This is a genomic window from Cupriavidus sp. CP313, assembly GCF_054072015.1.
In genome coordinates, this window is the sequence record NZ_JBSVZB010000009.1 from 1 (window position 1) to 57,671 (window position 57,671).

The 57,671-nt window shown below is 64.1% G+C and carries 42 protein-coding genes and 5 pseudogenes (1 of these 47 running past the window's edge); 33 read left to right on the plus strand and 14 right to left on the minus strand.

Annotated elements, in window-relative coordinates:
* A pseudogene (locus ACW4E8_RS14510) lies at positions 1 to 212 on the minus strand (phosphogluconate dehydratase); the annotation flags it as partial.
* Positions 213 to 454: 242 nt separating this feature from the next.
* On the opposite strand from ACW4E8_RS14510, the gene ACW4E8_RS14515 reads away from it, so the two are divergent.
* The 5 genes and pseudogenes from ACW4E8_RS14515 (at position 455) to ACW4E8_RS14535 (ending at position 4,557) form a co-directional block, all read left to right on the plus strand.
* Positions 455 to 1,441 (plus strand): MurR/RpiR family transcriptional regulator, encoded by a 987-nt coding sequence (locus ACW4E8_RS14515; RefSeq protein WP_456805124.1) that lies wholly within the window; start codon positions 455 to 457, stop codon positions 1,439 to 1,441.
* A 433-nt stretch (positions 1,442 to 1,874) separates the two neighbouring features.
* Positions 1,875 to 2,293: pseudogene (locus ACW4E8_RS14520) on the plus strand (tyrosine-type recombinase/integrase); the annotation flags it as partial.
* A 407-nt stretch (positions 2,294 to 2,700) separates the two neighbouring features.
* Positions 2,701 to 2,886: pseudogene (locus ACW4E8_RS14525) on the plus strand (M20/M25/M40 family metallo-hydrolase); the annotation flags it as partial.
* Between the two features lie 195 nt (positions 2,887 to 3,081).
* Positions 3,082 to 3,933: pseudogene (locus ACW4E8_RS14530) on the plus strand (L-serine ammonia-lyase, iron-sulfur-dependent, subunit alpha); the annotation flags it as partial.
* A gap of 102 nt (positions 3,934 to 4,035) precedes the next feature.
* A complete protein-coding gene (locus ACW4E8_RS14535) occupies positions 4,036 to 4,557 on the plus strand; it encodes a flavin reductase family protein (protein ID WP_456805125.1) in 522 nt (173 codons plus the stop codon).
* 333 nt (positions 4,558 to 4,890) lie between these two features.
* On the opposite strand, the gene ACW4E8_RS14540 is transcribed toward ACW4E8_RS14535, so the two are convergent.
* The 3 genes from ACW4E8_RS14540 to ACW4E8_RS14550 all read right to left on the minus strand — a co-directional run bounded on the left by ACW4E8_RS14540 (position 4,891) and on the right by ACW4E8_RS14550 (position 11,024).
* The gene (locus ACW4E8_RS14540; RefSeq protein ID WP_456805126.1) at positions 4,891 to 8,328 is read right to left on the minus strand and encodes an adenylate/guanylate cyclase domain-containing protein; all 3,438 of its coding nucleotides are present in this window, start codon (positions 8,326 to 8,328) and stop codon (positions 4,891 to 4,893) included.
* Between the two features lie 310 nt (positions 8,329 to 8,638).
* Positions 8,639 to 9,745 (minus strand): S-(hydroxymethyl)glutathione dehydrogenase/class III alcohol dehydrogenase, encoded by a 1,107-nt coding sequence (locus ACW4E8_RS14545; RefSeq protein ID WP_456805127.1) that lies wholly within the window; start codon positions 9,743 to 9,745, stop codon positions 8,639 to 8,641.
* Positions 9,746 to 9,932: 187 nt separating this feature from the next.
* Entirely contained in the window at positions 9,933 to 11,024 is a 1,092-nt protein-coding gene (locus tag ACW4E8_RS14550; protein ID WP_456805128.1) for a GlxA family transcriptional regulator, read from the minus strand.
* A gap of 333 nt (positions 11,025 to 11,357) precedes the next feature.
* Here ACW4E8_RS14550 and ACW4E8_RS14555 point away from each other — a divergent pair, with 333 nt between their 5' ends.
* The 7 genes from ACW4E8_RS14555 to ACW4E8_RS14585 all read left to right on the plus strand — a co-directional run bounded on the left by ACW4E8_RS14555 (position 11,358) and on the right by ACW4E8_RS14585 (position 19,736).
* Complete coding sequence (locus tag ACW4E8_RS14555) at positions 11,358 to 12,746, plus strand: L-serine ammonia-lyase (RefSeq protein ID WP_456805129.1); 1,389 nt, start codon at positions 11,358 to 11,360, stop codon at positions 12,744 to 12,746.
* A 16-nt stretch (positions 12,747 to 12,762) separates the two neighbouring features.
* Positions 12,763 to 14,007 (plus strand): sarcosine oxidase subunit beta family protein, encoded by a 1,245-nt coding sequence (locus ACW4E8_RS14560; RefSeq protein WP_456805130.1) that lies wholly within the window; start codon positions 12,763 to 12,765, stop codon positions 14,005 to 14,007.
* Between the two features lie 19 nt (positions 14,008 to 14,026).
* Positions 14,027 to 14,335 (plus strand): sarcosine oxidase subunit delta, encoded by a 309-nt coding sequence (locus tag ACW4E8_RS14565; RefSeq protein WP_456805131.1) that lies wholly within the window; start codon positions 14,027 to 14,029, stop codon positions 14,333 to 14,335.
* Positions 14,332 to 17,343 carry a sarcosine oxidase subunit alpha family protein gene (locus ACW4E8_RS14570; protein WP_456805132.1) on the plus strand — a complete coding sequence of 1,004 codons (3,012 nt, stop codon included), beginning with the start codon at positions 14,332 to 14,334 and terminating at the stop codon, positions 17,341 to 17,343. The genes ACW4E8_RS14565 and ACW4E8_RS14570 overlap by 4 nt, the downstream gene beginning before the upstream one ends.
* On the plus strand, positions 17,333 to 17,986 hold the full coding sequence (locus ACW4E8_RS14575; RefSeq protein ID WP_456805133.1) for a sarcosine oxidase subunit gamma: 654 nt from the start codon (positions 17,333 to 17,335) through the stop codon (positions 17,984 to 17,986). The genes ACW4E8_RS14570 and ACW4E8_RS14575 overlap by 11 nt, the downstream gene beginning before the upstream one ends.
* Positions 17,983 to 18,429: a dihydroneopterin aldolase gene (locus tag ACW4E8_RS14580; protein ID WP_456805134.1), complete on the plus strand. Its 447-nt coding sequence runs from the start codon at positions 17,983 to 17,985 to the stop codon at positions 18,427 to 18,429. Before ACW4E8_RS14575 ends, ACW4E8_RS14580 begins: the two co-directional genes overlap by 4 nt.
* 155 nt (positions 18,430 to 18,584) lie before the next feature.
* Positions 18,585 to 19,736 carry a porin gene (locus tag ACW4E8_RS14585; protein WP_456805135.1) on the plus strand — a complete coding sequence of 384 codons (1,152 nt, stop codon included), beginning with the start codon at positions 18,585 to 18,587 and terminating at the stop codon, positions 19,734 to 19,736.
* Positions 19,737 to 19,801: 65 nt separating this feature from the next.
* Here ACW4E8_RS14585 and ACW4E8_RS14590 read toward each other — a convergent pair whose 3' ends face one another.
* Complete coding sequence (locus ACW4E8_RS14590; protein WP_456805136.1) at positions 19,802 to 21,232, minus strand: MFS transporter; 1,431 nt, start codon at positions 21,230 to 21,232, stop codon at positions 19,802 to 19,804.
* Between the two features lie 331 nt (positions 21,233 to 21,563).
* Between ACW4E8_RS14590 and fdhA the strand changes: the two genes are divergently transcribed.
* Positions 21,564 to 22,763, plus strand: coding sequence for a formaldehyde dehydrogenase, glutathione-independent (gene fdhA, locus ACW4E8_RS14595; protein ID WP_211982209.1), 1,200 nt, complete (start codon positions 21,564 to 21,566; stop codon positions 22,761 to 22,763).
* Positions 22,764 to 22,860: 97 nt separating this feature from the next.
* On the opposite strand, the gene ACW4E8_RS14600 is transcribed toward fdhA, so the two are convergent.
* On the minus strand, positions 22,861 to 23,886 hold the full coding sequence (locus ACW4E8_RS14600; protein ID WP_456805137.1) for a GlxA family transcriptional regulator: 1,026 nt from the start codon (positions 23,884 to 23,886) through the stop codon (positions 22,861 to 22,863).
* 457 nt (positions 23,887 to 24,343) lie between these two features.
* Between ACW4E8_RS14600 and ACW4E8_RS14605 the strand changes: the two genes are divergently transcribed.
* The 10 genes from ACW4E8_RS14605 to ACW4E8_RS14650 all read left to right on the plus strand — a co-directional run bounded on the left by ACW4E8_RS14605 (position 24,344) and on the right by ACW4E8_RS14650 (position 36,734).
* The gene (locus tag ACW4E8_RS14605; RefSeq protein WP_456805138.1) at positions 24,344 to 25,618 is read left to right on the plus strand and encodes a serine hydroxymethyltransferase; all 1,275 of its coding nucleotides are present in this window, start codon (positions 24,344 to 24,346) and stop codon (positions 25,616 to 25,618) included.
* Between the two features lie 29 nt (positions 25,619 to 25,647).
* The gene (locus tag ACW4E8_RS14610) at positions 25,648 to 26,619 is read left to right on the plus strand and encodes a membrane dipeptidase (RefSeq protein WP_436224979.1); all 972 of its coding nucleotides are present in this window, start codon (positions 25,648 to 25,650) and stop codon (positions 26,617 to 26,619) included.
* 134 nt (positions 26,620 to 26,753) lie between these two features.
* The gene (locus ACW4E8_RS14615; protein WP_456805139.1) at positions 26,754 to 27,287 is read left to right on the plus strand and encodes a DUF5943 domain-containing protein; all 534 of its coding nucleotides are present in this window, start codon (positions 26,754 to 26,756) and stop codon (positions 27,285 to 27,287) included.
* A 63-nt stretch (positions 27,288 to 27,350) separates the two neighbouring features.
* On the plus strand, positions 27,351 to 29,414 hold the full coding sequence (locus ACW4E8_RS14620) for an oxidoreductase (protein WP_456805140.1): 2,064 nt from the start codon (positions 27,351 to 27,353) through the stop codon (positions 29,412 to 29,414).
* 2 nt (positions 29,415 to 29,416) lie between these two features.
* Positions 29,417 to 31,342 carry a (Fe-S)-binding protein gene (locus ACW4E8_RS14625; RefSeq protein WP_456805141.1) on the plus strand — a complete coding sequence of 642 codons (1,926 nt, stop codon included), beginning with the start codon at positions 29,417 to 29,419 and terminating at the stop codon, positions 31,340 to 31,342.
* Between the two features lie 4 nt (positions 31,343 to 31,346).
* A complete protein-coding gene (locus ACW4E8_RS14630; protein WP_456805142.1) occupies positions 31,347 to 32,513 on the plus strand; it encodes an electron transfer flavoprotein subunit alpha/FixB family protein in 1,167 nt (388 codons plus the stop codon).
* Positions 32,510 to 33,295 carry an electron transfer flavoprotein subunit beta/FixA family protein gene (locus ACW4E8_RS14635; protein WP_456805143.1) on the plus strand — a complete coding sequence of 262 codons (786 nt, stop codon included), beginning with the start codon at positions 32,510 to 32,512 and terminating at the stop codon, positions 33,293 to 33,295. The genes ACW4E8_RS14630 and ACW4E8_RS14635 overlap by 4 nt, the downstream gene beginning before the upstream one ends.
* A 55-nt stretch (positions 33,296 to 33,350) precedes the next feature.
* On the plus strand, positions 33,351 to 34,592 hold the full coding sequence (locus ACW4E8_RS14640) for an aromatic ring-hydroxylating oxygenase subunit alpha (RefSeq protein ID WP_456805144.1): 1,242 nt from the start codon (positions 33,351 to 33,353) through the stop codon (positions 34,590 to 34,592).
* Between the two features lie 20 nt (positions 34,593 to 34,612).
* A complete protein-coding gene (locus ACW4E8_RS14645) occupies positions 34,613 to 35,755 on the plus strand; it encodes an FAD-binding oxidoreductase (protein WP_456805145.1) in 1,143 nt (380 codons plus the stop codon).
* 115 nt (positions 35,756 to 35,870) lie between these two features.
* Complete coding sequence (locus tag ACW4E8_RS14650; protein WP_456805146.1) at positions 35,871 to 36,734, plus strand: glycine betaine ABC transporter substrate-binding protein; 864 nt, start codon at positions 35,871 to 35,873, stop codon at positions 36,732 to 36,734.
* 74 nt (positions 36,735 to 36,808) lie between these two features.
* Here ACW4E8_RS14650 and purU read toward each other — a convergent pair whose 3' ends face one another.
* The gene (purU, locus tag ACW4E8_RS14655; RefSeq protein WP_456805290.1) at positions 36,809 to 37,681 is read right to left on the minus strand and encodes a formyltetrahydrofolate deformylase; all 873 of its coding nucleotides are present in this window, start codon (positions 37,679 to 37,681) and stop codon (positions 36,809 to 36,811) included.
* A 481-nt stretch (positions 37,682 to 38,162) separates the two neighbouring features.
* Here purU and ACW4E8_RS14660 point away from each other — a divergent pair.
* From ACW4E8_RS14660 to ACW4E8_RS14685, 6 genes and pseudogenes are all read left to right on the plus strand, one after another.
* Positions 38,163 to 39,323: pseudogene (locus tag ACW4E8_RS14660) on the plus strand (quaternary amine ABC transporter ATP-binding protein); the annotation flags it as partial.
* Entirely contained in the window at positions 39,316 to 40,212 is an 897-nt protein-coding gene (gene choW, locus ACW4E8_RS14665; protein WP_456805147.1) for a choline ABC transporter permease subunit, read from the plus strand. The pseudogene ACW4E8_RS14660 and the gene choW, both read left to right, overlap by 8 nt.
* A gap of 32 nt (positions 40,213 to 40,244) precedes the next feature.
* Positions 40,245 to 41,243 (plus strand): GlxA family transcriptional regulator, encoded by a 999-nt coding sequence (locus ACW4E8_RS14670; RefSeq protein WP_456805148.1) that lies wholly within the window; start codon positions 40,245 to 40,247, stop codon positions 41,241 to 41,243.
* A gap of 37 nt (positions 41,244 to 41,280) precedes the next feature.
* Positions 41,281 to 42,438: a glycine cleavage system aminomethyltransferase GcvT gene (gene gcvT, locus ACW4E8_RS14675; protein WP_456805149.1), complete on the plus strand. Its 1,158-nt coding sequence runs from the start codon at positions 41,281 to 41,283 to the stop codon at positions 42,436 to 42,438.
* The gene (locus ACW4E8_RS14680) at positions 42,431 to 43,321 is read left to right on the plus strand and encodes an HpcH/HpaI aldolase/citrate lyase family protein (protein WP_456805150.1); all 891 of its coding nucleotides are present in this window, start codon (positions 42,431 to 42,433) and stop codon (positions 43,319 to 43,321) included. Before gcvT ends, ACW4E8_RS14680 begins: the two co-directional genes overlap by 8 nt.
* Before the next feature lie 114 nt (positions 43,322 to 43,435).
* A complete protein-coding gene (locus tag ACW4E8_RS14685) occupies positions 43,436 to 44,584 on the plus strand; it encodes a branched-chain amino acid ABC transporter substrate-binding protein (RefSeq protein ID WP_456805151.1) in 1,149 nt (382 codons plus the stop codon).
* A gap of 263 nt (positions 44,585 to 44,847) precedes the next feature.
* Here the strand turns inward: ACW4E8_RS14685 and ACW4E8_RS14690 are convergent, their stop codons facing one another.
* The 4 genes from ACW4E8_RS14690 to ACW4E8_RS14705 all read right to left on the minus strand — a co-directional run bounded on the left by ACW4E8_RS14690 (position 44,848) and on the right by ACW4E8_RS14705 (position 48,146).
* The gene (locus tag ACW4E8_RS14690; protein WP_456805152.1) at positions 44,848 to 45,003 is read right to left on the minus strand and encodes a transposase; all 156 of its coding nucleotides are present in this window, start codon (positions 45,001 to 45,003) and stop codon (positions 44,848 to 44,850) included.
* Positions 45,004 to 45,783: 780 nt separating this feature from the next.
* Positions 45,784 to 46,887, minus strand: a complete 1,104-nt coding sequence (locus tag ACW4E8_RS14695) for a malate/lactate/ureidoglycolate dehydrogenase (RefSeq protein ID WP_456805153.1) — start codon at positions 46,885 to 46,887, stop codon at positions 45,784 to 45,786.
* A gap of 114 nt (positions 46,888 to 47,001) precedes the next feature.
* Positions 47,002 to 47,286, minus strand: a complete 285-nt coding sequence (locus ACW4E8_RS14700; protein WP_456805154.1) for a hypothetical protein — start codon at positions 47,284 to 47,286, stop codon at positions 47,002 to 47,004.
* A 107-nt stretch (positions 47,287 to 47,393) separates the two neighbouring features.
* Complete coding sequence (locus tag ACW4E8_RS14705) at positions 47,394 to 48,146, minus strand: DUF1345 domain-containing protein (RefSeq protein WP_456805155.1); 753 nt, start codon at positions 48,144 to 48,146, stop codon at positions 47,394 to 47,396.
* Between the two features lie 56 nt (positions 48,147 to 48,202).
* On the opposite strand from ACW4E8_RS14705, the gene ACW4E8_RS14710 reads away from it, so the two are divergent.
* Complete coding sequence (locus ACW4E8_RS14710) at positions 48,203 to 49,741, plus strand: FAD-dependent oxidoreductase (RefSeq protein WP_456805156.1); 1,539 nt, start codon at positions 48,203 to 48,205, stop codon at positions 49,739 to 49,741.
* A gap of 8 nt (positions 49,742 to 49,749) precedes the next feature.
* Here the strand turns inward: ACW4E8_RS14710 and fdhD are convergent, their stop codons facing one another.
* Positions 49,750 to 50,595 (minus strand): formate dehydrogenase accessory sulfurtransferase FdhD, encoded by an 846-nt coding sequence (gene fdhD / locus ACW4E8_RS14715; RefSeq protein WP_456805157.1) that lies wholly within the window; start codon positions 50,593 to 50,595, stop codon positions 49,750 to 49,752.
* Positions 50,596 to 51,008: 413 nt separating this feature from the next.
* Here fdhD and ACW4E8_RS14720 point away from each other — a divergent pair, with 413 nt between their 5' ends.
* Together ACW4E8_RS14720 and ACW4E8_RS14725 are read left to right on the plus strand one after the other, a co-directional pair.
* Positions 51,009 to 53,288 (plus strand): FdhF/YdeP family oxidoreductase, encoded by a 2,280-nt coding sequence (locus tag ACW4E8_RS14720; RefSeq protein ID WP_456805158.1) that lies wholly within the window; start codon positions 51,009 to 51,011, stop codon positions 53,286 to 53,288.
* A 165-nt stretch (positions 53,289 to 53,453) separates the two neighbouring features.
* Positions 53,454 to 54,371: a bestrophin family protein gene (locus tag ACW4E8_RS14725; protein WP_456805159.1), complete on the plus strand. Its 918-nt coding sequence runs from the start codon at positions 53,454 to 53,456 to the stop codon at positions 54,369 to 54,371.
* Positions 54,372 to 54,422: 51 nt separating this feature from the next.
* On the opposite strand, the gene ACW4E8_RS14730 is transcribed toward ACW4E8_RS14725, so the two are convergent.
* The gene (locus ACW4E8_RS14730; protein WP_456805291.1) at positions 54,423 to 55,400 is read right to left on the minus strand and encodes a Dyp-type peroxidase; all 978 of its coding nucleotides are present in this window, start codon (positions 55,398 to 55,400) and stop codon (positions 54,423 to 54,425) included.
* A gap of 159 nt (positions 55,401 to 55,559) precedes the next feature.
* On the minus strand, positions 55,560 to 56,720 hold the full coding sequence (locus ACW4E8_RS14735) for an NAD-dependent formate dehydrogenase (protein WP_456805160.1): 1,161 nt from the start codon (positions 56,718 to 56,720) through the stop codon (positions 55,560 to 55,562).
* Between the two features lie 442 nt (positions 56,721 to 57,162).
* Between ACW4E8_RS14735 and selB the strand changes: the two genes are divergently transcribed.
* Positions 57,163 to 57,671: the beginning of a selenocysteine-specific translation elongation factor gene (gene selB, locus ACW4E8_RS14740; RefSeq protein WP_456805161.1), read on the plus strand. The gene runs 1,402 nt beyond the window's last position; 509 of the gene's 1,911 nt are visible here — the first part of the coding sequence; it begins with the start codon at positions 57,163 to 57,165; its stop codon lies off the right edge, out of view.

Here is a 57,671-nt window from a genome sequence, read left to right on the forward strand (position 1 = left end):
TTGGGGGCATGGTCGACGCGCAGCTTCAGCTTGTCGTTGGCCGGCAGTGCGGCAAAGCCGTGCGCCAGGTTGGCGCAGGACATGCCGCGCAACGGGCCCAGTTCAGCCTGCGCGCGCTCGCAGCGGGCAAGGTAGGCGGCACGGCTGGCGCGGCTGCGCGCGGCGATGCGTTCGGTGACGGCCAACAGCTCGGCATGGACGGCGATGGGCATGGCGAAGACGTTCCTTGTGGACTCGGCGACGGCGCAGCACGGGTGCGCAATGGCATGTAGAGTTTCTACATTATATCGACGGTGAGCGCTCCGTCGATAGGGTTAGGTATCAAAATGGCTCGTAAATGCAAGGAATAATGGAAAACCCTGAAAGCCGGCCGTGCACGACTTCGGGCGCGATGTCTCGCCAACAGGTGTAGAATCTCTACATTCTAAGAGTTTGAATTCACTGCCATGCCGCCATGCGCGAACGAATCCTCGCCGTCTACGACACGCTCCGCCCCTCAGAACGCCGCCTGGCGGACTACATCGCCAGGCATGGCGCCGCCGTGATCCGGCTGTCGATGCCCGAGCTAGCCGAGCGCGCTGGCGTCTCGCAGCCCACCATCGCGCGCTTCTGCGCCGCGCTGGGCTATGACGGCTTCCGCGAATTCAAGCTGCAGTTCGCGCAGAACGTGGGCGGCGGCATGCCCTTTGTGCACCAGGACGTCGAGGCCCATGACCGCCCCGCCGATATCGCCGGCAAGGTTTTCGACCGCACCATTGCCACGTTGATGAGTGTGCGCAACGCGCTCTCGGTCGACCAGATCGAGCATGGCATCCGGCTGCTGGCCGGTGCGCGGCGCATCGAGTTCTATGGCTGCGGCAATTCCGGCATCGTCGCGCTGGACATCCAGCACAAGTTCTTCCGCCTGGGCATGCCCACCGTGGCCTATTCCGACCCGCATGTGTTCTGCATGTCGGCGGCACTGCTCGGCCCCGGCGACGTCGCCGTGCTGGTTTCAAACAGCGGCCGCACCTGGGACATGCTGACCGCCGCCACGCTGGCACGCAGCAGCGGCGCCAGCGTGCTCGCGATCACGCACAGCGGGTCGCCGCTGGGCAGGCTGGCGGATGTCTGCGTGTTTTCCGACGTGGAGGAAGACAGCGAGGTCTATACGCCGATGACTTCACGCATCAGCCACCTGGTGCTGGGTGACGTGCTCGCGGCCGGCGTGGCGCTGGAACGCGCCGATACGGTCGCGGCAGGCCTGCAGCGCGCCAAGGCCCATCTGCGCGAGCGGCGCATCGCCGGTGCCGAGCCGGCGCGGCCAGTGGTGCCGGCCAATGGACACGGCAAGGCCGAAGCCACGCCAGAAGATCTCCCGGCAAAGGCCGCGGCCGCCAACAGGCCACGCAAGCGCGGCGCTACCCAGCCCTCCAGCTCCGCGCGGCGGAAAAACGGCTAGCGTGGCGCCGGTGGCCGCCCCGCAGAACGTGGCGCCAAACGCCAGGCCGGCGATCCACGGCGCGCAGCCGTGAAGAGACCCCCACCATCGGCTAGCCAATCGCCGTTTCCCGCGCCCACTGCGGCCGGTCGCCAGAGTCGTCGCCCCGCAAATCGTTCCATCTCCCGCGCCAGCAAATGCCCTGCGCGGTTGACGGCAAAAGCGACGGTAAGGCCCCAAGTCGATCACCGCCAATCCCTTTAACCACGCGGGTTTGGGCGGGCCTGTTGATGATGGAGTGGGAGTGAGCCGTATTTTGGTGCATTTTCTGGCACCACTTGGCAGTGACAGGCAGTGAGTGATCGAAGCCCGCAATTCTGCGGGCTTTTTTTCGCCTGGCTGCATCCAAACTTCTGGCGTTGATTGGCAGCATCAGGCGGCGAAAGAGGCCGGATACCTGTCGCACCGGGCACCAGACATCTTCGTCGCGCCACCCGCCTGCACGGCAGGCTCCAGGTTTGTCCTGCGATCGCGCTACGACGCCGACCGCTGCATGTCGAAGGCGACTTTGAACCGGGTCACGCAGATTTTGGCCGAGCGCGCCTGCCGCTGGAGCCGTTCACCGTCCACGACCTGCGCCGTACCGGCTCGACTCTGCTGAATGAGGTCGGCTTCAACCGCGACTGGATCGAGAAGTGCCTGGCGCACGAGGAGGGACGTTCGTCGCGCTCCGTCTACAACAAGGCCGAGTACGCAGACCAGCGGCGCCACATGCTGCAGGAGTGGGCCGACATGGTCGATGCATGGATCGACGGCCGGACGCACGTGCCGACGCTGATGCCCGAGAGCGTGTCGGTCAGCAGCCTTAATTCCTTCGTGGTCGGCGATGATAGTATGTTCTCCAAGCAGTCGTTTGACTGCAGGAAGGCGGGCGCTTTTCGAGCTGCCAGCGTCAATGGTATTTTCAGTAGCGCAAGGTCGCCCGGTCGTGTTTGGATCGGCGCGACGATCATGACTACCTGGCCATGCGACTCTCCACATCTACTCACGAATCTGCCAAACCGGCCATTCAACTGCCGCGCCCCTTCATGGAGCGTACAGCGCTAGAACTCGGCTGCCCAGCAGGTCTTGAACTGCGATATGCCGCGGCGCAGACGGACGCCGTGCTGGCCCATCTCGCCCACGCACTCTTACCCGCGCTCGCGCGGCCTGAAGGCGCCAGCAGGTTGTTTATCGATCAACTCGGACACGTGATTGGCACATACCTGGTCGAACACTATGCGCTGCGCGCCGACATGGACGCGCTCCCGGTGAAGGAAGAAGCGACCGGCCTGTCGTTTGCCTCCAAGGTGCTCGCGAAGAATATGGGCAAGGATAATCCGGTGATGCATGTCTGCGGACACGACGCGTACACCGCAATGCCAATGGGTGTGGCCGAAGTACTGGAAGAGCATCTCCGGCGTCTGAACACGCAAGTGCTTAACACTTCCTACTGAGAAGAGCTGCCGGAGTCCCGCATTGGCGAGAATGTCCTAATGTGACGACGCACCGGTTCTATTTCCAAATCTGCAAGATTTGATGTACTAGTGACACGCCCTAGGGCGGACGGTGCTCCGTTCGGAGCGATCGGAACTGGTACTGCAGGGATGGTCGAGGACAGTATGTCCGTCAGCACATTTGATATCTTCAAAGTTGGAATCGGGTCCTCTGGTTCGCACGCCGTGGGCCCCATGATCGCGGCTTGCCACTTAAATGTGCAGACGGTCGACGAGCACCCGATTCCTTACCCCTTTCGGAGCGGCGAGGAACTATTGCAGATGTGCAAGGGGTCAGGGCGCACCATTGCCGACCTGGTGCTCGAGAATGAGAAATGCTGGCGAAGCACCTATGACATTCGCGCCGGGCTACTGGCAATTGCCGGTGCCATGGACGCTTCCATCGCGCGAGCCTGCTCAATCGGTGGCGAATTGCACGGTCCGATTCGGGTGCGGCGCCGTGCTGCCGAGCAGTATCAGCAGCTATCTAAGCGCGGTGAGGGGTCTCTACGTGACCCGTTGTTGATGCGCGACTGGGTCAACCTATACGCGATGGCGGTCAACGAGGAACATGCCACGGGCGGCCGAAGCGTGACCGCTCCGACAAATGGCGCTGCGGGCGTAATTCCTGCTGTGCTGCGGTACTACCGTAAGTTCGTACCCGGAGCTAATGAGGATGGTGTGGTGGATTTCCTATTAACCGCTACGGCAATAGGCATTATTTATAGGGACGGCGTGTCGCCATGTGGGGCCGAAGTCGGGGTGGCGTGCTCGATGGCAGCTGCGGGTCTTGCCGCGGTGCTTGGCGGTAGCAACGAACAGATCGAGAACGCAGTGGAGATCGCATTGGCGCACAACCTTGACATAACCTGCGACCCGGTGGAGGGGTTTGCACAGCATCCCTGTATTGAACGCAATTCCATGGGGGCCATCAAGGCAATTGATGCTGCACGAATGGCTCTAGGCAGGTCCGCAACCAGTAATATTCGACATCGAAATTGGATATCGTGCGGTGTCGGCACGGATTAAGGCCGGCGAATTTTGCGCGGTGGACCCCAGTGCAGCCTGAAAGGATATGTTATGAAACAGATTGATGGCCTGGCTCTGCGCAAGGCGTTGGGTGCTTTTCCCACAGGGGTGACTGTGATGACCACGTTGGACGCCACCGGAAGGGCGTGCGGAATGACCGTCAATTCGTTCAGTTCTGTCTCACTGAATCCACCCTTAATCCTATGGAGCCAATCCCTTTCATCAAGGAGCTACACCGCGTTTCGGGATGCCGAGCGGTTCGTAGTAAATATCCTCTCAGAGCATCAAATTCAGATATCCAGACAATTTTCGACTGCTAGCGACGACAAATTTCACAATATAACATTTCGATCTGGTTTAGGAGGCGTTCCCATCATTAGTTCATGCGCAGCAAACTTGGAATGCGTGAAGGTTTCCGCCCATCCTGAAGGCGATCATGTCATTTATATCGGACGAGTTATCCGCCTGGAACGGTCCGAGCACAGGCCGCTCGTCTTCGGGGATGGGCGCTACCTCGTAGCACGAGCCCATGAGCAAGATGAACTGAGTGCTATTCTCCCTTTGGAAAGCTAGGGATGGTGTTCTATAGCGTGTCAAATTTGCTTCAATCGCCTCCGAATCCACGAAAAAACAGAGGGGCATTTGAGTTGAAAATCGGTCATGCCCGTTGCCTTCAGGTGACAACGTACAGTCCTATATGACCCGTTTCCGTGGGCTGCGCGGCTGACATGAAGTAATGGCCGCGATGCCGACGTTGCCGCAGTTCAAATGTACGCAGGGGACGGGCTAGCATCCATAGATTGACGGAAGGAGTCAGAGAGGCAATTGACAGTACCCGTGCCTGCTGTCGAGCGCCGAAGTGTGTGGGACCGTTACCAAACGCGAGCTATCCCGCGGGCGATGGGTTCACTGTTCCCCGAGTTTGACGAGCAACGCGCGGGCCTCCCGCAAGTCCACTGTGTCGAACCCTTCGCTGAACCAGCCGTAGGTCTCGTACAGCAAGGAGCGGGCCTCGGCATGCCGGCCCTGCTGCTGCCACAAGCGGCTCAGCGCTACTACTGCGCGGAGCTCTGGCGATCGGGCATCCTGCCTGCTAGCGATCGCGATCGCCCGCTGGAAGCAGGCTTCGGCTTCACGGGCGTCCTCGTTCGCTTCGCCCACTCGCCCCGCTCCCAGCAGCGTCAGTTTTCCCTTGATCCGGTGCAACTCTGCTTCGTGCATCCGCTCTTCGGTTCGTTCCACTGTGGCCAGCGCCTCGGCCACTGCCGCAAGCCCTGCCTCAACTTGCCCCGCTCTGGCACAGGTTTCAGCCAGCAGCGCCAGGAAATGGGTTCGCAGAAGTTCGGCCCCGGTTGCGCGGTATGCGCTTAGGCCTTTTTGAATGAGATCTATCCCTTCCTCCACGTGTCCATTTGCAGCCAGTGCACTGCCCGACAGGATGGTTCCGCAAGCCAACCCGTACGGCAGGCCGTAATCGGTTGCGAGAGCGACGAGTGCCTGTGCGAGATCCTGTGCCGGCTGCACTTCTCCGCGCAGCAGTCGGACCTCTGCGGCGGCCAACAGGGCATCGGCCGAGTCCGAAGGATGGGCAGGGGTTTGGATCAAGTTGAGCGCTTCCTGGCTACGCGCCCAGGCTTGATCCGGATAGCCGAGCAACCACAGGTCCATGGCAATCAGCGCCAGCCCCTGTACGCCGGGTTCCAATCCATAAATGAAGCCATGCGACCGGTGCTGCCTTGGATCATAGAGAGCCATGGCCTGCTCCAGCTGTGCACGGGCGGGAGCCAGTTCGCCGAGATAGGACAAATTGGCGCCTAACGCCCGATGCGCCTGGACCAGCAACGCAGGGTCCTGCGCCTCTTTTGCCAGCGCAAGCAGTTGCCCCGCCAGCTCGCGCGCGGTCCGGAGTTCGGCATGGACCGTGTAATAGGTGCGCAGTCCGAGCAGGGCAGGGAACAGCTGGACCGTCTCCCCGAGCTGCCGACACAGCGCGAGCGCCCGCGAGTAGGTTGCCTCCACTTCCGGGGCAGCGAAGCCCTTGTTGGCCATCCGGGCCGGGCCGAGGGTGAGCTGGACTGCGAGTTCTTCCCGCGCGCGCTCGGGCGCATCGGGTAGCGTTGCGAGCAAGGTCAGTGCCATGGTGAGGTGGGTGACCGCCTCGGCGTCAGCCGAGCGTTGCACGGCCTGGCGCCCGGCGCGGTGCAGGTACTCCACCGCCTTTAGTGTGTTGCCGCTGCGGCTGAAATGATAGGCCAGCTCGCTGCAGTGTTCCTCGAGCTGAGCACTGAACAGGCTCTCGATCGCCTGGGCTGTGCGCTCATGCAACGCACGACGCCGCTCGCTCAGCAGGGAGCCGTAGGTCACCTCCTGGGTCAGCGCATGCTTGAAGCTGTACTCCACCTCCGGGAACGCCGGCTGCTCGTAGATGAACTCCCCTGCCTGCAGCCGGGCCAGCAGGCTCTTCGTCTTGTCCTCGGGTTGCTCGACGACGCGTGCAAGCAGGCTCCAGGGGAATATCTTGCCGATCACGGCCAGGGTCTGCAGCAGTGCTTTCTCCGCTGGCTGCAGGCGGTCGATGCGGGCGGCGAGCACCCCCTGCACGGTGGCAGGGATGTGCAGCTTGCCCGGGATCTGCTCGAGACGATAATGCCCGCGCTCGCCGTGCAGGACCCGCCCCTCGACCAGGTCCTGCACCACTTCTTCGATAAAGAAGGGGTTGCCTTCGGTCTGCTCCAGGATCAACTGCTCGAGCTGGGCAAGTCCGGTGGCATCGCCCAGCAGCGCGCGCAGCAGGTCCCGAGATTCGGCTTCGCCAAGGGGATCCAGGCGTAGCTGGATGTAATAGCTCTTGCGGCTCCAGTCGTGCCGGTATTCCGGCCGGAAATTGACCAGCAGCAGGATGCGTGCGCTGGGCACGCTCTCGCCGAGAAAGTCGAGGAAGGCCTCGGTCTCACTGTCGAGCCACTGCAGATCCTCGACGATCAGCTCCAGCGGCTGGGCCAGACTCTCGCGCACCAGCAGCCGCTTGATCGCTTCGAAAGTACGCTGCTGGCGGATCTGGGTGTCCATCTGCGCCAGCGCCGAGCCCGGCTCGACGGCCCCCAGCAGGTGGCAAAGATAAGGCAGACTGTCTTCCAGCGCGCGGTCCAGCGTCAGGAGCTTGCCAGTGAGCTTCTCGCGCCGCCTGCGCTCATCATCTTGCGCCGTGATCTGGCAGTAGTTCCGCAGCAGCTCGATCAGTGGCAGATAGGGGTAGGCCTTGCCGTGCGAAACCGAGAAGGTTTCGAGCACCAGACAATCGCGCGGCGCCAGCAGCTTGAACTCGTGGCAAAGCCGCGACTTGCCGACCCCGGGCTCGCCGACCACGCCGACGATCTGCCCATGTCCGGCCCGTGCCCGTGCCCGCGCTTCTTGCAGCAGTTCGAGTTCCCGGGTACGCCCGACAAAGCGCGCCAGCCCGCGGCTGGCCGACACCTGCAGCCGGGTGCGCAGCGGGCCGAGGCCGACGACTTCAAAGACCTCGAGCGGCCTGGGCAGCCCCTTGATCGGCGTTTCTCCGAGGGCCTTGAACGCGAAATAGCCTTCGGTCAGGTTGCGGGTGTGTTCGCTTGCGACAATCGAGCCGGGCACTGCGATGCTCTCCATGCGCGAAGCAATATGGATCGAATTGCCCACCGGGTCGTAGTCGGTGTGCAAATCCTTGATGCGGATCGTGCGCACCACCACTTCGCCGGAGTTGATGCCAACGCGGATCTGCAGCGCGATTCCCTGGGCCAGACGCACCCCGTCGGCGTAACGGCGCATGGCCTCCTGCATGCGCAGCGCCGCCAGCAAGGCCCGCTGCGGATGGTCTTCGTTCGCGATTGGCGCGCCGAACAGCGCCAGGATGCCATCGCCCATCGACTTGGCCACATAACCCTCATAGTGATGCACGGCCTCCATCATCAGCGCCAGCACCGGGTCGATCAGGCGGCGGGCGTCTTCGGGATCGAGGTCGTGGATCAGCGCGGTCGAGCCGGCCATGTCCGCGAACAGCGCGGTGACCATCTTGCGCTCGCCGTCTGCCGGGCCGCGGGCTTCCATCTCTGCCTGCGCCGCCAGGATGCGCTCGGCCAGATAGGGAGGGGTGTAGTCGATGGGGGTGCTGGACGCAGTTGCCGTGGCACGGGGGGCCGCGCTTGAAGCAGCGGGGGCGCCCAGCGGCGTGCCGCATTCGCTGCAAAACTTGGCGCTGGCAGCCGCCTCTTGCCCGCAGGCCGGGCAGACGCGCACCTGCTTGGCGCCACATTCCTCACAGAATTTGGCGCCTGCCGGATTCTCGAACCCGCACCTTGCGCAGCGCATGGGGCTTGTCCCCCTGATGGGGCCAGCGACGGTCAACGATTAGATCTTATCAAGGCGGGCAGGGCCCGTCGAACGAGATGCGGTGCGCTTGCGTGTGGCGCTCGCTCCTGGTCGGAGCGTGCTCAGTTCTTCAGGCCGCCCGGGCGTTGCGGAACCCCCACCGGGCGGTTGCCCGGCCAAACGGCGGACCGAAGTGATGTCCTGTGTCCTCCGACCTGGCTCGTGTCGAGGTCAGTGCTTAGTTCACCACGTGGGTCAGGACCGGCAAAGCATCAGGCCGTGCTCGGCGGCAAAGCGCTGCGCGCCGGCCTCAGTACAGCACCACGGAGCGGATCGACTCCCCGCGCTTCATCAGGTCGAAGCCCTCGTTGATGCGCTCCAGCGGCAGCGTATGCGTGATCAGGTCGTCGATATTGAGCTTGCCTTCCATGTACCAGTCGACGATCCTGGGCACATCGGTGCGCCCGCGCGCGCCGCCAAAGGCCGAGCCCTTCCACTCGCGCCCCGTCACCAGCTGGAACGGTCGCGTGGAGATCTCCGCGCCGGCCTCGGCCACGCCGATGATGATCGATTTGCCCCAGCCCTTGTGGCAGCACTCCAGCGCCTGGCGCATGACCTGCGTGTTGCCGATGCATTCGAAGGAGTAGTCGGCACCGCCGTCGGTCAGCTGGATGATGTGGTCGACCACGTTCTCCATGTCCTTCGGGTTGATGAAGTGGGTCATGCCGAACTTGCGCGCCATGGCTTCGCGGCCAGGGTTGAGGTCCACGCCGATGATCTTGTCGGCGCCCACCATCTTGGCTGCCTGGATCACGTTCAGGCCAATGCCGCCCAGGCCGAACACCACCACGTTGGCGCCGGCTTCCACCTTGGCGGTGAACAGCACCGCGCCCACGCCGGTGGTGACGCCGCAGCCGATGTAGCAGACCTTGTCGAACGGCGCATCCGGGCGGATCCTGGCCAGCGCGATCTCCGGCACCACGATGTGGTTGGCGAAGGTCGAGGTGCCCATGTAATGGAAGATCGGCTTGCCGTCGATCGAGAAGCGCGAGGTGCCGTCCGGCATCAGGCCCTTGCCCTGGGTGGCGCGGATCGCCTGGCACAGGTTGGTCTTGCGCGACAGGCAGAACTTGCACTGGCGGCATTCCGGTGTGTAAAGCGGGATCACGTGGTCGCCGGGCTTGAGCGAGCTCACGCCGGGGCCCACGTCGGTGACGATGCCCGCGCCCTCGTGGCCCAGGATTGCGGGAAAGATGCCTTCCGGATCGGCGCCGGACAGCGTGTAGTAGTCGGTGTGGCAGATGCCGGTGGCCTTGATTTCCACCAGCACTTCATCGGCACGGGGGCCCTCCAGGTCCACGTCTTCGATCGTTAGCGGTTTTCCCGCACCCCAGGCAACTGCTGCGTGTGTTTTCATTGATCTCTCCTATCGATATAAGCTCATGGCGCCAAACTATAGCTGGACCGACGATCGTGATGGTCCGGTGGGCGTGCACTTGTCCGAAGACTGACGCATGTTGGCCGACGGCCGTAATAGCGATCAGGGGTACTGGAACGCCGAGCGACGTAATTTCATCATCAATGAAACTACATGATGCGCAAGTTCAACACTCGCTTTCATTTTCGTTTTCGGTGAGCGCCGAGATCTCGTCGGCATCGTCATCGGTCGGCGTCGACTCGGCCGGATGTATACCCTGGTCGCGGTACGCTGCAGGCGGTACGCCGAACTGCTTGCGAAAGTCACGGCCGAGGTGTGATGCGTCAGCAAAGCCGCAGCTCAACGCGATGTCGACGACTGTGCGGTCCGAGCTCGTTAACAACCACGCAGCGGTTCGTAGCCGCACATGCTTGGCGAATGCCTGCGGGCTCTTGCCGGTCTCCGCCTTGAACAGGCGCTCGAGCTGGCGTGGCGACATGTCGAGCTTGCAGGCGAGCGCTTCAAGCGGGAGCGCCCGGCCGACGTGCTGCTCCATCAGCAGAATCGCGCGCTTGACCTTTGGGTGCGTCGCGGGCTCGAGGCCGGGCGGATGCGGCTGCGGCGCATTGCCTTTTTGCATCTCGCCGACGAGCAGGATCCGCAGCGCCTTCTGTACGGTGGCGTGATCGAAGTGGCGCAGCAGGATGGCGGCGGCGACGTCGATCGAGGCGCGCCCGCCCGAGCAGGTGATGCGCCGGCGGTCGATCACGAACAGCCGGTCGGCAATCAGCAGGTCCGCATCCACCGACGGGAAGCGCTCTATAAAATCCCAGTAGTGGAACCAACTGACGCAGGCGCGGTGCCCCTCGAGCACGCCCGCGCGCATCAGCGCAAATACGCCGGTGCAGATGCCGACGATCGTCGCGCCGCCGCCCGCCGCGCGACGGATGAAGTCAAGCGTCTCAGGTCCGGCCTGTGGTCCCGAGTGCAGTAGCCCGCCGACCACGACCACGTAGTCGAATGGCTCCGCGTCGTCGAAGGTCTCCCACGGCGCGACCTGGATCCCGCAGCTCGCGCGTACCGGCGCGAGTGTGTTTCCGATCACGCTCCAGACGCACCGCACCGGCTTGCTGTAGTCGCCATCGTCCGCCGACAGCCGCAGCATGTCGACGAAACCCGAAAACGCGGTCAGCGTGAAGTTCGGCAGCAGCACGATGCCGAAGCGGACGCGCCGTGGCGCCGGCTCGGCGACAGGGGAAATGGGAACGTCGGTTGTCATGGCTGCATCCATCTCAAGAGGCTCGCGCACGCGGGCGGATCTGGGTTGCGGGGCGGCGGCGTATCGGTAGCGAACGCCGGTGATGCGTACGGCATCCCTGCAGCCCTCGCCGCCTGCCTGCACGACGTGGCTCCATAACAGCCAGCGTCGCCGATCCGCATGCCGCGGACTTGCCTTTTTCCGACGCGAATCATCGCCAAAGCGAACTTCCGGCCTGTCTGGACCAGCGCCTGGCGGCGGTGTCCCACGTTGATGCCGCTTTTGTTCTATCGGCAAACTCTGCGCTTTGATGTACTGACGACACCTACCAGGCAAGAGCAAAGAGGCAGCAAGATGAATGTCAGCGTTTTCGACCTGTTCAAAATCGGCATCGGTCCATCGAGTTCGCACACGGTCGGCCCGATGATCGCCGCATGCCGCTTCGCATCGCACCTTGAGGATGCGAACCTGCTCGGTTTCGTGCGCCGCGTGCGGGCGGAACTGTACGGTTCGCTCGGCGCAACCGGCAAGGGCCACGGCACCGACAAGGCGGTGCTCCTTGGGCTTGAGGGGCGCTTGCCAGACCGGATCGACCCGGACGTTATTGAACCGCGCCTCGCGCAGATCCGCAAGGACAAGTGCTTGTTGCTGCTTGGCAAGCATGAGATCGGCTTCGACGAGAAGGAGCACATCGGCTTCTTTCGCCGTCTGATGAGCAGTACAGGCAGCGTCGTGCATTCGAACGGCATGCGCTTCCAGGCGTTCGACGAGCAGGGGCAGTTGCTCGTGGAAAAGGAGTACTACTCGATCGGCGGTGGGTTCGTGGTCAATCGCGATGGCGATCGCGTGAATGGTGCGCGAGCGGCGGCCGACGTGCCGTATCCGTTCCGCACCGGCGCCGACCTGATCCAGGCGTGCCGCGACAGCGGGCTGTCGATCGCCGAACTGATCTTTCGCAATGAATGTGCGCTGCGCCCGGCCGATTCCGTGCGCGCCGGGCTGCTGGCGATCTGGCAGACGATGGCTGCCTGCGTCGAGCGTGGCTGCAAGGTCGAGGGGGAGCTGCCCGGACCGATGCGCGTGAAACGGCGCGCGGCCGGGCTCTACAACCGGTTGCGCGCGCGTTCCGAGGAATCGCTGCGCGATCCGCTGTCGATGCTTGACTGGGTCAACCTGTACGCGATGGCCGTCAACGAAGAGAACGCGGCGGGCGGCCGCGTCGTTACGGCGCCGACCAACGGTGCGGCCGGCGTGATCCCCGCGGTGCTCCATTACTACGTGAAGTTCGTGCCGGGCTCGACTGACGACGGCATTGTCGAGTTCCTGCTGACAGCGGCCGCAATCGGGTTGATCTACAAGGAGACGGCGTCAATCTCGGGCGCCGAGGTCGGTTGCCAGGGCGAGGTCGGCGTTGCGTGCTCGATGGCCGCGGCCGCGCTCGCTGCGGTGATGGGCGGCACGCCCGACCAGGTCGAGAATGCCGCCGAAATCGGCATGGAGCACAACCTCGGGATGACCTGCGATCCGGTCGGTGGGCTGGTGCAGATCCCATGTATCGAGCGCAACGCGATGGGAGCGATCAAGGCGCTCAACGCATCGCGCATGGCGCTGAAGGGCGACGGCCAGCACTATGTGTCGCTGGACTCGGTGATCAAGACGATGCGAGAGACCGGCGCCGACATGAAGACGAAGTACAAGGAGACGTCGCGCGGCGGTCTGGCCGTGAACGTCATTGAATGCTAAGGAAGGGGTCCACGAAATGAGCCGCTATTCGATATTCAGTCTGTTCCGCAACGGCCTGTCTTACCACCAGAACTGGGAGAAGCAATGGAAGAGCCCGGAGCCAAAGCGCGAGTATGACGTGGTGATCGTCGGCGGCGGCGGGCATGGTCTCGCGACCGCGTACTACCTCGCGAAGGAGCACGGGATCACCAACGTCGCCGTGCTCGAGAAGGGCTGGATCGGCGGCGGTAATACCGCGCGCAATACCACCATCGTGCGCTCGAACTACCTGTGGGACGAGTCCGCCGCGCTCTATGAAAAGGCGATGAAGCTGTGGGAAGGGCTGTCGCAGGACCTGAACTACAACGTGATGTTCAGCCAGCGCGGCGTGATGAACCTGGCGCACACGCTGCAGGACGTGCGCGACACCGAGCGCCGGGTGAACGCCAACCGCCTGAACGGCGTCGACGCAGAGTTCCTGACGCCGCAGCAGATCAAGGAGATCGAACCGACGATCAACCTGAACAGCCGCTATCCCGTGCTTGGCGCGTCGATCCAGCGCCGCGCCGGCGTCGCCCGGCACGACGCGGTCGCGTGGGGCTTCGCGCGAGGCGCCGATCGGGCCGGTGTCGACATCATCCAGAACTGCCAGGTGACCGGCATCCGGCGCGATCACGGCGCGGTCGTCGGTGTCGACACGGTGAAGGGCTTTATCAAGGCGAAGAAGGTCGCAGTGGTCGCGGCCGGCAACACGACCACGCTCGCCGACATGGCGGGCGTGCGCCTGCCGATCGAGAGCCATCCGCTGCAGGCGCTGGTGTCGGAGCCGATCAAGCCGGTGGTCAACTCGGTGATCATGTCGAACGCGGTGCACGCCTATATCAGCCAGTCCGACAAAGGTGACCTGGTGATCGGCGCGGGCATCGACCAGTACACCGGCTTCGGTCAGCGCGGCAGCTTCCAGGTCATCGAAGGGACGCTGCAGGCGATCGTCGAGATGTTCCCGGTGTTCTCGCGCGTGCGCATGAACCGCCAGTGGGGCGGCATCGTCGATGTGTCGCCGGATGCCTGCCCGATCATCAGCAAGACCGACGTGAAGGGCCTTTACTTCAACTGCGGCTGGGGCACCGGCGGCTTCAAGGCGACGCCGGGCTCGGGCTGGGTGTTCGCGCACACGATCGCGCGCGACCAGCCGCATCCGCTGAACGCGCCGTTTGCGCTCGACCGATTCTATACCGGCCACCTGATCGATGAGCACGGCGCCGCCGCCGTCGCGCACTGAACGCCACCAGGAGAAAGAAATGTTGCTGATCGAATGTCCATGGTGCGGCCCGCGCGCCGAATCCGAATTCTCGTGCGGCGGCGAGGCCGACATCGCGCGCCCGCTCGAGACCGAGAAGCTGTCTGACCGCGAATGGGGGGACTACCTGTTCATGCGCACCAATACCCGGGGCACGCATCGCGAGCAATGGATCCACGCCCAGGGCTGCCGCCGCTGGTTCAAGGCGGAGCGCGATACGGTCACCTATGACATCAAGGGCTACGAGACCTTCGGCCAGCCCGGCGCCAACGCACCGCATGAAGCACCGCAAGTAGGGGGCAAGAAATGAGCCAGAAAGACCGTCTCGGCACCGGTGGCCGCATCAATCGCGCGGTTCCGCTGACCTTCACGTTCAACGGACGCACGTATCAGGGGTTCCAGGGCGACACGCTTGCGTCGGCGCTGCTCGCCAACGGCGTGCGCTTTGTCGCGCGCAGCTTCAAGTATCACCGCCCGCGTGGCATCGTGACGGCGGACGTCGCCGAGCCGAATGCCGTGGTGCAGCTCGAGCGCGGCGCGTATACGGTGCCGAACGCGCGCGCGACGGAAGTCGAGCTGTATCACGGGCTCGTGGCGACCAGCGTGAATGCGGAGCCCGATCTCGAACGCGATCGCATGGCGGTTAACCAGAAGTTTGCGCGCTTCATGCCCGCGGGCTTCTACTACAAGACATTCATGTGGCCGCGCAAGATGTGGCCGAAGTACGAAGAGAAGATCCGCCACGCGGCCGGTCTCGGCAAGGCGCCCGACATGCGCGACGCCGATCGCTATGACAAGTGCTACGCGCACTGCGACGTGCTGGTGGTTGGCGGCGGCCCGACGGGCCTCGCGGCAGCGCATGCGGCGGCAGTATCCGGTGCGCGCGTGATCCTGGTCGACGATCAGTGCGAGCTTGGCGGCAGCCTGCTTTCCGGGCGCACCGAGATCAATGGCAAGCCTGCGCTGCAGTGGGTCGAGCAGATCGCGGCTGAACTGCGCAAGCTGCCGGACGTGACGATCCTGTCGCGCAGCACCGCCTTCGGCTATCAGGATCACAACCTCGTGACGGTGACGCAGCGTCTCACCGACCACCTGCCGGCAGCGAAGCGCCAGGGCACGCGCGAGCTGCTGTGGAAGGTCCGTGCAGGACGGGTGATTCTCGCAACCGGCGCGCACGAGCGTCCGCTGGTGTTCGGCAACAACGACCTGCCGGGGGTGATGATCGCGTCGGCGGTGTCGACCTACATCCATCGCTACGGCGTGCTGCCGGGACGCGACGCGGTCGTGTTCACCAACAACGATCGCGGCTACCAGGCGGCGCTGGACCTGAAGGCGTGCGGCGCCAAGGTGACGGTCGTCGATGCGCGCGCATCGACCAATGGCGCGCTGCCGGCCGCCGCGAAGCGGCAGGGCCTGACCGTGCTGAATGGCGCGGTGGTGACCGCCGCATCCGGAAAGTGGCACGTCACGTCGATCGACGTGGCGGCTTATGCGGACGGCAAGACCGGCCGCAAGCTGTCGACGATCCCGTGCGATCTCGTCGCGATGTCGGGCGGCTTCAGCCCGGTGCTTCACCTGTTCGCGCAATCGGGCGGCAAGGCCCGGTGGAACGATGAGAAGGTGTGCTTCGTGCCGGGCAAGTCGATGCAAGCCGAAGTGAGCGTTGGCGCGGCGGCGGGCGAGTTCAGCCTGGCGCAGGCGCTGCCGCTCGCGATCGAAGCGGGGGCCGCCGCTGCCAAGGCTGCTGGCTTCAGTAACGCCAAGCGCCCCGCCGCGCCAAAGGTGGCAGCCATCGTCGAAGGCGCACTGCTGCCGCTGTGGCTCGTCGGCAGCCACGAGGCCGCCGCGCGCGGGCCGAAGCAGTTCGTCGACTTCCAGAATGACGTGGCCGCATCAGACATCCTGCTCGCCGCGCGCGAAGGCTTCGAGTCGGTCGAACACGTGAAGCGCTACACCGCGATGGGTTTCGGCACCGACCAGGGCAAGCTCGGCAACATCAACGGCATGGGGATCCTGGCGCAGGCGCTCGGCAAGTCGATTCCCGACACCGGCACGACGACGTTCCGCCCCAACTACACGCCGGTCACGTTCGGCACGTTGGCGGGGCGCGAGCTCGGCGACTTCCTCGACCCGGTGCGCAAGACCTGCATCCATGAATGGCACGTCGAGCATGGCGCGCTGTTCGAGGACGTCGGCAACTGGAAGCGGCCGTGGTACTTCCCGAAGAAGGGCGAGGACCTGCATGCGGCGGTGAAGCGCGAATGCCTCGCGGTGCGCAACAGCGTCGGCATCCTCGATGCATCGACGCTCGGCAAGATCGACATCCAGGGACCGGACGCGGTGACGCTGCTGAACTGGATGTACACCAACCCGTGGAACAAGCTCGAAGTCGGCAAGTGCCGCTATGGCCTGATGCTCGACGAGAACGGCATGGTGTTCGACGACGGCGTCACGGTGCGGCTCGGCGAGCAGCATTTCATGATGACGACCACGACCGGCGGCGCCGCGCGCGTGCTGACCTGGCTCGAGCGCTGGCTGCAGACCGAGTGGCCGGACATGAAGGTGCGGCTTGGGTCGGTGACCGATCACTGGGCAACCTTCGCGGTGGTCGGCCCGAAGAGCCGCAAGGTACTGCGCAAGGTCTGCGATGACATCGACTTCGGCAACGAGGCCTTCCCGTTCATGAGCTATCGGAACGGCACCGTCGCCGGCGCGAAGGCGCGCGTGATGCGGATCAGCTTCTCGGGCGAGCTGGCGTACGAAGTGAACGTGCCCGCGAACGCCGGGCGCGCGGTGTGGGAAGCGCTGATGGCCGCGGGGGCCGAGTTCGACATCACGCCGTACGGCACTGAAACGATGCACGTGCTGCGCGCGGAGAAGGGCTACATCATCGTCGGCCAGGACACGGACGGTTCGATCACGCCGTACGATCTCGGCATGGGCGGAGTCGTGGCGAAGTCGAAGGACTTCCTCGGCAAGCGCTCGCTGACGCGTTCGGATACCGCGAAGGAAGGCCGCAAGCAGTTCGTCGGCCTGCTGACCGACGACGCGCAGTTCGTGCTGCCGGAGGGCGCGCAGATCATCGCGCCGGACACGCAGGTGTCGACGACCGACCCGACGCCGATGCTCGGCCACGTGACGTCGAGCTATTACAGCCCGATCCTGAAGCGCTCGATCGCGCTCGCCGTGGTGAAGGGCGGCCTGGGCAAGATGGGCGAGAGCGTGGCGATTCCGCTGGCCGACGGCCGGCGCGTGGCCGCGAAGATCTCGAGCCCGGTTTTCTACGATACGGAAGGGGTGCGCCAGAATGTGGAATGAATCGAATATCGCTACGCCGGTGGCAGACGTGCCGGCGTCTGATGCGCGCAAGCGCGGCGTGCGACTCGAGTCGCCGTTCATCGGCGCAGCCGATCTGCTGAACGCGCACCAGGCGCGTGCGTCGAAACACTTCGTGATGCGCGAGCGGGCCTTCCTTGATCTCGTCAACGTGCGGGGCGATCTCTCGGACCCTGCTTTCGTCAATGCGTTCGAGGGTGTGGTGGGCTGCTCTCCGCCGGCCGCACCGAATGCGGTCGCGCGCGGCGCCGCGTATGACGTGCTGTGGCTCGGCCCCGACGAGTGGCTGGTGCGGTCGAACGAGCCGGTGCCGGCGGGCGTGCTCGAGCCTAAGCTCGCCCAGGCGATCGCCGGCGCGTACGCGGCGGCGGTCGACGTCGGCAGCGGCTACACGGTCGTCGAGATCAGCGGCGGGCGCGTACGCGACGTACTGGCGCGCGGCTGCCCGCTCGACCTGCATCCGCGCGTGTTCAAGCCGGGCCAGTGCGCGCAGAGCCACTACTTCAAGGCGTCGATCGTGCTGGTGCCGACCGGCGTCGACCGCTTCGAGGTCGTCCTGCGCCGCAGCTTCGCCGATTATTTCTGCCGCATCTTGCTCGACGCCGCGGCGCCGTTGACATCATGAAGCCGGTCGACAACGCGTTCAGCGCACCACTCGCCGGGCTCGATGGGCCACTGCTGCCGGGCCGGGGCTGGAGTGTGTTTATCGATGCGTTGGCGGTGCCGGTGCGGATCGGCATCCATCCGCACGAGCACGAAGCACCGCAGCCGATCGTGATCGACGCGCGCCTGGGTTATCGCCACGAGCCGAGGGAGGACGGCGAGTGGATCGACTACGACGGCTATTGTGCGCGCCTCGCCGCGTTTCTTGCGCACAAGCCGCATACGCGCCTGCTCGAGACCCTGGTGGCCGAGATCGCCGAGCTGTCATTTCGCGAATGGCCGGCGCTCGACACGCTGACGCTTGCCGTGCACAAGCCGAAGATCCGGCCCGGCACGCAACGCGTCGGCGTCGCGCTGGAATGGACACGCGCCGATTACCTCAGGCGCAGCGGGAAGGCGGCCTGAGCGTTGCCCGGGCCATGTCGGCGCCGTGCAAACGCGTGTCGGTATTGGACATAGGTTGGCCGGCCTCCCGGACTACTCTCGTAGATACTGCCGCGCATGCCGCACCGATCGGCGTGGCGGCAGCGCGAGTCATGTTTATACGAGGAGAAAATCCAATGAAAAAGGGAGCGACTGCGGGCCCGGTCATGGCGCTGATGTTTTCCGCGTCTGCCTTTGCCCAAAGCGGCGTCACGCTGTACGGCGTGATCGACGAAGGCGTCAACTACACCAACAACGTCGGCGGCGAGCACCTGACCGAACTGGCAAGCGGCTTCGCGCAAGGCAGCCGCTGGGGCCTGAAGGGGACGGAAGACCTTGGCGGCGGCGTCAAGGCGCTGTTCCAGCTCGAGAGCGGCTTCAATGCGAGCAACGGCAGGTCGGCGCAGGGCGGATTGCTGTTCGGCCGGCAAGCCTACGTCGGGCTTGGTGATGATCGCCTGGGGACGGTCACGCTGGGGCGCCAGTATGACTCGGTGATCGACTACCTGGCGCCGACGACCGTTGCCGGGAATTGGGGGGGCACCATGTTCGGGCACCCCTACGACAACGACAACCTGATCTACTCGTTCCGCGTCAACAATACCGTCAAGTACACAAGTCCCACCCTTGGCGGGTTCCAGTTCGGCGGCGCCTACAGCTTCAGCAACGACACCAACTTTGCCAACAACCGCCAGTACAGCGCGGGGATGCAGTACGCGAGCGGCGGCCTGTTGCTGGCGGCGGCCTATCTGCAGGCGGACAACCCGTCGGCCACGTCAGGGGGCGCCATCAATAACGGCGGCGACCAGAACTTCCTTGCCAGGCGTTTGCGCATATTCGGTGCCGGCATCAACTACACGTTCGGCGCGGCGACGGCCGGCTTCGCCTACTCCAATTCGAATCTGACCGCGCCGCAGTCCACCTCGTACATCTCCGGCTCGATCCTGCCGGCCGGCGGTACCCTGGACTCGCTCCGGTTCCAGAACCTGGAAGTGAATTTCAAGTACCAGTTCACGCCCGCTTTCTACGCCGGTGCACTGTATACGCTCACGCTGGAGAACTTCCGCGCGTCCTCCGGTGACGCGAAGCCGAAGGTTCATTCCTTCGGCCTGATGGCGGATTACAACTTCTCGAAGCGCACGGACGTCTATCTCCAGGCCGCCTACCAGCGCGTCGCCGGCGACAAGACCGGCACCGCACTGGACCTGGCTGACTTGCCCGGGGCGGCGAACGCCTCATCGACGGCGAGGCAGTTCCAGGTGCGTGCTGCGATTCGCCACAAGTTCTGAGTCCAATCCATTGCGGTTCTGCCGCGAGTCGCGACTGCGACTCGCGGCAGAATCAGGCCAACAGGTCAGGAAGTCTTGTCCGCGACTGCGGGATAGCCGGCAGTTTCAGCGGACGCGTCGTCCGACGCCAGCGCTTCCAGCGCGACGCCACGGGTCTCGATGCCAAGCACCCACACCGCGAGTGCCGCTACCGCGAACGAGATCGCGCCGAGCGTGAACACGCCGCCCTGGCCGAACACCGGCAACACCACGCCAACCACATAGGGCCCGATCAGCGAGCCGATCCGACCAATTGCCGACGCGAAGCCGGATCCCGTCGCGCGCGCGCCGGTGCCGTACTGTTCCGGCGTGTACGTGTACAGCACTGCCCACATGCCGAACAGGAAGAACTGCATCGCCAGGCCGGTGCCGACCAGCAGCGTGACACTGCCGCCGTACATCGCACTCTGCCCGTACAGGTACGCCATCGTGCCGCCGCCGAGCAGCGACGCGATGCAGGTGGGCTTGCGGCCCCAGCGCTCGACCAGCCACGCGGCGCACAGGAAGCCCGGTATGCCGCCGAGCGAGATCAGCACCGTGTAGTACACCGATTGCGTGACCGCGAAACCGGCCTGCTGCAGCAGCGCGCCGAGCCAGGACGTCAGGCCGTAGAAGCCGAGCAGCGCAAAGAACCAGAGCAGCCACACCATGGTCGTGCGGCGGCGGTATGCGCCGCTCCAGATCTCGCGCAACGCGCCGCGCCCGCGCACCGGCGCGGCCATCAGTTGCTGTGAAGGCCGAGGCAGCGTCGAGACGCCGGCGGAGCGCATCACCCTGGCTTCGATGTCGCGCATCACTGCGTCGGCCTCGGCGTGCCGGCCCGCATGTTCGAGCCAGCGCGGCGATTCGGGCACGAGGCGGCGCACGATCAGTACGAACACAGCCGGGATCGCGAGCAGCGCGAACACGGTGCGCCAGCCGAACTGCGGCAGCACGAAGTAGGAAACGACGCCTGCCGTGATGAAGCCCAGCGGCCAGAAGCCATCCATCAGTGCGATCAGGCGCCCGCGGTTCGCGGTGGGCACGAATTCTGACAGCAGCGTCTGCGCGACCGGGAACTCCATGCCCATGCCGATCCCCAGCAGGACGCGCCAGGCGATCAGCGCCTCGACACTTTGCGCCGTCGAGCACAGATATGACGCCACGCCCCACAGCACCATGCTCCACTGGAACACGGGCCGGCGCCCGAAGCGGTCCGCGAGCAGGCCGGCGAGCGCCGCACCGAGCACCATCCCGAAGAAGCTGGCGCTGGCGACCAGGCCGGTCGTCGCGGTGGACAACCCGAACTCCTGCTTGATCGAACCTAGTACGAAGGTCATCGTGGCAAGGTCGACCGAGTCGAAGAAGAACGCGACGGCGATGATGATGAAGATCAGCTTGTGGTAGCCGGAAAACGGCAGACGTTCGAGCCGGGCGGCGGCGTTCGCGCGCGCGGAAATGGGGGATGGGATTGACATGGCGTCCTTGGAAAAAGTAAGGGCCTCGAATCAGGTTGCCTGAAGGCCCGAATCTTAAGTAGACGCGGTAATCGACCGCCGATCTGGGGAAAAACCGTCGCCGCCTTGTGTGAAACCGTCATCGGGGCTGAGCGGTGCGGCTCCGCTCAGGATGCACGCGGCGAGCGCGGTATAGCTGGCGCAAGCTCCGATGTCGGCGACGTTCAAGCGCGCGTCGGATTTTGCACACAGGCGCCCCGGTGTCCCGGACTACTCTCGAAGGCGCGGCCGCGCATGCCGCGCGCCGATTGGCGCGCCGCGGCACGCTTCAACGATTGATGGAGACAAAGCGATGAGCAGCAACCGAGGTGTCGTATATCTTGAGCCGGGCAAGGTCGAGGTGCAGAAGATCGACTATCCGAAAATGGTCGATCCAAGCGGCCGTGCGATCGGCCACGGCGTGATCCTCAAGGTCGTGAGCACGAACATCTGCGGGTCGGACCAGCACATGGTGCGCGGGCGCACGACCGCACCGGCCGGTCTCGTGCTCGGTCACGAAATCACCGGCGAGGTGATCGAGGTCGGGCGCGACGTCGAGACGCTGAGGATCGGCGATCTGGTGTCGGTGCCGTTCAATGTCGCGTGCGGGCGCTGTGCGATGTGCAAGGAGCAGCACACCGGCGTATGCCTGAGCGTCAACCCGGCGCGTGCGGGCGGGGCGTACGGGTACGTCGACATGGGCGGATGGATCGGCGGCCAGGCGGAGTACGTGATGGTCCCGTATGCCGACTTCAACCTGCTGAAGTTCCCCGACCGCGACCAGGCGATGGCGAAGATCCGCGATCTCACCTGCCTGTCGGACATTTTGCCGACCGGCTATCACGGTGCCGTGACTGCGGGCGTGAAACCCGGATCGACCGTCTACATCGCCGGCGCGGGTCCGGTGGGCATGGCCGCGGCGGCTTCGGCGCGCCTGCTCGGCGCGGCATGCACCATCGTCGGCGACATGAACCCGGCGCGCCTCGCCCACGCGAAGGCAATGGGTTTCGAAGTGGTCGATCTGTCCAAGGACGCGACACTTGGCGAGCAGATCGCCGAGATCCTTGGCACGCCGGAGATCGATTGCGCGGTCGATTGCGTCGGTTTCGAGGCGCACGGCCATGGCGCGTCCGGCCACGCGGAGGAGGCGCCGGCAACGGTGCTGAATTCACTGATGGAAATTACGCGGCCCGCCGGGGCGATCGGGATTCCGGGGCTCTACGTAACCGACGATCCGGGCGCCAAGGACGCAGCGGCGCAGCACGGCAGCCTGAGCATCCGCTTCGGCCTTGGCTGGGCGAAGTCGCATTCGTTCCATACCGGGCAGACACCCGTGCTCAAATACAACCGCAACCTGATGCAGGCGATCCTGCACGGTCGTCTGCCGATCGCGGAGATCGTCAACGTGTCCGTGATCTCGCTTGAGCAGGCGCCGGAAGGCTACAAGCAGTTTGATGGCGGTGCGCCACGGAAATTCGTCATCGATCCGCACGGGATGCTGGCGGCGGCGTGATCAGTCGTTCGGGACCTGGAGCGGGCGGCCGATAAAGGGCCGCCCGTCTTCATTGGTGCGGCGTGGGTGTCGAACATCGCCACGCGCGCCGCGTGAGTCACGCATGCATCACCGGAGAATACTGCGCCGACCTGACAGGCCCTGGCGACGTTGCGAGCGGTGCGATCTGCTGCCTGCGTTCGCGCGTTGGCGCGACGCCGAACGCGTCGCGGTAGCTCTTGCTGAAATGGCACGCGGACTGGAAGCCGCACGCCATCGTGATGTGCATGATGGACATGTCGGTCTGCAGCAGTAGCTCGCGCGCGCGGCGCAGACGCAGCGTCAGGTAGTAATGCGTCGGCGTCATCCCGAGATGGTCGCGGAACAGGCGCTGCAGCTGCCGCTGCGACATGCTCGCCAGACGCGCGAGCTCTTCGCGCGACAGCGGCTCCTCGATATTGTTTTCCATCAGCGAAATCACCTCGAACAGCGACTTGTTCGCCGAGCCGAGGCGCGCGACCAGCGGCATCTTCTGCTGCGCGCTCGTGTCGCGCACATGTTCGACGATGAACTGCTCGGCGATCTGCGTGACGCGTGCGCTGCCGACGCGGATGGTGATCAGGTTCAGCATCATGTCGAGCGGCGCGACGCCGCCCGTGCAGGTGATGCGGTCGCGGTCGATCACGAATAGTTCCTTGAGGAAGCGCGTGTCGGGAAATTCTTCCTTCAGCGCCGACATGTTCTCCCAGTGGATGGCGCAGGCGTAGCCGGCGAGCAGCCCGGATTTGGCCAGCGCGTAGGTGCCGGTACACAGGCTGCCCAGCACGATGCCCTCGCGCGCCGCGCGGCGCAGCGCCGACAGGTGGTCCGACGTGGTTGCGCGCTGCACGTCGACGCCGCCGCAGACGAAGACGATGTCCGGCCGCCCGATGCTGTCGGTGCGGATGGTGTCAATTGCCAATCCGTTGCTCGCCGTAACCGGGCCGCCTTCCGGGCTGACAATGGACCAGCGGTACAGCTCCTGGCCGCTGAGGTAGTTTGCCATCCGCAGCACTTCGATCGCGCTGGTAAACGCAATCATCGTGAAGTTGGGCAACGGCATGAAGGCGAAGTGGGACAGCGACGCGGTTCGGTCGGGCGACATGGGGGCGTTCCTTGATTTCTGATGGCGTTCAGGTCTGAAGCCTGGCTACCGTCTCCGGCTTTAGTGATAAATCGGGCGCAACAAACGTGCCATACGGCGAAACCCTACGTTTGGGGGGCTGAGCTCGTTTGGGCCGAGCGGTGTTGCACCGGATGCGTGACACGCCGCACTCGCGCTGCCGCACGCGGCACTACCGTAGTGCAATGCAGCATGCAGGAGTGACGGGATAGGAATCCGCCTTTTTGCACTTGCCCGTGTGCGTCCCATGGCCGACTTGTGCAAATCGGACGCGAATGGCGGAAAAGGAAAAGAACGCGTCTGAATTCATCAATCGACCCAATACCCGAACGACAAGAATAGACCCGTCGGCAACGCTGCGCCGACGAGGCAGGAAGACCCGGCAACCAGGGCCTGTCCCGCCTGTCAGGCAGCCATCTCAATCCCCCACGGAAGCTCTATGTCGAACACCCAGTCATTCTTCTCGCAGCCCTTGGCCGAGCGCGACGCGCTGGTGCGCGGCGCACTCCTGAAAGAACTCGAGCGGCAGCAGTCGCAAGTCGAGATGATCGCTTCGGAAAACATCGTGTCGCGTGCCGTGCTCGAAGCGCAGGGCTCGGTGCTGACCAACAAGTACGCGGAAGGATACCCGGGCAAACGCTACTACGGCGGCTGCGAGTTCGCGGACCAGGTTGAGTCGCTCGCGATCGAGCGCGTGAAGCAGCTCTTCAACGCCGGCTTTGCCAACGTCCAGCCACACTCCGGCGCGCAGGCGAACGGCTCGGTCATGCTCGCGCTGACGAAGCCGGGCGACACCGTGCTCGGCATGTCGCTCGACGCAGGTGGTCACCTGACCCATGGGGCGAAGCCCGCACTGTCGGGCAAGTGGTTCAATGCCGTGCAGTACGGCGTGAACCGCGACACGATGCTGATTGACTACGACCAGGTCGAAGCGCTTGCGCACGAGCACAAGCCGAGCCTGATCATCGCCGGCTTTTCCGCGTATCCGCGCAAGCTGGATTTCGCCCGCTTCCGCGCGATTGCCGATAGCGTCGGCGCGAAGCTGATGGTCGACATGGCGCACATCGCCGGCGTGATTGCCGCAGGCCGTCATCCGAACCCAGTCGAGCACGCGCATGTGGTCACGTCGACGACGCACAAGACCCTGCGCGGCCCGCGCGGCGGCTTCGTGCTGACCAACGACGAGGAGATCGCGAAGAAGATCAACTCGGCCGTGTTCCCGGGCCTGCAGGGCGGCCCGTTGATGCACGTGATCGCGGGCAAGGCGGTCGCCTTCGGCGAGGCGCTGCAGCCGGAATTCAAGACCTACATCAACAACGTGCTTGCCAACGCAGCGGCGCTCGGCGAAGTGCTGAAGGCGGGCGGCGTCGACCTGGTCACGGGCGGCACCGACAACCATCTGCTGCTGGTGGACCTGCGGCCGAAGGGGCTGAAGGGCACGCAGGTCGAGCAGGCGCTCGAGCGCGCCGGCATCACCTGCAACAAGAACGGTATCCCGTTCGATACCGAGAAGCCAACCATCACGTCGGGCATCCGGCTCGGCGCCCCGGCCGCGACAACCCGCGGCTTCGGTGTCACGGAGTTCCGCGAGATCGGCCGCCTGATCCTCGAAGTGTTCGAGGCGCTGCGCGCCAACCCGGAAGGCGACCAGGCCACCGAACAGCGCGTGCGCCGCGAGATCTTCGCGCTTTGCGAACGCTTCCCGATCTACTGAACCGCGTACCGACAAGACTGGAGCAACCAATGAGCGCGCTGCATCAGGACAGCATCATCATCGACGGCCTGAATATCTCCAAGTTCGAGCGTTCGGTGTTCGAAGACATGCACAAGGGCGGCATCACCGCGGCGAACTGTACGGTGTCGGTGTGGGAGAACTTCACCAAGACCGTCGACAACATCGCACTGATGAAAAAGCAGATCCGCGATAACGCCGAGCTACTGACGTTGGTGCGTACCACTGACGACATCCTGCGCGCTAAGCGGGAAGGCAAGACCGGCGTGATCCTCGGCTTCCAGAACGCGCACGCGTTCGAGGACAACCTTGGCTATATCGAAGCGTTCGCCGACATGGGCGTGCGCGTGGTGCAGCTCTGCTACAACACCCAGAACCTGGTCGGCACCGGCTGCTACGAGCGCGACGGCGGGCTGTCCGACTTCGGCCGCGAAGTCATCACCGAGATGAACCGCGTCGGGATCATGGTCGACCTGTCGCACGTGGGTGGCAACACGTCGTCCGAAGCAATCGCGTTCTCGAAGAAGCCGGTCTGCTATTCACACTGCCTGCCGTCCGGTCTCAAGGAGCATCCGCGCAACAAGAGCGACGCGCAGCTGCGGGAGATCGCCGATGCGGGCGGCTTCGTCGGCGTGACGATGTTCGCGCCGTTCCTCAAGCGCGGCATCGAGGCGACGGTCGACGATTACATCGAAGCGATCGACTACGTCGTGAACCTGGTCGGCGAGGACGCGGTCGGTATCGGCACCGACTTCACGCAGGGCTACAGCACCGAGTTCTTCGACATGCTGACGCACGACAAGGGCCGTTATCGCCGCCTGACCAATTTCGGCAAGGTGATCAACCCGGAAGGCATCCGGACCATCGGCGAGTTCCCGAACCTGACCGCGGCGATGGAGCGCGCGGGCTGGAAGGCGTCGCGCATCCGCAAGATCATGGGTGAGAACTGGGTGCGCGTGTTCAAGGACGTGTGGGGCGCGTAATCCACACATAAGCCGCCAGTTCTTTCACGCAATCACAAAACACGGGACGTGCCCGCGCGACACAAGCGGGCACGCGGGCGATGCCGCGCCTGCGCGATGACGCAAACGGCCATTTTCCTCACGGAGTCACCACGATGCAACCGCAACTGCCGATCAACGTCGATCCCGATACCGGCGTCTGGACCACCGATGCGCTGCCCATGCTGTATGTGCCGCGCCACTTCTTCACCAACAACCACGTCGCCGTCGAAGAGGCGCTGGGCCGCGATACCTATGCGGAGATCCTCTACAAGGCCGGCTACAAGTCCGCGTACCACTGGTGCGACAAGGAAGCGAAGCTGCACGGGATCAGCGGGATGGCGGTGTTCGAGCACTACCTGAAGCGGCTGTCGCAGCGTGGCTGGGGACTGTTCTCGATCCTGGAGGCCGATCCGGCGACGGCCCGCGCGCGCATCGCGCTGCGGCACTCGTCGTTCGTGCTCGCGCAGCCGGAAAAGGAAGGCAAGCTTTGCTACATGTTCGCCGGCTGGTTCGCTGGCGCGATGGACTGGGTCAACGATACGACGCCAGCAGGCAAGGGCGCACCGCGCGCGCAGTCGAAGGAGGTGCAGTGCGCGGCCGAGGGTCACGATCGTTGCGTGTTCGAAGTGTCGCCAGTCGCCCACTAAGCAACTTCCACTGACCGAACCCGTCCGCACTACGAAACATACAAACGCCAGAGGTCGTCCGCGATGCGTTATCCCCACTTGTTCAAACCTTTGCAGCTCAACCAGCTGACGCTGCGCAACCGGATCGTCAGCACCGCGCACGCCGAGGTGTATGCGGAGCCGGGCGGCTTGCCGGGCGACCGTTACATTCGCTATTACGAAGAGAAGGCGAAGGGCGGCGTCGGCCTGGCGATCTGCGGTGGCTCGAGCCCGGTATCCATCGACAGTCCCCAGGGCTGGTGGAAGTCGGTAAACCTGGCGACCGACCAGATCATCGATCCGCTGTCGCGTCTCGCCGAGACCATGCACCGCCACGGCGCCAAGATCATGATCCAGGCGACGCACATGGGGCGCCGCTCGGCATTTCATGGCGAGCACTGGCCGCACCTGATGACGCCTTCCGGCGTGCGCGAGCCGGTGCACCGCGGCAACGCCAAGATCATCGAGGTCGAGGAGATCCGCCGGATCATCGCCGACTTCGCGGCCGCCGCGAAGCGCGTGCAGGACGCGGGGATGGACGGCATCGAGATCTCGGCCGCGCACCAGCACCTGATCGACCAGTTCTGGAGCCCCCGCACCAACTTCCGCACCGACGAGTGGGGCGGCAGCCTGCAGAACCGGCTGCGCTTCGGCGTCGAGGTGCTGCAGGCGGTGCGCGAAGCGGTCGGCAAGGATTTCTGCGTCGGCCTGCGCATGTGCGGCGATGAATTCCATGAGGACGGGCTCGATCACGAGCAGCTCAAGGAGATCGCCCAGGCGATGTCCGAATCGGGGCTGATCGACTATCTCGGCGTGATCGGCTCCGGCGCGGACACGCACAACACGCTCGCGAACTGCATGCCGCCGATGGCGCTGCCGCCCGAGCCGTTCGTGCATCTCGCCGCGGGCATCAAGGCGGTGGTCAAGGTGCCGGTGATGCACGCGCAGAGCATCCGCGACGCGGGCCAGGCCGAGCGCCTGCTCGCCAGCGGCATGGTCGACCTGGTCGGCATGACGCGCGCGCAGATGGCCGATCCGCATATGGTCATCAAGATCCGCGATGGGCGCGAGGACGAGATCAAGCAATGCGTCGGCGCGAACTACTGCATCGACCGCCAGTACAACGGCCTGGACGTGTTGTGCGTGCAGAACGCCGCGACCTCGCGCGAGGCGACCATGCCTCACCTGATCGAGAAGTCGCGCGGCCCGAAGCGAAAGGTCGTCGTGGTCGGCGCGGGCCCGGCGGGGCTGGAGGCGGCGCGCGTCGCGCGTTCGCGCGGACATGACGTCGTGCTGTTCGAGAAGAATACCGAAGTCGGCGGGCAGATCATGCTGGCGTCGAAGGCGCCGCAGCGCGAGCAGATGGCGGGCATCGTGCGCTGGTTCGACATGGAGACCAAGCGCCTCGGCGTCGACCGGCGCCTGGGCGTTGAAGCCGACGCGAAGATGATCATGGCGGAGAAGCCGGACATCATCGTGCTGGCGACTGGGGGCCGCGCGTTCTCCGACCAGGTGCCCGCGTGGGGCGTCGCCGAGGGGCTGGCGGTCAGCTCGTGGGATGTGCTGTCCGGTCGCGTCGAAGCGAAGCAGAACGTGCTGGTCTACGACGGCGTGAGCACGCACGCAGGCGCGGGCGTGGCCGACTACCTGGCCAGTCGCGGCGCCAAGGTGGAGATCGTCACGCCGGACGTGAAGGTTGCCGATGACTGCGGCGGCACGACGTTCCCGATCTTCTATCGCCGGCTGTACGCGCAGGGCGTGATCCACACCCCGAACTACTGGCTCGATCGCGTCTACGAGGAGGACGGCAAGAAGATCGCGGTGCTGCGCAACGAATACACCGAAGAACTCGAGGAGCGCGCGGTCGACCAGGTGGTGATCGAGAACGGTTCGACGCCGAACGACGCGCTGTACTGGAAGCTGAAGCCGGAATCGGTCAACCGCGGCCAGGTCGACGTGCACAAGTTGTTCGCTGCGGAGCCGCAGCCGTGCCTGTCGGAGACGCTTGGCAACGGCCGCTTCCTGTTGTTCCGGGTTGGTGACTGCATCTCGATGCACAACATCCACGGCGCGATCTACGACGCGCTGCGGCTCGTGAAGGATTTCTGACGATGAACCCGTCCAACCTGATTACCGTCCTGCTCTGGCTGTCGGTGGCGGGGCTCGCCTTCGCGGTGTTGAAGCGGGCGTCGTACTGGCGGCTCGGGCGGGCGAGCGCGCCCGGCGCGTTCGGCATTGCCAATCTGTTCGCGATCCCAAAGCGCTATTTCGTCGACCTGCACCATGTGGTCGCACGCGATCCGTATATCGCGAAGACGCACGTCGCCACGGCCGGTGGCGCGATCGGCGCGCTTGCGCTGGTGTTCGTCAACTACGGTCTCGCGATCTACTCGCCCTGGCTCGACAAGCTGACCTTTGCCGCGGCGCTGGTGATGCTGGTCGGTGCGGTGTTCGTGTGGCGCCGGCGCCGGTCGAAGGACGTGCCCGCGCGCCTGTCGAAGGGGCCGTGGAATACGCTGCCATGGCTGCTCGGATCCTTCGCGCTCGGCCTGGCCCTGTTTTCACTGGTGCCGGCCGGTCTGATGTCGGGCGCGTTCGCCGTGTTCTGCGCGGTGCTGATCGCCGTCGGCGCGCTGGCCATGACGGTCGGCGCGGCGCAAGGCGGGCCGATGAAGCATGCGATCGCGGGCCTGCTGCATCTCGCATTCCATCCGCGCCAGGAGCGCTTCGCGGCGTCGCCCGAGTCGTACACCGGAAACGGCACCGCCACGCCGCCGACCGCGCTCAAGCTGCCCGACATCGAGCACCGGGAGTATGGCGTCGCCAAGCCGGTCGAGTTCCGCTGGAACCAGTTGCTGAGCTTCGACGCGTGCGTGCAGTGCGGCAAGTGCGAGGCCGCATGTCCGGCGTTCGCTTCGGGCCAGCCGCTGAACCCGAAGAAGCTGATCCAGGATCTTGTCGTCGGGATGGCGGGCGGCTCCGATGCCGCGTACGCAGGCAGCCCGACCCCCGGCATTCCCGTCGGCCGGCATCGCGGCGAGCCGAACGGCCCGATCGTATCCGGCCTGATCGAGGCACAGACGTTGTGGTCGTGCACCACCTGCCGCGCTTGCGTGCAGGAGTGCCCGATGCTGATCGAGCACGTCGATGCGATCGTCGACATGCGCCGCAACCAGACGCTTGAGCATGGCACCGTGCCGGGCAAGGGCGCAGAAGTGCTGGCCAACCTGCGCGAAACCGGCACGATGGGCGGCTACGATACCGCTGCGCGCTATGACTGGTCGGTCGACCTGAATGCGCCGGTGGCGCAGCCGGGCAAGACGGTCGACGTGCTCATCGTCGCCGGCGAAGGCGCGTTCGACATGCGCTACCAGCGCACGCTGCGCGCGTTCGTCAAGGTGCTGAACCAGGCGGGCGTCGACTATGCGGTGCTCGGCGAGGTGGAGACCGACACTGGCGATGTCGCGCGCCGCCTGGGCGACGAGGCGACCTTCCAGCAGCTGGCCAAGCACCTGATCGGCACGCTCGGCACGCTGTCGTTCCGCCAGATCGTGACGGCCGATCCGCACGTGATGCACAGCCTGCGCAACGAGTACCGCGCGCTGGGCCTGCGCGTCACGGTCAAGCATCACACGAGCTATCTGGCCGAGCTTGCGTCGAGCGGGCTGATCGCGCCGAAAGCGGTCGAGGCGCTGCGCGATAAGCGCATCACCTATCACGATCCCTGCTATCTCGGCCGCTACAACGGCGAAACCGAAGCCCCGCGCAAGCTGCTGAAGACGATCGGCATCCAGGTGGTCGAGATGGAACGCAACGGCATGCGCGGCCGCTGCTGCGGCGGCGGGGGTGGCGCACCGTTGACGGATATTCCTGGCAAGCAGCGCATTCCCGACATCCGCATCGCCGACGCGCGCGCGGTGGGCGCGGACGTGGTCGCGGTGGGATGCCCGAACTGCACGGCGATGCTGGAAGGCGTGGTCGGCCCGCGCCCTGACGTGCTCGACGTGGCTGAACTGGTCGCCGCCTCGCTGGAGTGAATCGATGAACACGACTAAACGAATCGACCCGCGCCGGCCGTTCATCATCACGGCGGCGGGCCTCAGGCGGATCACGCTGGGCGAGTCCGGCAGCGCGGACGCAAGCGCCGCGCACTGGCCTGCGCACGGCCACGCAGCCGAGGCGGCAAAACCGCGGCGGATGGTGAAGGAGCCGCGCCATGTGCTGCTCGTCGCCGCGCACAGCGAACGCGGCGCGCTGGACGAGCATGCGCGCCAGGCAGTCGCGGCGGCCGCGCTGCTCGCCGATGCGCAGACCGAAGTGGTGCTGATGGTATTCGGGGAACTGAAGGACGACGCGGCGGAGCTCGGCGTCGACAAGCTTATCGAGCTGCCCGAGTTCGACCGGCGCACGTTCGCGCCAGACAGCGAGCTGCGGGCACTGCAGGCGTGCGCGACGGCGCTGTCGCCCCGGCATGTCTTCCTGCCCGACAACGCGAACGGCGACGGCGATCTCGGCCGACGATACGCGGCTGCGGCGGGCGCCAGCGTCGCGACGGAAGTGGTCGAGATCGACGCGCGGCACGTCGGCGTGTATGCGCACGCCAAGCGTGCGTTCGCGACCCGTGCGCTGCCCGAGGTCATCTTGCTCGCGCCGGGGGCGGTTGACACGAAGCTGCCGTTCACCGGCGCGGGCGAGCGCCTGTCCGGCGAATTCCTGCACGCCAGGGGAGGGACGCAACTGTATCGCGACCTCGGTGTCGAGGAAATCGATGCCGCCCAGGTCGCGCTGGAGGAGGCGGACTTCATCGTGGCGGCCGGCAACGGCGTGACCGACATCGGCGCGTTCGAGCGGCTCGCGGGCGCGTTCGGCGCCGCGATCGCCGCCAGCCGTGTCGCGGTCGACAACGGGCATTTCACGCGTGACAAGCAGGTCGGCGCGACCGGCAAGACGGTCGAGGCCAGCGTCTACATTGCGTTCGGCATCTCCGGCGCGGTGCAGCACCTGCAAGGCATCAAGGACTGCCGTCACGTGATCGCAGTCAATCTGGACGGCAGCGCGCCGATCGCCAAACGCGCGAACCTGACCATCGTCGGCGACGCGCAGGCGACGATCGCCGCACTGTTTGAGCAGGTCGAGGCCGCGCGTCCCGCACGGGGACAGCAGCCGGCCGCAGCCCGTCCCCGGGAAGCCGCAGGAGCCGCAGCATGAACGCCCCCACACAAGTGCAACGTATCGCGGTGCTGGTGTCCGTCGGCCGCCATCCGGTCAGCGGCGCGCCGCGCTACAGCCGCAACGACGCCGCCGCGCTCGAGCTCGGCCGCGGCCTCGCGGAAAAATATCGCGCGCAGCTCGCCGTGATTCACGCGGGCGACGCCGCCGATCCCGCGCTCAACGACTACCTGGCGCTCGGCGCGAGCGAAGTCCAGGTGCTCGCTTGCGCGGGTGGCGAAGACGCCGCGCGCGCGCTTGCCGCCCACGTGAAGGACTATGACCTCGTGCTGACCGGCACCCGCGCCGAGGGCGCGTACGACACAGGGATGTTGCCCTACCGCGTTGCCGCGGCGCTCGGCCGGCCGCTGGTCGGATCGGCCGTCGACGTCGACATCGCCGGTGGTCGCATCGCCGTGCGGCAGTTCCTGCCGAAGGGCCTGCGCCGGCGCGTCGATGCCACGCTGCCCGCGGTGGTGGCCGTACATCCGCTCGCGAACGCCCAGCCCCGCTATGCGTACGCGCGATTGCGCGCGGGCACGATCCGGCCGGTGCCTGCGGCGCGATGTGAAGATGGCGCCGCCGCCGCATGGACGCTCGGCACCGTCGAGCGCAAGCCGGTCCGGCTGGCCGCCGCCGAGAAGCGTTCCGGGCATGCCCGGATGCTGTCGGCGACGACGACCGAGAGCCGCGGCGGGAACGTCGTAAATGGTGGGACTTCGGTCGAAAAAGCACAAGTGATCCTCGCCTACTTGCGCGAGCATCAACTCATCGACTACTGACACGTTGCCGGTCTGTCGGCAAGCAACCAGGGATGCAGGAAATCCGGAGCAAACAATGAAAGTATCGGCAGACATTCGCGCGCTGGTGGAGCGGCGCAAGGCGGGATACAGCCTCGAGGCGCCTTTCTATCTGAGCGAGGAGATTTTCGCGCTGGACATGGAGGCGATCTTCCGCAAGCACTGGATCCAGGTGGCGGTCGAGCCTGACGTGCCAGAGCCGGGCGATTATGTGACGGTCGAACTCGGCCACGACTCGATCCTGATCGTGCGCGACGATGACATGCAGGTCCGCGCGTTCCACAACGTCTGCCGCCATCGCGGCGCGCGGCTGTGCAACACGGACAAGGGCACGGTCGGCAACATCGTCTGCCCGTATCACAGCTGGACCTACAACCTGAACGGCGACCTGATGTTCGCCGAGCACATGGGCGAGAAGTTCGACCGCTGCAAGCACAGCCTGAAGTCCGTTCACGTCGAGAACCTTGCCGGCCTGATCTTCGTCTGCCTCGCGGACGAGCCTCCAGCCGACTTCGCGGCGATGCGCGCTGCCATGGAGCCGTACCTGCTGCCGCACAACCTGGCGGACACCAAGGTCGCCGCGCAGATCGATGTGCTCGAGAAAGGCAACTGGAAGCTCACGATGGAGAACAACCGCGAGTGCTATCACTGCGTGGCGAACCATCCGGAGCTGACCATCTCGTTGTACGAGTACGGCTTCGGCTATCAGCGTTCGCCCGCCAATGCCGAGGGCATGGAAGCGTTCGAGCGCACCTGCATCGAGCGTGCCGCGGAATGGGAAGCGATGAGCCTGCCGTCGGCGGAGATCGAGCAACTGCTCGACACCACCGGCTTCCGTACCCAGCGCCTGCCGCTCGACCGCAGCGGCGAATCGCAGACGCTCGACGCCAGGGTAGCTTCGAAGAAGCTGCTCGGCAAGTTCGAGCAAGCCGACCTGGGCGGGCTCTCGTTCTGGACGCAGCCGAACTCGTGGCATCACTTCATGAGCGATCACATTGTCACGTTCTCGGTGATCCCGCTGTCGGCCGGCGAAACGCTGGTTCGCACCAAGTGGCTGGTCCACAAGGATGCGCAGGAGGGCGTCGATTACGACGTGAAGAACCTGACCGCGGTGTGGAACGCGACCAACGACCAGGATCGCGCGCTGGTTGAGTACTCGCAGTGTGGCGCGGGCAGCAGCGCGTACGAGCCCGGCCCGTATTCGCCGTTCACCGAAGGCCTGGTCGAGAAGTTCTCGGCCTGGTATATCGGCCGGCTGGCCGAGCAGATCGGCGCGTAGGCGCAACAGCGGAGGCAGACATGATGCGCGATGCGGTCTTTACCGAGCCAGCGGACAGCCGGGTGACCCGCCCGGCGTTCTGGAGCGCGCTCCCCGAGCGCTGGACGAGCGAGGTCGAGGAGACGCTCGTGTGCTGCCACGTGCGGCAGGAAACCCACGACGTGAAGAGTTTCTTCTTTCGCTCGCCGGAGGGGAGGGCGTTCGTGTTCGAGCCGGGGCAGTTCATCACGCTCGAGCTGGATATCGAGGGCGAGACGATAAATCGCTGCTACACGATCTCGTCGTCGCCGGCGCGGCCGCACACGATCTCGATCACGGTCAAGCGCGTGCCGGGCGGCAAGGTGTCGAACCGGCTGCATGACCATCTGAAGCCGGGGGCGTCGATCCGCGTGCTCGGCCCGGCCGGCGAGTTCACGTGTGCGCGCCATCCGGCGCGCAAGTACCTGTTCCTGTCCGCGGGCTCGGGCATCACGCCACTGATGTCGATGAGCCGGGCGCACCACGATCTCGCCGAGGATCGGGACATCGTGTTCGTGCACAGCGCGCGCACGCCGGACGACATCATCTTCGCGCGCGAGCTCGATCTGATCGCGGCAAGCCATGCGAACTTCCGCACGTCCTTTGTCTGCGAGCGGGTTGGCGCGCGCACCAGCTGGCCGGGCGTGACGGGCTTCCTGTCGCTGCCGTTGCTCAAGCTGATCGCGCCGGATTTCATGGAGCGCGAGATCTTCACGTGCGGGCCGGCGCCGTACATGCAGGCGGTGCGCGGTCTGCTCGACGAGGCGGGCTTCGAGCGCAGCCGCTACCACGAGGAGAGCTTCTCGTTCGAGACACTGACCGCAGAGGCCAACGAGCCGGTCGCCGATACCGCCGCGGCGGCAAACGACGAGGCGGGGTCGGCGCAGTTCAATGTCAGCTTCGCCAGGAGCCAACGCGAGATCCTCTGCGGCGCGGGGCAGCATGTGCTCGACGCGGCGCGCCAGTCTGGCGTGCGGCTGCCGGCGTCGTGCACGCAGGGGATGTGCGGGACCTGCAAGGTCAGGCTGGTTGCCGGGCAGGTCGAGATGAAGCACAACGGCGGCATCCGCCAGCGCGAGATTGACCAGGGCATGGTGCTGCTGTGCTGCAGCAAGCCGCTGTCGGATCTCGTGATCGATAAATAAGACTGGACGCCTGCCAGGCGGGTGGCGCAGCACGATGTCCGTCGCAATGCCTGGCCAGGGCAACGACGATTCTAACTAAACGGGGCGCTACCGCTCCGACCACTGGAGGTATGCCATGAAGCTCTTTGCAAAGGTGTTTTGGGCCGGCGCAGCGTCGGTGATGATGACATGGAGCGCGCTGGCGCTGGGGGATGCCAAGCCGACCTTGAAGATAGGCTACGTCGAGGGTTGGGACGACAGCGTCGCGACGACGAATGTCGCCGCACGGATCATCGAAAAGAAACTGGGGTACCCAGTGCAGCTGGTGCCGGTCGCGGCGGGCGTGATGTGGCAGGGCGTCGCGCGCGGCGATCTCGATGCGACGCTGTCCGCCTGGCTGCCGGTGACGCAGGGCGCGTACTGGGATCAGTTCAAGGCCAAGGTTGTCAATCTCGGACCGAACTTCACTGAGGCAAGGATTGGCCTGATCGTTCCCGCGTCGGTGAGCGCGAAGAGCATCGATGACCTGAACGCGCAGAAGACGGCGTTCGAAGGCCGCATCGTTGGCATCGATGCCGGTGCCGGCGTGATGCGCAAGGCTTCCGAGGCGATCAAGAGTTATGGGCTCAGTTATTCGCTGATGCCGAGCTCGGGCAGCGCGATGACGGCCGAGCTGGCGCGCTCGATGAACGCGAACAAGCCAGTGATCGTCACGGGCTGGGCGCCGCACTGGATGTTCGCGAAGTGGAAGCTGCGTTTCCTGGAGGATCCGAAGAAGGTGTTTGGCGATGCCGAGCATGTCGATAACATCGTGAACCCGGGCCTGGAGACGAAGGCCAAGCCGGTTGTCGTATTCCTGAAGAGGTTCCAGTGGAAGCCGGGCGAGATCGATAGCGTGATGCTGGCGATCCAGAGCGGCACCAAGCCCGATGCGGCCGCCGATGCGTGGATCGCCGCGAATGCGGAACGCGTGAATGCATGGGTGGAGGGCGCGCAATAATTCGGCACGCGACCCAAGGAGACAGTATGCGCCGGCCACGATTGCATCGCGATCGTGGCCGGTGTGCATTGAGCTTACTGAAACACGACTGTCCGGTCCCCGTTCAGGAACACCCGTCGTTCGATGAACGCCTTGACGGCGCGCGCCAGCGTGATGCACTCAACGTCGCGCCCGACGGCAAGCAGCTGGTCCGGCCGGTACGAATGATCGACGCGCTCGACGACCTGCTCGATGATCGGGCCTTCGTCGAGATCGTCGGTGACGAAATGCGCGGTCGCGCCAATCAGCTTGACGCCGCGTGCATGTGCCTGGTGATACGGCTTGGCACCCTTGAAGCCGGGCAGGAACGAGTGGTGGATGTTGATCGCGCAATTGGCCAGCCGGGCGCTTGTCTGTGGCGAGAGCACCTGCATGTAGCGCGCAAGGATGACCAGCTCCGCGTCGCTTGACTCGAACAGGTCCAGCCATTGCGCTTCCTGCTGCGCCTTGGTTTCGGGCGTGATGGGAAAGTGCCGGAACGGCAGGTCATGCTGCCGCGCGAGCGGCTCCAGGTCGGGATGGTTGGATGCGATCCCAACGATGTCCATCTTCAACTCGCCCATGCGCCAGCGGAACAGCAGGTCCGCGAGGCAATGCTCGAGCTTCGACACCATGATCAGCACCTTCGGGCGCGCGTACGCGTCGTGGATTGCCCATTGCATGCCGAAGCCTTCCGCTATCGGCGTGAACTCCTGGCGCAACACGTCGACGCGCAGCGCTTGTTCGCGCGTCGGATGGAAGACGCAGCGCAGGAAGAAGCGGTTGCTCAGGTCGTCGTCGAAGACGGTCAGTTCATCGATGTAGCAGCGGTGATGCTCGAGCAGGCCGACCACGGCGGCGACCTGGCCGGGTGCGCTCGGGCACGACAGGGTCAGGATGAATTGTTGTGAACGTGACAGCGCGTCCATGCGATTCCTCTGTTGGGTTGAATGGCGCGGCGCGCGCAGCGTGCGCACGCATACCATGCGCGAAGTAGAGCAGGAGGAATGGCGGCCCGGATAGAACCGAAGCGCCGCGTGCATGGTATCGGCCCGTCATGCCGGAGCTTGCGGTGCGGGATGCTGTTGTCACGAACCGGAAAGGGACATGGGGCGCTTCAGAACCATTCCGCGTCGTTTGTGAACAGGCGGCGCCAGAGATCAGTTTCCGTTGTTTGCCGTTGTCGCATTTCTGCAAGCGCTTGTCGGAATTCGTCGGCAGGCGGGGGCCTTTTCTGGCAACTATGTAGGTATCGCGCAATTGCGCTTGTGATGCGACGGATCAGGTTTGCCGAGGGCATTCCAGGAAAACGGTAGCAATACGCCGGCAACGCTCCCCGGACGAGAGGGAAACGCAGCAAGGCATTGCTATGTGATGTGTGAGTCCCCGCAGGATCAGGAGAAGATTTCGATGGATAGTCCAAAGGTCGTGGTCGAAGGTCTGTGCAAGGTATTCGGAAGCAATCCGAAGCAGGCGCTCGATATGCTCGCATCCGGTTCAACGAAAGACGAAGTGTTCAGGCGCACCGGCCAGGTCGTCGGCGTGCACAACGTGTCGTTCGAGGTGCAGGAAGGCGAAATTTTCGTGCTGATGGGCCTGTCAGGCTCCGGCAAGTCGACGTTGATCCGTCTCGTGAACCGGCTCGTAGAACCGACCGCCGGCAAGGTGCTGATCGGTGGCCGCGACGTGGCGGCCGTAAGCTGCTCGGAACTGATCGCGCTGCGCCGCACGGACATGAGCATGGTGTTCCAGTCGTTCGCGCTGATGCCTCAGCGCACCGTGCTTTCGAACGCCGCATTCGGGCTGGAGGTGGCTGGCGTGAGCAGGAAGGAGCGCGAGCGCCGTGCCATGGATGTGCTTGAGCAGGTCGGCCTGGCGACGTTTGCGCAGAAGCTGCCGCGCGAGTTGTCGGGCGGCATGCAGCAGCGCGTCGGCCTTGCGCGCGCGCTTGCCGTCAACCCGTCTCTGATGATCATGGACGAGGCGTTCTCCGCGCTCGATCCGCTCAAGCGCAAGGAAATGCAGAACGTGCTGCTGCAGCTGCAGAAGGAGCATCGGCGCACCATCATGTTCGTGTCGCACGACCTGGAGGAAGCGCTGCGTATCGGCAGCCGGATTGCGATCATGGAAGGCGGCCGCCTGGTGCAGGTCGGCACGCCGCAGGAAATCATCGCGAGGCCGGCCGACGACTACGTCCGCACGTTCTTCGACGGCATCGACACCAGCCGCTACCTGACCGCCGGCGACCTGATGCAGACCGACGCCGTGCCGACCGTGTCAAAGCCAGATGCCGCGAGCATCGCACGGACGCTGAACGGCCACGCCGGCTATGCCTTTGTGCTCGATGCCCAGCGCAAGGTCCGTGGCTGCGTCATGCGCGACGCTGCGCCGGACGTGCGGCCGGTCGAAAGCATCCGGTGCGATGCGTCGCTTGAACACGTCGTCGAGCGCGTCGTCGCGAGCCCGAACGCGCTGCCGGTCGTCGACCACGACGGCTGCTACTGCGGCTCGGTCGACCGTGCCGTCATCCTGAAAGCCATCACGCACCACTCGCGAGGTAACCATGTCTGAAATGCTTCCGCTCGGCCGCTGGGTCGACCAGTCTGTCCACTACCTGCTCGATCACGACGCGGCGACGTTCGACGCGATCGGGCGCGCGATCGAGGGGCTTGCCGCAATGATCGAGCGCAGCCTGCAGGCGGTGCCGATGTGGCTGATGATGGCGATCTTCATCGGCATCGGCCTCTGGCGCGTCGGTTGGCGCTTCGCGCTGTTCACGGCCGCGTCGCTGTTCGTGATCTTCGCGACAGGGTTCTGGGACCAGACCGTCATCACGCTGGGCCTCACGCTGTCGTCGACCATCATCAGCCTGCTGCTCGGGATTCCGCTCGGCATCTGGGCGGCGAAGAGCAGGGTGGTCGCGGCCGTCGTGCGTCCGATCCTGGACCTGATGCAGACCATGCCGGCGTTCGTCTACCTGATTCCCGCCGCGATGCTGTTCGGTCTCGGCCGCGTTCCGGGCATCCTGTCGACGGTGATCTTTGCGATGCCGCCCGCGGTGCGCCTGACGAGCCTTGGCATCCGCCAGGTGAACATGGAGATCGTCGAGGCCGGCCAGGCGTTCGGCTGCACGCCTTGGCAGCTTCTGTACAAGGTGCAGTTCCCGAACGCGCTGCCTTCGATCATGCAGGGCGTCAACCAGACGATCATGATGGCGCTGTCGATGGTGATCATCGCCTCGATGGTTGGCGCGGGCGGCCTGGGCAACGAGGTGCTTGCGAGCATCCAACGTCTGGATATCGGCCTGGGCTTTGAAAGCGGCCTGTCGGTCGTGCTGCTGGCAATTGTCCTCGACCGCATCACCGAGAGCTTCGGCCGCGCGCCGGGCACGGCGAAGGCGCCGCTGTTCTGGGGGCTCAGGCAACTGTTCGGCGCCAAGGCCACGACAGCGCAAGCCTGATCCCGGGGTCATCCGTTCGCCAGGAGAGCCATGTGAGGTCCGTTGCCGCCGTACCAGCTGACAGCGCTTCACCGTCAATGTCGTCCCTCGCGCATTTCGGCTTCCTGGCGCTGCCTGAGTTCTCGATGATCGCGTTCTCGAGCGCGGTGGAAGTGCTGCGCATGGCGAACTATGTCGGGCGCGCCGAGCATTACACGTGGTCGGTCTATTCGCCAGACGGCGCGCCGGTGCACGCGAGCAACGGCATCGTGGTACGGCCGACGCGCGCATTGGATGGGACGAGACTGCCGGATGTGATGATCGTCTGCGGCGGCATTCGCATCCGCGACGTTTTCGACGACGGCACGCGTGCGGTGCTTGGCCGACTCGCCGGGCAGGACATTCCGCTCGGCGGCATCTGCACGGGTGCCTATGCGCTGATGGCGAGCAGGCTGCTTGACGGATACCGCTGCGCCGTGCATTGGGAGAACCGGTCCGCACTGCATGACGAGTTCCCGCTGGTGCATTTCGCCGACGAGCTGTTCGTCATCGACCGTGACCGGCTTACCTGCACGGGCGGCACCGCACCGATCGACATGATGTTGAATCTCGTCGGTCTGCGCTTCGGCCGGCAGCTTGCCACGCAGGTCTCTGAACAGTTCATTCTCGAGCGGATCCGCAGCGCGACCGATCCGCAGCCGATCCCCGTCGATGCGCGGGTTGGCCTCTCGCGCGCGGAGCTGATCGAGGTGGTGCGGCTGATGGAGGCGAACTTAGAGGAACCGCTGTCGCTCGATGAGCTGGCGCGGCTTGTGCGGCTGTCGCAGCGGCATCTGCAGCGGATGTTCAAGCTCTATCTGAATGTGTCGCCGACCCACTATTACCTTACCCTGCGCCTGAAGCGCGCGCGCGACCTGCTGCGCACGACCAACGCGTCAATCGCCCGTGTGACGACCGTGTGCGGATTCCATTCGCCGTGCCATTTCAGCAAGGCATACCGCGCGCTGTTCGGTCATGCGCCCAGCCACGAACGCCGGCCGCCGGGACGATGACCGGCGGCATGCTCCAACTACTGACTTCGACATGCTGATGAGCCAGACGATCTCGCACACGCTGCGCACTCCACTGTATGAGCGTCACCGTTTCTTCCATGCTCGTATGGCCGATGTTTGTGGCTGGGAGCTGCCGACCGCCTATGGTTCTCAGATCGAAGAGCACCACACCGTACGCGAGGATGCCGGTATGTTCGACCTTTCGCACATGTGCGTGGTCGACATACACGGGACGGATGTTCGAATGTTTCTTGGCAAGCTTCTCGCCAACGACATCGGCAAACTTAAAACGCAAGGCAAGGCACTTTATTCGTGCATGCTTAACAACGAAGGCGGTGTGATCGATGACCTCGTTGTTTACTACCTGGACGATGAGTACTTCCGCATCGTCTTGAACGCGCACACCGCAAGCGGCGATATTCAATGGATCCGCTCGCAGATCGTTGCCACGAACAGCTCGGTGACTCTTGTCCCCCGACGCCAGGATCTGGTTACGGGCGATGCAGAGCCGCTGGCAATTATCGCGGTGCAGGGTCCCAATGCTCGGGAAAAGGTGTTTCGAGCGATTCCATCAGCGCACACCGCTGAAAAGGTAAGGCCGTTCAATTCCATCACCGTTCACGACGCTGCAGTGGGCGAATTGATGTTGGCGCGAACGGGGAAAACCGGCGAGGATGGTTTCGAATTGATCATGCTGGCAAAGCATGCTGCTCAAGTGTGGGACAAGCTGAGGTCGGCTGGCATCCATGCAACAGGCCTGGACGCATGGGAGACCCTTCGGCTCGAGGCGGGCATGCACCTGAACGGGCGGGACATGGATCCACAGACCTCGCCCTTCGATGCGGGTTTAGGCTGGAGTGTCGATCTTGGGTCGGAGCGCGATTTTGTCGGCAAAGCAGCGCTGTGCGCTCGCCGCCAGACCCAGAAGTTCGTCGGGCTCGCCTTTGAGGGCGCCGCGGTAGCTCGCACGCAAAGCCCAGTGACGAATCACCAGGGAGAGGTGATCGGGAAGGTCACCAGCGGAACGTATAGTCCGACACTTCGATTCGCCATCGCGTTGGCGCTGATTTCCCCTGACATCGAGTTCGGCTCGTATGTGAGTGTTGATGTCTACAACAACAGGATCTCTGCGAAAGTAGTCCGTCCGCCCTTCGTGCGAGACGGGAGTCCAGTGCAGCAACACGACCATGCATGACAACTTGCCAGAGCGCTTGCGCTCGCTCCTTTTCGTTCCCGCAGACAGTGACCGGAAGCTTGCGGCCTCGCTGAAGTCAACTGCGGATGGCCTAGTGTTCGACCTCGAGGATGCCGTGCCCGAACAAGGAAAGGACGACGCACGGTCCCGGCTGGTCGGCTTCCTCGAACAGCACCGCAGCTCAATGCACTCGGCCTTGCTGGTGCGTGTCAATGGTCTGGCGTCCGGCCATATCCTGCGCGACCTGGCCGCCGTAATCCCGCACCGGCCCAGCGCGATTGTGCTGCCGAAGTGCCGTAGTGTCGATGACGTGCACCGCCTCTGCGACTTCCTCGCGGCTTTTGAATGTGCGCTATTGGATGATGGCTGGAAAGTCTCTATCATCGCGATGGCAACCGAATCGTCCGAAGGTGTGTTCGGACTGTCGTCGTATCGCAATGCGCCCATGCGCCTGCGTGCGCTGATGTGGGGCGTGGATGACCTTGCGGCCGACCTTGGCGCATTCTCATCGCATATCGGCAAGGAGCTGAGTGCGCCGTTTTCCGTGGCTCGTACCATGTGCCTGATGGCGGCGGCCCAGGCGGGTATTGACGCCATCGATGCTGTCAGCACACGCCTGACCGACCCGGTGCAGATCGGAGAAGAAGCGGCGCAGGCGAAGCGAGACGGATTTTCGGCCAAGGCTGCAGCGCATCCTTCTCATATTGAAGCCATCAATCAGGCGTTCTTGCCGCAGGAAGAGGAGATACGCTGGGCCAGCCAGGTGGTCGAGGCGTTCTCAAGGGTCGGCGCTTCGGGTGTGGCCAGGTTAGGAAATGCAATGATAGATCGGCCCCACCTTCGCCTGGCACATCGTATCCTGTGTCACATTGAGGAGAACTGAGCTATTGGACAGCATGGGAGGGCGGCTCTTGTCACAAAACTGGATGGGCTCGGTTCGCGCAAGGTTCGCTGTACAAGCGCCTCGCCGATTCACCTGGTCGCTGGAGTTGAACAAATGATCAGTGTTGCTCGACGGTTGCTCGTTCCTGGCCTGAGCGCCATGTTGCTGTGCGTCGCTTGCAGCCAGTCTTATGGGCAACAGGTTGTCAAGATCGGCGTGTCCAGTCCTCTTACCGGAATCAATGCAGCCAATGGCAAGGATATGGAGAGCGGTGTTCGCCTCGCTGTCGAGGAAGCCAATTCGCAGCGCATCAAGCTGGACGGCCAGGACGTCCGTTTCGAGCTCGATTCGGTGGACGACCAAAGTGACCCGCGCATCGGCGTTCAGGTCGCGCAGAAACTTGTCGACGATGGGGTGACCGTGGTTGTCGGGTATTACAACTCAGGCGTCGCCCTCCCGTCCGCGCCAATTTTCGCCAGGGCAGGCGTCCCGGTGATCCATCCGGCGGCGACCAATCCGACCATCACGCATCAAGGCCTGAATACCGTCTTCCGCATCATTGCGACTGATACGCAAAACTCCGGTAACGCGGGGAAGTACGCGGTTAAAGTCATGAAGGCGCAGCGCATTGCCGTGATGGATGACCGAACCGCATTCGGCCAGGGGGCAGTGGACGAGTTCAAGAAAGCCGTCGCCGCTGCCGGCGGCAAAATCGCGATAGCTGAATACACCAACGACAAGGCGGTCGAGTTCAGCGCGCAGCTCACGAATATCAGGGCCGCCAACGCCGACCTCCTGTTCTTCGCCGGCCTGGACAACCAGGCGGCGCTCATCACGAAGCGGATGAGGGAGCTCGGGATGCGCACCCAGTTCGTCGGGAGCGGGGGCATCGCCGACAGTATCTTTCTAAATGTCGCTGGTCCCGCTGCGGAGGGCGCGATGGCCTGGGAATATGGACGCCCAATCGAAACGCTGCCGCAAGGCAAGGTCTTCATGCAGAAATTCAGGAAACGCTTCCGTACCGACAGCCTCATCTATGCGCCCTTCGCATACGACGCCGCGTGGGTAGCTATCAACGCGATGAAGCAGGCAAAGTCCGCGAAGCCAGTCGAGTTCATGTCGGCGCTCCAGGCAACGCAATACGAAGGCATCACGGGGAAGATTGCCTTCGATGCGAACGGCGACTTGAAGCATCCGACCTCGACGCTCTATCAGGTCAAAGGTCGCCGCTGGGTTCCGGTAACGACGATTGGGGCCGAATGAAGTGACGTTTCCCTTTTACGTGAGGGAAGTGTTAGGAGCCTTGAGGTATCGGGCGGGGTTTGGGCGGCCTGTTGATGATGGAGTGGGAAATCGGGGGCAAGGTCAGCATACTCAACGTCATCGCGTAGCATGTGATGAGCGGCGGTGAGCATGGAGGCGGCCACTGCGAGAATGGCCCTCTCGGCGCGCGGCGGCCCTTGATGCGCAGGATCTGGGCGCGCAGATTGCTGGTTTGACCCGTACCGCAGTCCAGGCAACCGTCATCAAAGCGATCTTGAGCCAGGTGCAGCTCTTGCGCACCGCTTGCCGGCGCTCTCGTCGTTGCGCGGGCACAGGCCATCCCAGGACATCAGGTGGCCGGCATCGGAAATGCGCGTCATGTCGAGGCCGATCTCCGCCAACAGGGCCTGAGCGGTCAAGTCACTAACTCCGAGGATCGTGGTCAGCAGGCAGGCGCTATATTGGATGGGCACCCACGATGGCATCGAGTTCGGACAACGTGTCGGCGCAGCGGGGATAGGGCACGTGCATGGAGACTCTTGCCAGAGTCAACGGCATCGGTAGCAGCCCTCGTTGTCGAAATCTACTAGACGCGTTCCGGGGTGTCACCACCCGTGGGCGCAATTCGGGGTGCTCGCAGGGTTGCGGGATCCAACTAATGAACGGGCTCGGGGCACCGAGAACGGGCCGACCTCGTTGCCGGTACCAGATGGCATCGGCATCCTGCGCTCTTTCCCGTCCCGAGTATCGCGATCACTGCCGGCTGTCGACTCGCCGCTGCTACATCACGCGGTCGGCATGCTGCGTCCGGGCGATGTGCCGGTGAATCTACCGGCTTCCGCCGAAGGCCAAGTGTTCAATGTGGCCGCCTTGATGGTGCAGAACCGGCCGACTCGCCTACTTGCGATCAAGGATCGGAAAGGTCGGGCCGGAGCGGTACGCCATGGGCAATACTGCGGAAACGAAATGGCTCTCGTTCTCTGTGGCGAAGTCGATTTCCTCTGTCCTGCTTATCCCAGTTTCACCATTCGCACGTAACAAGATGCGTGGGGATTCTACAACCTTCTTCTACTGGCACCTAGTTGGCCCCTGACCGCAAGGTCAAGCCATGAAGCCACGCCTTGGATGCTCGCAAACCGTTGTTGCTATTGGCCTTCCGCCCGGGTGTCGCGAGAGGAATGACTTGACAAAACAGATAGTCAGTCGCACGCCAGCGCAGACAGCGGCCCCGGCGCAGGCTGCGCGCTGGCGCGCGCGGCCGCCACCCGCGCGGCCGAGTCGTCCAGCTGCGCCAGCGTGCCGGCGTCGACCGGGACATGGGTGGCGCGGGCGGCGCGCCAGGCCCGTTCGGGCTCGCCCGGCAGGCGGATGCCATCCTGCCCGGGCTGCGGCCGCGAGGCCTTCATCCAGTCGGCGAACGCCGCCACCTCATGCCCGAACGACGTGCTGGTGCCCAGGCGCGCGGGATCGAACACGATCGCCAGCATGTTGTTCCAGACCGCATGCTCATGCCGCAGGGTTTCCGGGCGAATGGTGTGGCCGCCGGTGACCGCGGCGCCCAGCAGCTCGCACATCACGGCCAGCACATGGCCCTTGTGCTCGCCAAAGGGCCGCAGCGCGCCTTGCGGCGCGCCGTCGGCGGGGTACATCACGGCAGGGTCGGCGGTGGGCTCGCCGTGCGCGTCCAGCAGGCAGCCGGGCGCCACCGGCACGCCCTTGTTGTGGGCCACGCGCACCTTGCCCAGCGCAATCGCGCTGGTGGCGAAGTCCAGCACCAGCGGCGGCTCGCCCGCCACCGGCACGCCGATGGTGAACGGGTTGGTGCCATAGCGCGCATCGTAGCCGCCGTGCGGCGCCACGATGGGCTTGGACAGCACGTTGACGAAGTGGATCGAGATCATGCCGGCGGCGGTGGCCTGCTCGGCCCAGTGGCCCACGCGCCCCAGGTGGTGCGACTGCCGCAGGCCCATCACGCAGACGCCATGCTCGCGCGCGCGGCCGATGGCCATGTCCATGGCCTGCGCCGTCACCGCCTGGCCCATGCCGCGGTTGCCGTCCAGGCTCAGCATGCTGCCGGCATCGTGCAGCACGCTGGCCTGCTGGTTCAGTTGCAGCTCGTCGGCCTGCCAGGCCAGCACATAGCGCGGGATCATGCCGACGCCGTGCGAGTCATGCCCGCTCAGGTTGGCGCCGACCAGGTGGTCGGCCGTCAGGCGCGCCTCTTGCGCGCTACTGCCCGCGGCAAGCCAGAGATCGGCCACCCACTGGTGCAGGGCGGCGGTAGGGATTCGGTGTTCGCTCATATCGGCCTTGGCTAGGGATGAAAAAAAGCCCCGTGCCGTGTGACGGCAACGGAGCTTCATGATACGGCCGGTGCGAGCCCGGCGGCGCCGGTGTGGCCGGTGATCGGCTACTGCTTATTGGTGGAGGGCAGCTTCGGCAGGTGACTGGCCAAGGATTTCGCGGATACGGGCCAGGTAGGTATCGCCCACCGCGCGGTGCATGCGCGCCGACTCGGCCGCGAACTGGCGCCGGCTGGGCGGGCGAATGCCCAGGCTGCGGCAGATCGTTGACAGGTAAGGCTTGCGCTGGCCGCCCAAGCGCAGCGCCGCGGTCTGCAGCGCGGCATCGCCGATGCGCCCGCGCAGCCAGGCCAGCACCTGGCGGTCATAGTCGTTTTGCACACGGATCAGGTGTTCCATGGACGGGACTCCTACTGTTCATCTATACAGTTACTGTAAATATATACAGTATCCGGCGGGATGCAAGGAGTTTGTCCAGGAACACTTTGGCCGCGTGGCCAAGTCGGCTACAAGCCACCCAGGGCGTTCACGGTGAACGCCAGAATCCCCATGTTGAACAGAAACGCGGCCACGCAGTGGCCCAGGACCACCCGGCGCATGTGTGCGCCGGCGATGGTCACGTCCGAAGTCTGGAAAGTCATGCCCAGCGTGAAGCTGAAATAGAGGAAGTCCCAATAGCTGGGCTCCTGCACGCCCGGCACCTGCAGCCCGCCCCGGTCGCCGCTGGCGGTCTGGAGATAGAAGAGATGCGCATAGTGCAGCGTGAAAACGGTGTTGGCAAAAAGCCAGGACAGGATAAGCGTGGCGACGATCAGCGCAATGTCGGCCCAGTGCGGTGTCTCGGGGCGCGCGATCAGCGTCCCGATCGCAACCAGGATCACCATCGAAAGCAGCACGGTGATCGTGAGCAGCGCCACGCGGTTGGCATCGTTGTCTTGCGCCGTGCGCCGCATGGCCGCAGGATCTGCGCGCAACAGCGGCAGCGCGGCGCCAAGGAAGACAAGGGCCGCTAGATCGAAGCCGATCAGAAGTGCAATGCGTGGCTCTGCGCCGAGCGCACCCGCGGCGAAGGTCGCAACGATCAATATGGCCCCGCACAGCAGAAAGCGTGCGGGTGCAATGCGCTTGCCGATAGCGAAGCGGGCGGGTCTGTTCATAGGGCAGTCATCCGGGTGACCCTTCGTCAGGAAAGGAGGCTGGTCATGCGTGAATAGTATCCGTGCCGTCGCGCAGTTTGTAACGCTGCATGCGCCTTTCATTTGACGGTATCGGGGTTGATAATGGCCCTGTGCCATGACCGGCAAGGAGAGACGCCATGACCGAACGCTCTTCGTCCACGGATGAACCCGATCTTGCCCAGGGGGTACCGCTGGCTGATATCGCTGAAGGCGGCATGTTGACGGGCCAGGTTGGCGGCGAACCGGTCTTGCTCGTACGTCGGGCCGATGCGCTGTTTGCCATCGGTGCGACCTGTACCCACTATGGCGCGCCACTGGCGGACGGCCTGCTGGTCGGCGACACGATCCGATGTCCATGGCATCACGCCTGCTTCAGTCTTCGTACCGGCGAGGTCCTGGGGCCGCCCGCACAGGACGATCTGAAATGCTGGCGTGTGGAACAGCAAGACGGGAAGGCCTTCGTCCGTGAAGCGCTGCCGGCGGTGCGGCCACCGCGACTTGCCTCGACCCGACTCCCTGAATCCGTGGTGATTATCGGGGGCGGCGCGGCCGGGACTGCCGCGGTCGAAACCCTGCGGCGGGAAGGCTATAGCGGCCCCGTCACGCTGTTGAGCGCCGATCGCTCATTGCCGTACGACCGGCCGAATCTGTCGAAAGACTACCTCGCCGGGACGGCAAACGCGGACTGGCTCCCAATGCGGCCACCGACGTTCTACGCGGATCACGACATCGACGTGCGATCCGACAACCGTGTCGTCAAGCTCAGCCCTGCGCAAAAATCCGTCACGCTCTCGGATGGCAGCAACGTGAGCTACGGCGCGCTTTTGCTTGCCGTCGGTGCCGTGCCAATACGGCTCGACGTTCCTGGCGCATCGTTGCCGCACGTGGGCGTGCTCCGTACGCTGGCCGACTGCGACGCCTTGATCGCGCGTCTCGGCACGGCACGCCGATGCGTCGTGGTGGGCGCAAGCTTTATCGGGATGGAAGTCGCGGCAGCGCTGCGAACGCGAGGCCTTGAAGTGCATGTTGTCGCGCCCGAAGCGCATCCGATGGAGCGGGTCCTGGGTGCGGCGCTCGGCGACATGATCAAGACGCTTCATGAATCGCACGGGGTAACGTTTCATCTCGGGGCCACGGTGGCAGAGATTCAGCCGGATCGGGTGAAATTGTCGACTGGCGCGGAGCTGGCCGCCGATCTGGTCGTGACAGGGATTGGCGTTCGCCCCGACGTGGCCTTGGCGCAGGACGCTGGCCTCGCGCTGGACAAGGGTGTGGCAGTCGATGAATTTCTTCAGACGAGCGAACCTGGCATCTATGCCGCGGGCGATATTGCGCGCTGGCCCGACCCGGGAACGGGCCAGCGTATCCGCGTCGAACACTGGGTGGTCGCCGAGCGCCAGGGCGTGGTGGCAGCGCGAAATATCCTGGGACAGCGGCAACGCTTTGCGGCAGTGCCTTTCTTCTGGACCCAGCACTATGATGTGGCCATCAACTACGTAGGCCATGCGGAGCAATGGGATCGTTTTGATGTCGACGGCGATCCCGCCGCGCATGACTGTACGGTGACCTATTGGAGCAAGGACAAGCGGCTTGCGGTCGCCACAGTCGGGCGCGACCTGGCGAGCCTTCGGGCGGAGGCCGCGTTCGAGCAGGAGACGACAGGATCCGGGGCGTAATCGGCAACCTAGGCAATCCGCAGGCGTTCGGGATGTGAATAGACGACCAGGCTGCCACTGCGCACAAAACCGGCCAGTGTCACCGCCGTGGATTCCGCCATCCGCACGGCCAGCGCCGTTGGGCCGGACACCGCAGCAAGTATCCCGGCACCGATCGATGCCGTCTTGAGCACCATCTCGTAGCTGGCCCGGCTGGTGACGATCACCGCGCCACTCCTGGTATCCTCAGTGCCGCTTGCCAGTGCGCCTGCCAGCTTGTCGAGCGCATTGTGGCGCCCCACGTCCTCGCGCACCAGCACCAGCGTGCCGTCCGCGCGCAGCCATCCGGCTGCATGGGTCGCACCGGTATCACGCAGCAGCGTCTGGCGGTTGTGCAAGGCGGCGAACGCCGCGTCGAAAACTGACGGATCGAAGATGGCCGTGCTCTGCACCGGCTGCGGCATGCGCATGACGTCTTCAAGCGACTCGGTGCCGCACAGGCCGCAGCCCGTACGCCCCGCCAGCGCGCGACGCCGGGTCTTCAGCCTGGCGAAGGCGGCGGAGGCGATCTCTATCTTGACCGTCACGCCGTTCCCGCCGGCTTCCACGTCGATGCCGTAGATCTCGCACGCCTGGTTGACAATGCCTTCGCTGAGGCTGAAGCCGATCGCGAAGTCATCGAGATCGGCGGGCGTGGCCAGCATGACCGCATGCGAGATGCCGTTGTACTCCAGCGCGACCGGCACTTCTTCGGCCAGGTGGTCGTCTTCGGCCGTCACGGCGCCGTGACGCCAGCGCCTGACCGCGACCGTGCGCTGCGCCGGTACCTCTTCAATGCCGGCGCTACTGTCTTCAGCTGGCAAATCCCGCCTCATCGCCTCTCCGCGAAAATGAAACGCGGGCTGCCGGGTGGCCGCTTCGGCCTGACGTGGCTCATTGTGCTTTCCGTGCAGTCGCGGTCATGGAAGCCGCCTATCGACGCCACGGCCAAGGCCATGGTCGCGACGCCAGCAGTCCAGCCTACGACTAACCAGAATAGCCGGGTTCAGCGCGTTCGTCGCCCGGAGAAATCTCGCCTGCCTATTACGCTGGAATGCACCGGATAAGCGATTTTCTGCGCGCATCTTGCGATCGATTAAGCATGTGGTCGCGGTCGACGCACTATTTGTAACTGCTACTTGCTGAGCCGGAGGCCGAGTCTATCGTTATGAAAAGCTCGCATTGCGGCAGTACTCGGGCAACCGTTGCCTCCAGGGTGTCTGGAGCGGTTCACGTTCATGGAGCAGACATGGCTATTCGACGGGAAGTGCCAGGCATCAGGCCGTATGACGGACCCGCTGGTGGTTGGGGTGCGCTTCGCGCGACTACCCAGGCCATCCGCCTGCAAATGGATAGCGTCAAGGCGCCGATCACGCTGCTTCGCACCAATCAGCCCGACGGTTTCGATTGTCCGGGCTGCGCGTGGCCTGACAAAGAGCACAAGTCCACGTTCCAGTTCTGCGAGAACGGTGCCAAGGCCGTCACCTGGGAAGCGACCAGCAAACGGGTGCGGCCAGAGTTTTTTGAAAGCAACACTGTGGCGTCGCTGTTGCAACGATCGGATTTTGAACTGGAGGATATGGGCCGACTTACCCATCCGCTGGTCTACGATCGCGCCACTGACACGTTCCGGGCGGTCGATTGGGGTGCGGCGTTCGCTCGCATCGGTGAAATCCTGCGTGGGCTGTCGCCCGACCAGGTCGAGTTCTATACCTCAGGCAGGGCGTCGAACGAAGCAGCTTTTCTCTTCCAGCTGTTCGCGCGGGAATATGGCACGAACAACTTCCCCGATTGCTCGAACATGTGCCACGAACCCACCAGCGTGGGCTTGCCGCAGTCGATCGGAATCGGCAAAGGAACGGTGTCGCTGGAAGACTTCGACAGTTGCGAGCTCATCATCGCCATCGGCCACAATCCCGGGACGAATCACCCTCGAATGATGGGAACGCTTCATGAAGCCGCACGGCGCAACGTACCCATCGTCGTGTTCAATCCGCTGCGCGAGCGTGCGCTCGAACGGTTCGCGGATCCCCAGAACTGGCTTGAAATGGCGACTTACGGCTCGACCAGGATCGCCTCAACGTATTATCAGGTCGACGCCGGAGGCGACGCGGCCGCGCTCAAAGGGATCATGAAGGCCCTCCTGGCCATGGACGCGGCTCAGGGAGACATTCTGGACCGTGATTTCATCGCGGTGCATACCGAAGGTTTCGACGCATTTGCCGCGGACCTGGCAGCCACGTCGTGGGAAGACATCGAGAAGGCGAGCGGACTCACCCGTGCGGATCTTGAGCAGGTGGCAGACCTTTACGCGAAATCGAATGCGACGATCGTCACCTATGGCATGGGCGTCACCCAGCACGCCAAGGGCACTGCCAATGTCCGCCTGATTGCCGATCTGTTGTTCCTGCGCGGAAACTTTGGCAAGCCCGGCGCTGGTATCTGCCCATTGCGTGGCCATTCCAACGTGCAGGGAAATCGAACGGTCGGTATTACCGAGAGACCGACGGACAGCTTCCTTAAGCAGATCGAGGATGCCTTGGGGTTCAAGCCGCCGCAGACGCACGGACATGATGCCGTCAAGGCGATGCAGGCAATGATAGACGGCACGGCCAAGGCCCTGATTTGCCTGGGCGGAAACTTCGCGGTAGCGCTGCCCGATTCCGAGCAATCCTTTCCCGCGATGGGGAAGCTCGACCTGAGCGTCCATATTGGTACCAAGCTCAATCGCTCGCATCTGCTGGTGGCGAAGGAAACGTACGTGCTGCCGTGCATGGGCCGAACGGAACTTGATGTACAGGCGACCGGGCCACAATCGGTGACGGTCGAGGATTCGATGTCAATGGTCCACGCATCGGCCGGAAAGCTCACGCCGGCCTCTGAAGAGCTGCGTTCCGAGCCTTCAATCGTGGCCGGCATGGCCAACGCGACCATGCCGAACAGCAAGGTCCCATGGCTGGATCTGGTTGCCGATTATGACAAGATCCGCGACCTGATCGAAAAGACCGTGCCCGGCTTCGAAAACTTCAACGCACGCATCAGGACGCCGGGGGGCTTCCGCCTGCCGCTTCCGCCGACCGAGCGCAAGTGGCCGACGCCGACTGGGAAAGCCATGTTCTCCGTGTATGGCGGGGTGAAGGAAGACGCTGACGTGCTCGGCGGAGAAAATGTCCTGCGCCTGATGACGATCCGCAGCCACGACCAGTACAACACAACGATCTATGCGCTGGACGATCGCTATCGAGGCGTATTCGGCCGGCGCGATGTGCTGTTCATGCATGAAGACGACATGGCGGCGCGCGGACTGGAGCATGGCGACCTGGTCGACATCGAGACCATCGTAACCGGCAGGCAACTGCGCTTGAAGAAGATCACTGCGATCGCTTATGCAAATATCGCACGGGGTTCGGTGGCGGCGTATTACCCGGAGGCGAATGTGCTGGTGCCGCTGGACTACATTGACAAGGAAAGCGGAACGCCATCGTACAAGTCCATTCCCGTACGGGTGTTGCGTGCGGAGGTGACGTAACCCGGGGCGAGCTTCAGGCGACCTGGCAAAGCGCGGCTCGAGATCTGGCGTGGCCGCGGGAGGAGGGCATTGCCCAGCGACACGATACATGGATGACCTGAACCAGCAAGTCACTAAGCTCGTATGCAGTTCGTTCTGAGATAAAGCTTCCCCACAAGAAAAATCATGATCGTACGGCCAAAGAGAAACTGGTTCAGCATGCTGTTCGTATGGAGCGGGTCAGTATTGCAGGCCATCATTCCGCAGCTACTCTTCCTGGCTCTTGTCAGCGGCTTCGCTGTCCTGACCCAAGGGCGGATACTGGGCGAAAAGATTCCGCTCAATACCGCCCCTTTCACACTCTTTGGCGTGGCGCTGACCATCTTTCTTGCGTTCCGGAACAATGCCAGCTACGAACGCTTCAAAGAGGCACGCTACCTTTGGGGGCACGTGCTCATCGCCTCACGCTCGCTCACCTCGCAGATACTGTGTTACCTCCCCGAGGACCGCAGTGAGGATCGAATCCAGCTGGTCAATAGCCTGATTGCGTTTACCTATTCGCTAAAGCACGAGCTTCGCAAGACGGACCCGACCCACGATCTCGTTCGGCTTGTCGGGCACGACGCGATGGAGGCCTTGCGCTCAAAGCACTATCGGCCGACGGCAATCCTTAATGAGTTACGCCATAAACTCTCGCGCCTGCAATTTCGTGCCGTGATCTCGGAGAACAAGCTCTGGATGCTTGACGCCCAGATCAACGAACTGGCGACGACAGTCGGCGGGTGCGAGCGCATTGCATCCACCCCGATACCGTTTTCCTACGGGGTCCTGCTGCATCGCACCGTGTATGCCTATTGCATCATGCTCCCGTTTGGCCTGGTGGATTCGACGGAGCTGTTCACGCCAATCATCTGCGTCTTTGTCGCATACACGCTGATCGCGTTGGAAGCGATCGCCGACGAAGTTTCCGAGCCATTCAGCGAGGCGCCCAACGCACTGGCACTCGACGCCATCGCACGCAATATCGAGCGCTCGCTACTGGAGCTTTCCAATCGGGAGATCCCCGAGGAGAAATTACCGGACCGTCAGTATCAACTGACGTAGCGGGGGAGGCTGTAGTCAGCCGGCGCGCCGAAACGGGTTGCGCCGGCTCAATCAGCAACCACTACTTGCCGGGCGGGCAGCAGGGCCTTCGCTGTCCGCAAGCCCTTCAAGCAGGTCGGCCGACGGGACAAAGAACAGGCTGCCGGTGACTGCCTTGCTGAAGTCAAGCAGCCGGTCGTAATTGCCGGGCGGCAATCCGACGAACATGTTCTCGAGCATCTTCTCGATCGGCGCGGGCGAACGGGCGTAGCCGATGAAGTAGGTGCCGAACTCGCCCGCGCCCGGGCGCCCGAACGGCATGTTGTCACGCAGGATCTTCACTTCCTGCCCGTTCTCGACCAGCGTCGTCAGCGAACTGTGCGATGACGAGGGCTTGACCTCTTCGTCCAGTTCGATATCGGACAGTTTCTTGCGCCCGATGATCAGTTCCTGTGTCTCCACGGGAAGGGCATTCCACCCCGTCATATTGTGCAGATACTTCTGCACGATGACGTAGCTGCCACCGGCAAACTCGGCATCTTCGTTGCCGATCACCGTGAAATCGACCGCCTCGCGTCCGGCCGGATTCTCCGTGCCATCGACAAAGCCGATCATCGCGCGCATGTCGAAGTTGCGAAAGCCGTGCACCTCGTCGACAACCTGGATCGAATCGCCGAGCTTGCCGAGCAGTTGCGTGGCAAGCTCAAAGCAGAGGTCCATCGAATCGGCACGGATGTGCAACAGGAGGTCACCCGGCGTCGCGATGGCGACGCGATCGCCGGTGCCGAACTCCCGGAACGGATGCAGCGCCGCGGGACGGGGCTTGCCGAACAGCCTGTCCCACGCGTCGGAGCCGAAGCCGCAGACACAGGACAGGTTGCCTGACGGCACACGATGGCCGACCGCGCGCACGACTGCGGCAACGTCGGCACACCACGCGCGGACGGTGTCGGCGTGGTCGTCGCCGTCGGTGAGTGTGGCAACGATGAATATGGCGCTGCGGGTGACTGTGCCGGAAACGGCTTGCGGTTCGGGGACGTTTGTAGGCATCGGGCTCTTCATGTTGGTTAAACCGATACGGTTCGGGCTGACGGAAGAGAATTCAACACATAAGCCTACACGAATTGTGTGGTGCCTCTGGCCATTCATTTTCTCCTGACCAGGCAGTATCAGTCGCCGTTGCAGATTGCGCAACGCCGGCGCTGGGGCTCACGTTAACTTGTAGGATCTGGCACCCGTGCCCGCAAGTCCGCCACCGTCAACGATGAGATATTCCTCGCGAATGGGGGTGCCATCGAAATAGCTTTCCAGGATTTCCAGCGTGCCAGCGGCATAGCGTGCCTGCGCGGAGAGCGAGGTCCCGGAGATATGGGGTGTCATGCCGTTGAAAGGCATGGTTCGCCAGGGATGATCCGGGGGGGCTGGTTCGGGGAACCACACGTCACCGCCATAGGCGGCAATATGGCCGGACTTGACCGCACGCACAACCGCGTCGGGGTCAACTAGTTCTGCGCGCGCCGTATTGATGAGGTAGGCGCCGCGCTTCATCCTGGCGAGCATCTTGTCATCAAAGAAATGCATGGTTGAGGGATAAAGCGGTATCTGCAGGCTGACAAAGTCCATGGTGCCCACGAGCGATTCGGCATCGGGGTGGAAAGTCAGGCCCAGCTCCTGCTCGATCTCCGGGCTGAGACGGTGCCGCTGGGTGTAATGCAACTGCAGGCCAAAAGGCTTGAGCCTGCGCAGCACCGCTAGACCGATCCGGCCGGCGCCAATCGTACCGAAATGCATGCCTTCCATGTCATAGCTGCGTGACACGCAGTCGGCGATGTTCCAACCGCCATCAACAGCGACCTCGTGTGATGGCAGGTAGTTGCGGACCAGCGCGAGCATCGTCAATATGACGTGCTCTGCCACGCTGATGCTGTTCGATCCCGTCACTTCGGCGACGGTGATGTGGGCACGCGCAGCAGCCTCTAGATCGACATGATCGGAGCCGATGCCCGCAGTCAGCGCAAGCTTCAGCTTCCTTGCCCTGGCGATTCGCTCCCTGGTCAGGTAAGCCGGCCAGAATGGCTGCGAAATAACCACTTCAGCATCGGGAAGATGCTTCTCAAACGCAGAGTCGGGCCCATCTCTGTCGCTGGTCACGATGAGTTCGTGGCCCAGTCCCTCCAGATAGCTGCGAAGACCCAGCTCGCCTGAGACTGACCCCACAAGTTCGCCGGGCGTGAATCCGAGCGCTGCCTTCGGGGCCGGGGCAGTCTGGCCGTTGTCAAATGTCGTGATCACCGGAATGTCATCGCGGACATAGTGCGGCGGATATCCGGAGACCGGATCCGGATAAAGGACACATAGGACTTTCGCCATGAGAGTTCGACTCCTTTCCTGCTTTGTGGCGACATGGTCGGCCAGCCGATCCAGACCGCTGAAGCAAGGCCCATGCCTGTGACGGCATCCCTGGGTAGTCGGGCGGTTCCGGCGCGCTGCAAGCGCTGCGGGCCCCCCGCGATGGACAAAATGTCCACGCTGGGCTAGGTCGTTCGGGTCAATCTGTCCATCCAGTTGTCACTTAAGGAATCTCTTATAGGCAGGCAAAGAATCGCTGAATTTACCTTAAGTGGGCGGGCAGATATCTTGTCTCCAACGATGAAGGAACACTATGCGCAGCGGTATCGGTGCACGCTTGAGCAAGCCTCATCAGCCATTCAAACAAGATAGAGGAGACCATGCATGTTCACGACGAGGATATTCCGGCGACAGTCCCTGATGGTCTCCGTCGCGTCAGGCTACCGGGCTACCTGACGCAGCCATGATCGTCGGCACGGCAGGACATATCGATCACGGCAAGACCAGCCTGGTCAGGGCGCTGTCGGGCATGGATACCGACCGCCTGAAGGAAAAGAAGGCGCGCGGCTTCTCGATCGAGCTTGGCTATGCGTACGTGCCGCTCGAGAACGGCGACGTGCTCGGCCTGGTCGATGTCCCGGGCCACCAAAAGCTTATTCACACCATGGCCGCGGGCGCATGCGGTATTGACTTCGCGCTGCTCGTGGTCGCCGCCGATGACGGCGTGATGCCGCAAACGCGCGAGCACCTGGCCATTGTGCAACCGCTCGGTATCCGGCGCGGCGCGATTGCGCTGACCAAGGTCGATCGCGTGGATGACGCGCGGCTGCGGCAGGTGCGAGAGGAGATCGCGTCGTTTCGGCGCGGCAGCATGCTGGAAGATGCACCGGTTTTTGAAACCTGTGCAACGCGCGCCGACGATCCGGGTGTGAACGCGTTGAAGCGGCACCTGCACGCCGCCGCGGCTGCGTC

Coding starts and splice junctions, on each gene's coding strand:
- ACW4E8_RS14515 (WP_456805124.1), top strand. CDS start 455: ATGCGCGAACGAATCCTCGCCGTCTACGACACGCTCCGCCCCTCAGAA.
- ACW4E8_RS14535 (WP_456805125.1), top strand. CDS start 4,036: ATGAAACAGATTGATGGCCTGGCTCTGCGCAAGGCGTTGGGTGCTTTT.
- ACW4E8_RS14540 (WP_456805126.1), bottom strand. CDS start 8,328: ATGCGCTGCGCAAGGTGCGGGTTCGAGAATCCGGCAGGCGCCAAATTC.
- ACW4E8_RS14545 (WP_456805127.1), bottom strand. CDS start 9,745: ATGAAAACACACGCAGCAGTTGCCTGGGGTGCGGGAAAACCGCTAACG.
- ACW4E8_RS14550 (WP_456805128.1), bottom strand. CDS start 11,024: ATGACAACCGACGTTCCCATTTCCCCTGTCGCCGAGCCGGCGCCACGG.
- ACW4E8_RS14555 (WP_456805129.1), top strand. CDS start 11,358: ATGAATGTCAGCGTTTTCGACCTGTTCAAAATCGGCATCGGTCCATCG.
- ACW4E8_RS14560 (WP_456805130.1), top strand. CDS start 12,763: ATGAGCCGCTATTCGATATTCAGTCTGTTCCGCAACGGCCTGTCTTAC.
- ACW4E8_RS14565 (WP_456805131.1), top strand. CDS start 14,027: ATGTTGCTGATCGAATGTCCATGGTGCGGCCCGCGCGCCGAATCCGAA.
- ACW4E8_RS14570 (WP_456805132.1), top strand. CDS start 14,332: ATGAGCCAGAAAGACCGTCTCGGCACCGGTGGCCGCATCAATCGCGCG.
- ACW4E8_RS14575 (WP_456805133.1), top strand. CDS start 17,333: ATGTGGAATGAATCGAATATCGCTACGCCGGTGGCAGACGTGCCGGCG.
- ACW4E8_RS14580 (WP_456805134.1), top strand. CDS start 17,983: ATGAAGCCGGTCGACAACGCGTTCAGCGCACCACTCGCCGGGCTCGAT.
- ACW4E8_RS14585 (WP_456805135.1), top strand. CDS start 18,585: ATGAAAAAGGGAGCGACTGCGGGCCCGGTCATGGCGCTGATGTTTTCC.
- ACW4E8_RS14590 (WP_456805136.1), bottom strand. CDS start 21,232: ATGTCAATCCCATCCCCCATTTCCGCGCGCGCGAACGCCGCCGCCCGG.
- fdhA (WP_211982209.1), top strand. CDS start 21,564: ATGAGCAGCAACCGAGGTGTCGTATATCTTGAGCCGGGCAAGGTCGAG.
- ACW4E8_RS14600 (WP_456805137.1), bottom strand. CDS start 23,886: ATGTCGCCCGACCGAACCGCGTCGCTGTCCCACTTCGCCTTCATGCCG.
- ACW4E8_RS14605 (WP_456805138.1), top strand. CDS start 24,344: ATGTCGAACACCCAGTCATTCTTCTCGCAGCCCTTGGCCGAGCGCGAC.
- ACW4E8_RS14610 (WP_436224979.1), top strand. CDS start 25,648: ATGAGCGCGCTGCATCAGGACAGCATCATCATCGACGGCCTGAATATC.
- ACW4E8_RS14615 (WP_456805139.1), top strand. CDS start 26,754: ATGCAACCGCAACTGCCGATCAACGTCGATCCCGATACCGGCGTCTGG.
- ACW4E8_RS14620 (WP_456805140.1), top strand. CDS start 27,351: ATGCGTTATCCCCACTTGTTCAAACCTTTGCAGCTCAACCAGCTGACG.
- ACW4E8_RS14625 (WP_456805141.1), top strand. CDS start 29,417: ATGAACCCGTCCAACCTGATTACCGTCCTGCTCTGGCTGTCGGTGGCG.
- ACW4E8_RS14630 (WP_456805142.1), top strand. CDS start 31,347: ATGAACACGACTAAACGAATCGACCCGCGCCGGCCGTTCATCATCACG.
- ACW4E8_RS14635 (WP_456805143.1), top strand. CDS start 32,510: ATGAACGCCCCCACACAAGTGCAACGTATCGCGGTGCTGGTGTCCGTC.
- ACW4E8_RS14640 (WP_456805144.1), top strand. CDS start 33,351: ATGAAAGTATCGGCAGACATTCGCGCGCTGGTGGAGCGGCGCAAGGCG.
- ACW4E8_RS14645 (WP_456805145.1), top strand. CDS start 34,613: ATGATGCGCGATGCGGTCTTTACCGAGCCAGCGGACAGCCGGGTGACC.
- ACW4E8_RS14650 (WP_456805146.1), top strand. CDS start 35,871: ATGAAGCTCTTTGCAAAGGTGTTTTGGGCCGGCGCAGCGTCGGTGATG.
- purU (WP_456805290.1), bottom strand. CDS start 37,681: ATGGACGCGCTGTCACGTTCACAACAATTCATCCTGACCCTGTCGTGC.
- choW (WP_456805147.1), top strand. CDS start 39,316: ATGTCTGAAATGCTTCCGCTCGGCCGCTGGGTCGACCAGTCTGTCCAC.
- gcvT (WP_456805149.1), top strand. CDS start 41,281: ATGAGCCAGACGATCTCGCACACGCTGCGCACTCCACTGTATGAGCGT.
- ACW4E8_RS14680 (WP_456805150.1), top strand. CDS start 42,431: ATGCATGACAACTTGCCAGAGCGCTTGCGCTCGCTCCTTTTCGTTCCC.
- ACW4E8_RS14685 (WP_456805151.1), top strand. CDS start 43,436: ATGATCAGTGTTGCTCGACGGTTGCTCGTTCCTGGCCTGAGCGCCATG.
- ACW4E8_RS14695 (WP_456805153.1), bottom strand. CDS start 46,887: ATGAGCGAACACCGAATCCCTACCGCCGCCCTGCACCAGTGGGTGGCC.
- ACW4E8_RS14700 (WP_456805154.1), bottom strand. CDS start 47,286: ATGGAACACCTGATCCGTGTGCAAAACGACTATGACCGCCAGGTGCTG.
- ACW4E8_RS14705 (WP_456805155.1), bottom strand. CDS start 48,146: ATGAAAGGCGCATGCAGCGTTACAAACTGCGCGACGGCACGGATACTA.
- ACW4E8_RS14710 (WP_456805156.1), top strand. CDS start 48,203: ATGACCGAACGCTCTTCGTCCACGGATGAACCCGATCTTGCCCAGGGG.
- fdhD (WP_456805157.1), bottom strand. CDS start 50,595: ATGAGGCGGGATTTGCCAGCTGAAGACAGTAGCGCCGGCATTGAAGAG.
- ACW4E8_RS14720 (WP_456805158.1), top strand. CDS start 51,009: ATGGCTATTCGACGGGAAGTGCCAGGCATCAGGCCGTATGACGGACCC.
- ACW4E8_RS14725 (WP_456805159.1), top strand. CDS start 53,454: ATGATCGTACGGCCAAAGAGAAACTGGTTCAGCATGCTGTTCGTATGG.
- ACW4E8_RS14730 (WP_456805291.1), bottom strand. CDS start 55,400: ATGCCTACAAACGTCCCCGAACCGCAAGCCGTTTCCGGCACAGTCACC.
- ACW4E8_RS14735 (WP_456805160.1), bottom strand. CDS start 56,720: ATGGCGAAAGTCCTATGTGTCCTTTATCCGGATCCGGTCTCCGGATAT.